The organism is Polaromonas sp. CG_9.11 (assembly GCF_015752225.1).
Classification (GTDB): domain Bacteria; phylum Pseudomonadota; class Gammaproteobacteria; order Burkholderiales; family Burkholderiaceae_C; genus Polaromonas.
Map to the genome: position 1 here is coordinate 55817 of NZ_JADOVE010000010.1, position 57671 is coordinate 113487.

A 57671-nucleotide genomic window follows, 5' to 3' on the forward strand; every position below is an offset into this window, starting at 1 on the left:
GTGGCGGGGAACGGGGGGCAATGGGGAAGTGATGGAAATGTGCATTGAGGAAAGTCCTTGAAAAAGCGCCGAACATGTTTTGGCGCCGAAGCCAGACCTCTAATGTACAAAGAGGGCCGCCCCTATCATGGGCGGATGATTTCCAGCTCGCCACCGTCAAGTCTTCATTCCCTGTTCGAAGCCCAGCACCGCGCCAGCCGTTTACAGGCCGAAGTGCCACTGGCGCTGCGTCGCGAGCGGCTGCTGAAAATCCGCGCGCTGCTGGAGCAGAATGGCGCGGCGCTGGCCCTTGCGGTGCAGGCCGACTTTGGCGTTCGCTCACCGCAGCTGACCGAGATTGCCGACCTGCTCGTGCTGCGCACGCTGCTGGCCGGTGCGTTAAAAAACCTCGCCCGCTGGATGAAGCCGGTCAGGGTGCGCACGCCGCTGTACCTCCAGCCTGCCCGGGCTTTCCTGCAGCGCCAGCCACTGGGCGTGGTCGGCGTGATTTCGCCGTGGAACTATCCCGTGCAACTGGCGCTTGGCCCGGTCATCACCGCGCTGGCGGCGGGCAACCGGGTGATGCTCAAGCCCAGCGAGCTGACGCCCCAGACCTCTGCGCTGCTGGCCGAACTGATTGCCCGGCGCTTTGCGCCCGACGAGCTGTGCGTGGTGCAGGGCAACGGCGACGTGGCGGCCGCCTTCGCCGGCCTGCCGTTCGACCACCTGTTTTTCACCGGTTCGACCGCAGTGGGCCGCAAGGTGGCTGCGGCGGCGGCCGCCAATTTGACGCCGACCACGCTGGAACTGGGCGGCAAGTCGCCGTGCATCATTGACGCGTCGTGTGACCTGGACCAGGCGGCGTTGAAGATCGCCCACGGCAAGCTGCTCAATGCCGGCCAGACCTGCATCGCGCCCGACTATGTGCTGCTGCCCAAGGGACAGGAGACGGATTTTGCGCGGTCCTTCGAGCGGGCCGTGGCCACGCTGTTCCCGCGCATCGAAGGCAACCCCGATTACGCCGCCGTTATCAATCCGCGCCAGCATGAACGCCTGCAGGCGCTGCTCGACGAGGCTCGCAATGACAGCGCGCGGGTGCAGGTGGTCAACCCTGGCCCTGGCAATGCCGCCGCCAGCGAGTCACGCCAGATGCCGCCGGCGCTGGTGTTTCACCCGGCGCCCGACTCGCGGCTGCTGAACGAGGAAATCTTCGGCCCGATCCTGCCAGTGCTGGCCTACGAATCGCTGGACGAGGCGATTGCCCATGTCAATGCCCGGCCCCGGCCGCTGGCGCTGTACTGGTTCGGCACCGACGCCGCGGCGCGCCACAAGGTGCTGGCACGCACGGTGAGCGGCGGCGTCACGGTCAACGACACGCTGATGCACATTGCCCACCCCCACCTGCCTTTCGGCGGCGTGGGCGAAAGCGGCTGGGGCGCGTACCACGGGGAAGCCGGCTTCCTGCGGCTGACACACCAAAAGCCGGTGCTGGTGCAGTCGAAATGGGCGCGCAGCGACCTGTTTTATCCGCCGTATGGCCGGCGCTTCGACCAGGTCATGGGGCTGCTCAAGCGGATCATTTGACGGTCTGGCTTAAAAAATTCAATTAAATCAGACTTTTGCGCACTACCCGCTTGGGTGAACAGCTATCAATTAAAGAGCATTTCAGCACAACAACGATCAGCTTTTTTCGTGGAACTGGCTGGGCGTCTGGCCCATGGCGGCCTTGAACATCGCCGAAAAAGCACTTTCGCTGGCGTAGCCGCTGGCGGCGGCGACATTGCCCACCGGCTCGCCGCGAGCCAGCATCGGCAGCGCATGCGCCAAGATGGCCTGCTGGCGCCACTGCTGGTAGCCCAGCCCGAGCTGCTCGCGAAACAGCCGTGCTACCGTGCGTTCGCTGGCGCCCACGTCGGCTGCCCAGCCGGCCAGCGTGGCGCGCTTGGACGGCGCACGCAGCACGGCCTGGCACAGCGCGCGCAGCCGCTTGTCGCCGGTGTCGGGGTGCGGCATGGGAACGCCCAGCGCCTGGGTGTCGGCCTGGGCAATTTCATCGAGTACCAGCGCACTCAGCCATTGCGCCCGCGCCCCCAGCGGGGGCTGCCTGGCGCCGCCGTCGAGCGCATGCACCAGCTCGCGCAGCAACGGCGACACCACCAGCACGCGGCAACCCTGCCAGCCCGCCGGCGTGACGCTGGCGTCGAGGTAGAGCGTGCGCAGCTCGGCCGCTTCAAGCACCGTGACGTGGTGGTGGGCACCCGGCGCGATCCAGACCGCCCGCGAGGGCGGGACGATGTAGGTGATTTCCTCTGCCCGGTCGTGCTCGGGCCGGTTCTGCGCGGCCGTGACCTGCATCACGCCGCTGGCGCAATAGGCCAGCTGCGCCCATGGATGGGCATGGGGCTCGAAATGCGCGTCGGCCGGCATGGAACGCGAGCGGACCCGCACCGGCAGCCCGGGGCTGGGCGTGAACAGGCCGGTGTCGCCGACGGGAACGGGCAGGAGTCGGCTGTTGCGGTGCATGGGAATGAAGCTGGGGGTGGGGCACGGTTGTCCGGTATTCGATGAAACATGACGATTTGTCGCATTTCAGATTTCCAGGGCCAATATTACGATAAGGCCATGCGCACTTCAAGCACCCTTCATCCGCCCGCTGGCGCTTCTTCCTTGCGCAGCGACGCCGGCGTGATCGGCCTGGTCGGGCTGGGCCATATGACCAGCCACTTCAGCCAGTTGCTGCTGGCGCCGCTGTTTCCCTGGCTCAAGGAGGCGTTCGACGTCAGTTATGCGCAGCTCGGTTTCCTGATGACGATTTTCTTCGTCGTGTCGTGTGCGGTGCAGGCGCTGTCGGGCTTCGTCGTGGACCGCTTCGGTCCGCGTCCGATCCTGTTTGGCGGTCTGGCGCTGCTGGGTTTTGCGGCACTGGGCTATTCCATCAGCACCAGCTACGCGATGCTGGCCGGTTTTGCGGTGGTCGGCGGCATCGGGAACGGCGTGTTTCATCCGGCAGACTACACGTTGCTGAACCGCAAGGTCAGCGCCGCGCGCCTGGGCCATGCCTACAGCGTGCACGGCATCACCGGCAGCCTGGGCTGGGCGCTGGCGCCGGCGCTGGTGGTGTCCCTGACGTTTGCCTTTTCCTGGCGCATTGCACTGGCTGCGGCCGGGGTGCTCGTGTTGGCCGTGCTGATGCTGTTGCTGCTCCAGCGCGACAAACTGGCGCTCCAGCCGGCTGTGCCGGCCGCCGGTCCCAGAGCGACGGGCGGCAACCTGGACTTCCTGAAGATTCCTGCCGTCTGGATGTGCTTTGCCTTTTTCTTCTGGAATGCGATCGTGCTCAGCGTGGTGCAGGCCTTTGCCCCGGAAGCGGCTCGCCAGCTGCACGGCATGCCGCTGACGCTGGTGGCCGTCTGCCTGACGGTGTACATGGTGTGCGCGGCCGGCGGCATGGTGCTGGGCGGTTTTCTGGCGGCCGATCCAACGCGCTGCGAGCGCATCGTTGGCATTGGCTATGGCCTGGCGGCGGCCGTTGCGCTGGTCCTGGCCCTGGGCAGCCTGTCGCCTGGCGTGGTGCCGGTGCTGTTCGGCGTGATGGGTTTTGCCTCGGGCATGGCCGGGCCGTCGCGCGACCTGCTGGTCAAACGCTCGACGCCTGAAAACGCGACCGGGCGTGTCTACGGCGTGGTCTATGCGGGGCTGGACATCGGTCAGGCGGTGGCGCCGCTGGTCTTTGGCGTGATGATGGACCACGGGCAGTACCGCGGCGTGCTGCTGGGGCTGGCGCTCACGCAGGGTGTGCTGATTGCCAGCGCCTTCAACGTGCGCCGGGTGCGCCGCACCGCGCTGGTCGCCGCCTGAAACAGTGCTGGCTGGGACCGTCGGCATCAGCCATCTATGATGGCGGTCCCCTTGAACTCCCGCCTGCCGCGCGCCAGCGTTGCTGCTTTCTGATGCGCCTTGTCCTGCCACGCCCTTCCGATTTTTTTTCCCGCCGGGCCGGTGCCTTTCGCGGATTGCCCGGCCTTGCCGTCTGGCTTCGCCTGCTGGCCGTCAGCCTGCTGCTGGTGCTGGCCGCGCCAAGTGCCCAGGCGCAGCCGGACAACCTCGATGCATCGCTGGATGCTGCGCGCGCCCAGATCGACAGGGCGCGAAAAATCCTCGACAGCCCGCCGAAAGACGCCGCCGATCTGCTGCCGCTGCGCGCCGGGGTGCTTGCCGCCGGCACCCAGGCCGATGCGGCAGCCGCGCTGCTGGAGCCACAGCTGGCGAGCGTCCAGGCGCGGCTGGCCGAACTCGGGCCGGTCACGCCCGGGCAGGCCGAGGCACCCGATGTGGTGGTCTTGCGCACTCAGCTGAACAAGGTGCGCGCCGAACTCGACGCCCAGTTCAAGCGGGCCAAACTGCTGTCGGTGGAAAGCGAGCAGACGGCCGGTGAAATTTCGGCGCTGCGGCGCTCCGAATTCCAGGCCCGGCTGGGTGAGCGCACCTCGTCGATCCTGAGCAGCCTGTTCTGGGCCGAGTTGCGCATGGACATTCCCGGCGACCTGCTGCGCGCCCGCCGCCAGGCCGACGCGCTGGCGGCCGCCGCGCGGGCCAGCGGCACGGCGGTCTGGGTCAGTGTGGGCCTGGTGCTGCTGGTGCTGCTGGGCCTGCACATCTGGGTCGGCCGGGTACTCTTGCGCCTGACGACCACGCGCGTACCGCCAGGCCGGCTGCGCCGGTCGCTGCACGCCTGGACACGGGTGCTGTTGCCCACCGCCACGGCCGGCCTGATGGCCGAGGCGGTCTACCTGGGGCTGGTCTGGGTCGCTCCGCTGCCCGAGTCGCTGGCGCCCATCATGGGGCGGCTGGCTGGCGTGATCTGCTTTGGCGGTTACGTCGTTGGCATGGGCCATGCGCTGCTGCTGCCTGCCCGGCCTTCATGGCGGCTTCTGCCGCTGCCCGATGTGGTGGCGTTGAAACTTCGCTGGCTGCCGGCGGTGTTGGCGCTGCTGATGGTACTGACCTGGGCACTGATGCAACTGACCGCGCAGATCAATGCCAGCCTGGTGACCACGGTGGCGGCCGACTGCATCGTCGCGCTGGCCATGGGCCTGGCCATGGGCCTGGGCCTGCTGCTCAACGACGTGGCGCGTCGCCGCGCCCTGCACGAGCCCGAGTCGGCCGCGAGCTGGCCGGCAAGTCCGCTGTGGCTGACCACGATGCTCGGCCTGGCCTGGCTGGGCGTGGCTGGCAGCTTGATGGCGCTGCTGCTCGGCTACGTGGCGCTGGGCAGCTTCGTGGTGCACCAGATGGCCTGGATGGCCGCAGTGCTGGGATCGGCCTACCTGCTGGCGGTGCTGATCGACGATGGCTTCATGGCGCTGCTGGGACCGAAAACCAGCCCGGCCAGTGCGGCCAGCGACGCCAGCGCGACGGTGGATGCCGCTGCGGCGTCCGACATGCCGGGGTCCCGATTCCTCAAGGTGCGGGCGCAGGCCGCCGTGCTGCTGTCGGGGATGGGCCGGCTGCTGGTGGTGGCGCTGGCGCTGATGCTGCTGCTGGCGCCGTTCGGCGAGGGGCCGTCTGAACTGTTCGAACGCGCCGACAAGCTGCACCAGGGGATTTCGATTGGCGAATTCCAGATCCTGCCGGTGGCGGTGCTGCAGGCCGCGCTGGTCATCATCATGTGCCTGGTCGTGGTGCGCATCGTCAGGCGCTGGTTGAAGGAGGATTTCCTTCCGACGACGTCGCTCGATGCCGGCATGCAGGTCTGGACGTCCACGCTGTTCGCCTATGCCGGTAACCTGCTGGCGCTGTCGCTGGGCCTGGCGGCCATCGGCATCGGGCTGGAGCGGATTGCGTGGGTGGCCAGCGCCTTGTCGGTGGGCATCGGTTTTGGCCTGCAGGCAGTGGTGCAGAACTTTGTGTCGGGCATCATCATGCTGGCCGAAAAGCCGGTCAAGGTTGGCGACTGGGTGTCGCTGGGCGGCATCGAGGGCGACATCCGGCGCATCAACGTGCGGGCGACGGAAATCCAGATGGGCGACCGTTCGACGGTGATCGTTCCGAATTCGGAGTTCATCACCAAGACGGTGCGCAACGTCACCCACGCCAATCCGCTCGGGCTGGTCAAGATCCTGCTGCCGGTGCCGCTGGATGCCGACGCCGACCAGGTCCGCAGCCTGATCCTGGAACTGTTCGACGCGCATGCCGACGTGCTGAAGACGCCCGAGCCGAGCGTGCAGCTCGACGCCATTGACAGCGCCGGCATGGTGTTCAACGCGACCGCCTTCGTCAACTCCCCGCGCATGGCCTACGGCGTTCGCAGCGCCTTGCTGTTCGACGTGCTCCGGCGGCTGCGCGAGGCTGACATTTCGCTGGTCAAGCCGGCCGGGCTGGTGCTGCGCGAGGCGCAGGAGAGGGCGCTGGAGCCGTTGCTGCCGCCAGCGCTGGCCTAGACTGGTGCGCTTCCTGTTGCGCTGGCCGGAATGCCGGCGTACATTGGCCTGTGGTGGCTATTTGCGAGCGCACGGCTGCTACGATGGCTTAACTTCAGGAGACTTCAATGACCGCATCCCAGACCCCTCCCGCCAACGACTTTGTCCGCTGGGTGGAAGAAAAATCAGACGCTGTCATGGCCGACCTCGGTGACAAATTCCCGCCCGCCACCAGCGGACCCGAGGCGCTTCATGCCGAAACCTACACGCAGCGCATCGAGGAAGTCCTGCTTGGTCACGAGCCGCCCGATGACGCGCTGCTTGAAGAACTCGCCGCGCTGGAAGATGCGCCACCGCTGAGCGACGAGGAACTGGCCCGCCAGGCGCTGGAAAGCGGCGGCGCCGACGCCGACCCGACCACGCCGGAATAAGCCGGGCGCCGCCGCGTTTCGAGACGGCAGCCGCCATTCGGGGCGGCACCGGCCAAGGCACAATAAAGCGCATGACCCAACAACTTGCCGGCCACCTTCTTGTCGACTGCCTTCTGGCCCAGGGCGTCACCCATGCATTCGGCGTTCCGGGTGAAAGCTACCTTGCCGTGCTCGACGGCTTGCATGCGCGCCAGGACCGCATCCGTTTCATCACCTGCCGCCAGGAAGGCGGCGCTGCCTTCATGGCCGAGGCGCACGGCAAGCTGACCGGACGCCCGGGCGTGTGCATGGTCACGCGCGGGCCGGGTGCCACCAACGCGTCGATTGGCGTGCACACGGCGTTCCAGGATTCGACGCCGATGGTGCTGCTGGTCGGTGACGTGGCCAGTGATTGCCGCGACCGCGAAGCTTTTCAGGAAGTGGACTACACCAGCTTTTTCGGCCCGAGCACCAAGGGCTTCGCCAAGCGCGTCGAGCGCATCGACGACGCCGACCGCATTCCCGAATACGTCGCGCGCGCCTTTGCCACTGCGATGAATGGCCGGCCTGGCCCGGTGGTACTGGTGCTGCCCGAGGACATGCTGACGCGCATGACCGATGCCCAGCCGCTGCCGCGGGTTGAAGCGGTGCAGGCTTGGAGCGACCCTGGCGCCTTGCGCACGCTGCGCGAGATGCTGCTGGCGTCGAAGCAGCCACTGATCATTGCTGGCGGCGGCGGCTGGACACCGCAAGCGGCGCAGGCCTTGCAGCGTTTTGCCGAAAACTGGAAGCTGCCCGTGGGCAATGCCTTTCGTTTTCAGGACACGTTTGACAACCACCATCCGCTGTATGCCGGCGATGTCGGCATTGGGCTGAGCCCGAAGCTGGCCGCACGCGTCAAGGCCAGTGACCTGATCATTGCCATCGGCCCGCGCCTGGGCGAAATGACGACCGGCAACTACACGCTGATCGAGGCGCCCCGGCCAAAGCAAAAGCTGGTGCACATCCATGCCAGCGCCGAGGAGCTGAATCGCGTGTTCCAGGCGGATCTGGCGATCAACGCGACCATGAACGCCGCCGCACGTTCGCTCGAAGTCTTGAGCGCGCCGGTGTCGGTGCCGTGGGAAGGGTGGACCGCCTCGGCCAACGCCGATTACCTGGCCAACCTGGTGCCGCAGGCTCTGCCCGGCGACATCGACATGCCGGCCATCGTCGGCCTGCTGCAGCAGCATCTGCCGCCCGACGCGGTGCTGACCAATGGCGCGGGCAATTTCGCCAGCTGGATTCACCGTTTCTACCAGCACCACGGGCTGGTCAAGGGGCACAAGACGCAGCTGGCGCCCACCGTCGGCGCGATGGGCTACGGCGTTCCGGCCGGCATTGCCGCCGCCATCACGACCGGGCGTGTGGCGTTCACGATAGCCGGCGATGGCGACTTTTTGATGAACGGCCAGGAACTGGCAACGGCCGTGCAGCATGGCGCCAAGAGCATCATTTTGCTGCTGAACAACGGCATGTACGGCACCATCCGCATGCACCAGGAAAAGACCTATCCGCAGCATGAAAGCGGCTCGCGTCTGAACAATCCCGACTTTGCGGGTCTGGCCCGCGCCTACGGTTATGCCGGCGTGCGCATCACCCGCACCGGCGAATTCGAGGTCGAACTGCTGGCCGCGCTGGCCCGGCCCGAAGGCACGCTGATCGAGGTCATGCTGGACCCGGAAGTCATCACCACGCGCGCCACGCTGTCATCGATCACGCAGGCCGCACTGGAGCAGAAGCTATAAAAATAATAGCTACTTGCGCCCGTGGTTGTTGCGTAAACGGCTGTTTTTGCTTAAAAAGATGACGTGAAATACGACTTTTTAATTTGCCAGCCAGCGATGACAGTCGCATTACAAAGGCCGCCGGCTGTCATAAGACTGTCATCAAGCCAGATAACACTAGGGGCTATTTTTTGACCACAAAGACCTGTCTTGTTACTTCCAGCCACGATCCCCTCACCGGTCCCCGCCGCCGTGCCCGTCAAGTTTCTTGACCGCGACCGCAGCATTCTTGCCTTCAATGAGCGGGTGTTTTACTGGGCGCGCCGGACCGATGTGCCGCTGCTGGAGAGGCTGCGTTTTCTGTGCATCGTATCGTCCAACCTGGATGAATTTTTTGAAGTACGGGCCGCCCCGCACCTGACGGCTGCGCAGGGCAATGAGCAAAAGGGAATTTACACAGTCCAGTCTTTCAAGGCCCTGTCAAGCATTGCCCATGACATGGTGACGCGCCAATATGCCTTGTACAACGAAGAACTGTTGCCGGCTTTTGCCAGGCAGGGCATCCGCATCGTCTCGCATGGCGAGCGCAACTCGGTGCAGCGGCGCTGGGTCAAGGCCTATTTTGAACGCGCCGTGCGGCCGCTGTTGATTCCGGTCGGGCTGGATCCTTCCCACCCGTTTCCGCAGGTTGCCAACAAGTCACTGAACTTCATCGTCCGGCTGGGCGGGCGTGACGCCTTTGGCCGTGAAAATGAAATCGCCATCGTCAAGGTGCCCCGGGTCTTGCCGCGATTCATCCACATGCCCAGCCGCAGCGAAGAAAAAGGCAACAAGCTGTTCCTGTCGCTGTCCAGCATCATCCGGGCGCATCTGGCTGACCTGTTTGTGGGCCGCAAGGTGGGAGAGTTTTCCCAGTTTCGCGTCACCCGCAATTCCGACCTGGAGGTTGATGAAGACGATGTGAAGAACCTGCGCACGGCGTTGCGCCTGGGGCTGGAACAGCGCCACTACGGCCAGGCGGTCCGGCTCGAAGTGTCGGCCGGCTGCTCAGAGTATCTGTCGAGCTTTTTGCTCGGACAGTTCAACCTGCCGGCGCAGGCGCTTTACCGCGTGCACGGCCCGGTCAACCTGGTGCGCCTGACGCAACTGGTCGATCTGGTCAATGACCCCAAGCTGCTGTTTCCGCGCTACAAGGCGTGTTACCCCAGGCAGTTGCAGCCGGGGCAATCCTTTTTTGCACGGCTCAGGCAAGGCGATGTGTCGATTCACCAGCCCTTCGAGAGCTTTGATGGCGTGTTGGCTTTCCTGCGCGAGGCGGTCAACGATCCCTCGGTGCTGGCGATCAAGCAGACCATTTACCGCACCGGGGCTGACTCCGAACTGATGCTGCTGCTGCGCGAAGCCGTGCGGCGCGGCAAGGAGGTCATGGTGGTGGTCGAGCTGAAGGCGCGCTTTGACGAAGAGGCCAACATCAACTGGGCCGAAATGCTTGAATCCATCGGCGCGCAGGTGGTTTATGGCGTGATGGGCCTGAAAACCCACGCCAAGATGCTGCTCGTCACCCGGCGAGAAGGCCGGCGCCTGGCGCGCTATGCCCACCTGTCCACCGGCAACTACAACCCGGCCACGGCGCGGCTGTACACCGATGTCAGCTACCTCACGGCCGACCCGCTGCTGACCGCCGACATCGACCATGTGTTCGTGCATCTGGCGAGCCACAGCCGCCTGCCCAAGCTGCACCATCTGCTGCTGGCGCCGTTCCAGCTGCAGCGCAGGCTGCTGGACAAAATCGCTGCGCTGGCCCAGGCCGCACAGGCCGGCAAGGACACGCGCATCGTTGTCAAGACCAATGCGCTGACCGACGAAGACCTGATGCGCGCGCTGGTCAAGGCCGGGCAGTGCGGCGTGAAGATCGACCTGATCGTTCGCGGCGCCTGCATGCTGCCGGCGCAGGTGAAAGGCGTGACCGACAACATCCGGGTGCGCTCGGTGATTGGCCGCTTCCTTGAGCATTCGCGGGTGTTTTACTTCCGCTGCGACGACGACGAAACGCTCTACCTGTCCAGCGCTGACTGGATGAACCGCAACATGCTGCGCCGGGTCGAACTCGCCTGGCCTGTGAACGACCCGGTGATTCGCCAGCGCATCATTGATGAATGCCTGGTCGCCTACCTGCACGACAGCCGTGATGCCTGGGATCTGCAGCCCGACGGCACATATGTGCTGGTGGATCCGGCAGACCCTGACAAGCGCCACGGCGCGCAATCGGCGCTGATGGTGCGCTACTCGGCCTTAAAACCCCGCGAAAGGTAGTCAACCATGGACCTGGTCTTGTGGCGTCATGCCGAAGCACAAGAGTTGCCTGAAGGGACGGCCGATGCGCGCAGCGACCTGGAACGCAAGCTGACAGCGCGTGGCGAAAAGCAGGCGGCCCGCATGGCCGAATGGCTGGACCGACAACTGCCCGGCAGCGCCCGCATCCTGGCAAGTCCGGCGCGGCGCTGCGATCAGACCGCCCTGGCGCTGGGGCGCAAGTTCAAGATCCGTTCCGAGCTGGCGCCTGGTGCCACGCCCGAGGCCCTGCTGGAAGTGGTGCAGTGGCCGGTGGCCCGGGTGCCGGTGCTGGTGATCGGCCACCAGCCGACGCTGGGGCAGACCGTGGCCCGCCTGCTGGGGCTGGTGGAAAACGACTGTGCCTTCAAGAAAGGCGCGGTGTGGTGGTTGCGCACCCGGGAGCGCAATGGCCAGGTGCAGGCGGTCGTGGTGAGCGTCCAGTCGCCTGATTTTCTTTGATTCCGTCCAGTTGTAGATCAAGCCACGGGGAAAATGTTTCCGGTGACGATCGTCAGGAAACGCAAACTGCCAGCGTCCACGGCGTTTTTTGCCAGGCCAGCACCTCTTCCTGCAACAGCCAGGCGGACTGCGGAAAGGCCTCGGCCCAGCCCGGCCGGCAGGTCAGCCAGAAGCACCTGCCGGGCTCGGTTTCCCATTTGAGCTGCATGCCTTTCAGGTCGGGGTCGCGCCGCGCATGGCAAAGGATCACGGCCAGGCGCAGGCAGAGCAGTTGCTGGACAAACAACCGGTCGTCGAAATCAGCTTCGAGCTTGCGCAGCTTGCCGCGGTGACCAAGCACCAGCAGGCTCAGGTGGTGCATTTCATGCACCGCGAAGCCCGGCGCGTCGGCATTGTCCAGGATGTACGCGCCGTGCTTGTGGTAGTAGTTGTGCGAAACCTGGCAGCCGACTTCATGCAATTGCGCCGCCCAGGCAAGCTTTCTTTGGGCGCGCTGCACCTGGGCCTCAGGCATGCCCGCACTGGCCAGCTTGTAAAGGTGCAACGCCACCTTGCTCAAGCGGGCAGACTGCACGGTGTCGGTGCTGAAGTTGTGCGCCAGCCGCTGCACGCTGGTGGAGCGCACATCGGTCAGGTCTTCGTCCCGGTCCACCAGGTCGTAGAGCACGCCATGGCGCAAGGCGCCTTGCGCTGCCTGCATATGCTCGATATCCAGCAGGCTGAACACTGCGCGGAGCACACTGACGCCGCCGCCAATCACCGCCCGGCGGTCTTCCTTGATGCCTTCGAGCTTGAGCCGGTCGGCGCTTTGCGCCTTGACCAGCCGGTCCAGCAGCCAGTCCAGGCCCTCGCGCGTCACCACGTCGGCTGGCCAGCCTGCCACGGCCAGTATCTCGCTGACCGCGCCGATGGTTCCTGACGCGCCGTACGCCGTATCCCAGGCATCCGCGCGGTAAGTGCCCATGGCTTCGTCAAGCACCGCCTTGGCGGCAATTTCAGCCACTTCAAAGGCGCGAGCGCTGAACTGACCATCGGGGAAATAGCGCATCGACCAGGCGACACTGCCCACGCGGTAAGACTCCAGCGTGCGCGCCTCCAGACCCTGGCCGAGGACCATTTCGGTTGAGCGCCCGCCAATGTCGACCACCAGGCGCCGTTCGTCGGACTGCGGCAGCAAATGGGCCACGCCCTGGTAGATCAGCCGGGCTTCCTCGCGACCGGCAATCACGTCGATCGGGAACCCAAGCAGTTTCTGGCCGCGCTTGATGAAGTCCTCGCGGTTGATGGCTTCGCGCAGGGTCTGTGTGGCGACGGCGCGGACCTGCTCCTTGCCGAATCCGGCCAGGCGTTCACCAAACCGCGCCAGGCAGTCCCAGCCACGCTGCATGGCGTCTTGCGACAGCTTGCGGTCGGCGTCCAGTCCGTTGCCCTGGCGCACGGTTTCCTTGAGGTATTCGATGCGGTGGATGCGGCCGTGGTCAAAACGGCCGATTTCAAGACGAAAGCTGTTGGACCCCAAGTCCACAGCGGCAAGCAGTGTTCCGTTTTGCATGTTTAGGCTTTTTGTTCGGAAGCCAGCATAGCATTCGGGCGACGGTCCATTCAGCCGGCCCACGCGGTCATGGATCAGGTCGTCAGCCAATCAGCCGGCCGTCCACGGCCAGCATGCTTTGCGTCACATAGCTGCCGCTTCGCTGCTGGGCGTTGAAGGCGATGCGAAAACCACCCATGTTCAGGCTGGTGCGCTTTTGAAAGCCGGCCAGCACGCTTTGGCGGGTCAGTGCCTTTTCCATCCCATTGAGCACTTCAAACGTGTAGCGGGCGGCGATGAAGCCGGCCAGGCTCAGCGGCGTGGGTGCCTCGTCGAACAGCCGGGCCAGCGTGTCACGGTACTGCCGCACCACCGGCAAGGATGAATTGACCATGGGCACCGGCTGGGTGGCAATCACTGGGGTGTTGCGCGCCGCGCCCATCTGCAGCAGGGTTTGCAGGTTCACATCTGCCAGCGCGACGATGTAGCGCTGGCGCGCCTGCTTTTCCAGCCCCTGGGTGAAACGGGCCAGTTCCGGCGTGCCGCCCACGAACAGCAGCACGGCCGGTGTGCCCGGTATCAGCTTTTGGCCGAGCAGGCGCACATCGCCGCTGCCCTGGAAAGACTGCAGCTGAAGCTGCATGCCGGCGGCGATGCGTTCGACTTCAAGGTGGTAAGCGGCATGTTCTCGGGCGCTGGCATACACGGCACCCAATACTTTCACGCCCATGACCGACAGGGTGTTGAGGGCATGGGCGATCTGTTCCTGGCGCGCGGCAAAAATCGGAAAGGTCTTGTCGTCCAGGTCAAGGCTGGCGTTTTGCAGCCACGGCGCGGCATGTGCGATGTTCAGGCCGCCGTGGCGCGACAGCATGGCGACCTGGCTGGCAAGCGGGTCACCAACACTGCCGGACAGCACCAGGCAGGCCGGGTTGGCCAGGGCCTCATCGAGGGCCGCTCGCACGCTGGACGCCGTGCCATCGGTCTCCAGCGCCAGGTGCATGACTTGCCGTCCGCGAATGCCGCCGCGTGCGTTGATCTCCTGCCAGGCCGCGCGCGAGCCGACCAGGAAATCCCTGGATACATCCTGCTGGGCGCCGGAAAAATCAACGAGCTGGGCCACCACCAGGCTGTTCGGCGGGGGCGCCGCTTTGCCGGGCTGTGCCCAGCCAGGCGCAGCGGCGCCCGCCGTCAGCCAGCCGGCGCGCTGCAGCCAGTGGCGGCGCTTGATGAGGGAAGAGGGCAGGGACATGGTCATTTTTCGGTCAATCGGCACAGGAAACGATTTGCTATGAATTAAATAGTTGAAGATGTATGTTCATCAAGCACGAAAGCCATGAATTGACACGAATTCACAGGGTTGAAGGCCCGCGTGCGTTCAGCGGCTGGCCGGCGGCAGCAGGACGCTGTCCACGACATGCACCACGCCATTGGTCGCCAGGATATCGGGTGTCAGCACCAGCGCTTCCTCGGCGGTCACGAAGTTGCCGGCTTTGGACAGCGCCAGGCTGGCGCCATTGAGCGTTTTACTGCTGCCATTTTTCACATCGGCCGCCATGAGCTTGACGGGAAGGATGTGGTAGCCCAGCACTGCCTTGAGCTGCACCGGGTCGCTGGCCAGCGCTTCCATGGTTTTGGCCGGTACCTTGGCAAAGGCTTCGTTGGTGGGCGCAAACATGGTGAACGGGCCGCTTGTCTTGAGCGTGTCAGTCAGTCCGGCCTTGGCCACCAGGCTATTCAGCGTGGACAGCCGGGATTGCGCTGCCAGGGTGTCGGGGACGGCAACCGGGCGCGGGCCGGTGGCGCAGCCTGCAACCATGGCAGCAGTGGCAGAGGTGGCAAGGGCAATGACAAAATAGCGCTTGAGCATGGGAATTCTCCGAGGGGGCTGAACAGTGTGGGTGAAGAGGACAGCCGCTAGCGTAGGCAGAATCCATGACCGCTTGGTGACAGAAATTTGACAGTTTCATGACACCGTCTGGCATGTGAGTACTGTCAAGGTGTTCGCAGTCTGTCACAGCTTTGTCACACAAAGCTTCTACAGTGGCGCCATCTTTCTTACCAACTGCAAAAGGTGTTCTGATGAAATCGAATCTCAAAGCTTCCCTGACCATGGGCGCTGCCCTGATGTCGTTTGCCGCGTTCTCGTCTGCCCAGAATGTGACCGGCGCAGGTGCCACCTTCCCCGCACCCCTGTATTCCAAGTGGGCTGCCGACTACAACAAGGCCACCAACATCAAGATCAACTACCAGTCGGTCGGTTCGGGCGCCGGTATTCGACAAATCGAGGCCAAGACCGTGGACTTCGGCGCTTCCGACATGCCGCTGAAGGATGAGGAGCTGGCCAAGAAAGGCTTGATGCAGTTCCCTACCGTGATTGGTGGCGTGGTGCCGGTGGTCAACATCAAGGGTATTGCGCCCGGCCAGCTGAAATTGACAGGGCAGGTGCTGGGCGACATTTACCTGGGCAAGATCACCAACTGGAACGATCCGGCCCTGAAGGCGCTGAACCCCGGCTTGGCTTTGCCTGATGCTGCCATCGCACCGGTGCGCCGTGCTGACGGTTCGGGCACCAGCTTCATCTTCACCAACTACCTGAGCAAGGTCAATGCCGAGTGGAAAGCCAAGGTCGGCGAGGGCACGGCGGTCAACTGGCCTGTCGGCGCCGGCGGCAAGGGCAATGAGGGCGTGGCCGCTTTCGTCGGCCGTCTGCCCAATTCGATTGGCTACCTGGAATATGCCTATATCAAGCAGAACAAACTGACGTTTGCGCAGATGAAAAATGCCGACGGCATTTTTGTATCCCCCGATGACTCCTCGTTCAAGGCCGCCGCTGCAGGCGCACAGTGGGCCAAGAGCTTCTACCAGATCCTGACCGAGCAGCCTGGCAAAGACTCCTGGCCCCTGACCGGCGCCACCTTCATCCTGATGCACAAGGCGCAGGACAAGCCGGCACAGGCTGCTGCGTCGCTGAAGTTCTTTGAATGGGCCTATAAAAACGGCGACCAGACCGCCGCCGCGCTTGACTATGTGCCGATGCCGGACGCCGTAAAAGGCGCCATTGAAAAATCCTGGGTTGAGGTGAAGGACGCGTCGGGCAAGGCCATCGCCTACAAATAAGCCGCCGAAAAACGGGCTTGGCACCTTCACCAACACAAGGGTTTATTTCGTGTCCTCTACACTTCCGGCAAACCGGGCCACTTTGGAGTTTCCGGCAACAGCGACCGGACGTGCCATGACCAATCCTCCCCCCGTCAGACCTTTGAAGCGAAGTCCGCTGCCCGACAAGGTATTTGGCTGGGCGGCGCTGGCCGCCGCATTGATCACGCTGGCTTTGCTGTTTGCCATCCTGGCGTCGCTGGTGGTGGGCGCCTGGCCGGCCATCAGCAAGTACGGCTTGGGTTTCCTGACCAGCAGCGTCTGGGACCCGGTGCAAAACGAGTACGGCGGGCTGGTGATGATCTATGGCACGCTGGCCACATCCTTCATTGCGCTGCTCATTGCCGTGCCGGTGAGCTTTGGCATTGCGCTGTTCCTGACCGAGCTGTCGCCGGCCTGGCTCAAGCGCCCGTTGGGAACGGCCATCGAACTGCTGGCTGCCGTGCCATCGATTGTTTACGGCATGTGGGGGCTGCTGGTGTTCGGCCCGATTCTGGCCACCTATGTGCAGCAGCCACTGCAAGCCATGTTCAGCGATGTGCCTTACTTGGGCGCGCTGTTCTCAGGCCCCCCGGTGGGCATCGGTATTTTGTCGGCTGGGATCATCCTGGCGATCATGATCATCCCGTTCATCGCTTCGGTGATGCGCGATGTGTTCGAGGTCACGCCGGTGCTGCTCAAGGAATCGGCCTACGGCCTGGGCGCCACAACCTGGGAAGTGGTGTCCAAGGTGGTGCTTCCCTACACCAAGGCCGGCGTCATGGGCGGCATCATGCTGGGGCTGGGCCGGGCTTTGGGTGAAACCATGGCGGTGACCTTTGTCATCGGCAATTTCAACCAGCTCGATTCCCTGAGCCTGTTCCAGGCAGCCAACAGCATCACGTCGGCGCTGGCCAACGAGTTTGCCGAGGCCGGGGAAGGGCTGCACCAGGCGTCGCTGATCTACCTGGGGCTGGTATTGTTTTTCATCACTTTCGTGGTGCTCTCGCTGTCCAAGCTGCTGCTGTCGCAGTTGCAGAAGAATGAAGGAGCCAAGACATGAGTGCCGTGATGCAAAACCCTGCGCAGGCCGCGCGCCTGGCCCGCTTTGCCCAGCGCAAGCGGATCAACCAGGTGGCGCTGGTGCTGTCGCTGGGGGCCATGTGCTTTGGCCTGTTCTGGCTGTTCTGGATATTGTGGGAAACCGTCAGGCTGGGCGTGGGCGGCATCACGCTGGCCACCTTTACCCAGATGACGCCGGCGCCCAATGAGGACGGCGGCATTGCCAATGCGATCTATGGCTCGTTCCTGATGGTGTTGCTCTCGACATTTGTCGGCACGCCGATCGGCATCATGGCCGGCATCTACCTGGCCGAGTACAACACCAAGGGTGTGCTGGCGTCGGTGACCCGATTTGTCAACGACATCTTGCTGTCGGCGCCTTCCATCGTCATCGGCCTGTTTGTCTACACGGTTGTGGTGTCGCGCTTTCATTCCTTCTCAGGCTGGGCCGGCGTCATGGCGCTGGCCCTGATCGTGATTCCAGTGGTGATCCGTACCACCGAGAATATGCTGCAGTTGATTCCGCCGGGGCTGCGTGAGGCTGCTTACGCGCTGGGCGCGCCGAAGTGGAAGGTGATCACCCAGATCACCTTGCGCGCGGCCCGGGCCGGCGTGGTCACCGGCATCTTGCTGGCCGTGGCGCGCATTGCCGGTGAAACCGCACCGCTGCTGTTCACCGCGCTGAGCAACCAGTTCTGGACCTCGAACCTGAACGAGCCGATGGCCAGCCTGCCGGTGACCATTTTCAAGTTCGCAATGAGTCCCTATGAAAACTGGCAAAAACTCGCCTGGGCCGGTGTCTTCATCATCACGATGGCGGTGCTGGGCCTGAATATCCTGGCGCGTGTTCTGACACGCAAAAAAGACTGAGCACCCGGTCAACCCCGGCCCGGCGCTGACCTAGCTCTCCAAGACAAGGCAAATGATGGATACCCTGACCGCGATCCGTGAAAAATCGAAAATTTCAGTCAAGAACCTGAATTTTTACTATGGCAAGTTTCATGCCCTGAAGAATATCAACCTGGAAATTCCCGAGCACAAGGTGACCGCCTTCATCGGCCCTTCTGGCTGCGGTAAATCAACGCTCCTGCGGGTTTTGAACCGGATGTACGCGCTCTACCCCGAGCAGCGCGCACAGGGCGAAGTGCTGCTGGACGGGACCAACCTGCTCACCTCCAAGGAAGATGTGGCGCTGCTGCGGGCCAAGGTCGGCATGGTGTTTCAAAAACCTACGCCTTTCCCGATGTCCATCTACGACAACATCGCCTTTGGCGTGAAGCTGTTTGAAAGCCTAAACTCGTCCGACATGGACGAGCGCGTCGAATGGGCGCTGCGCAAAGCCGCGCTGTGGACAGAGGTCAAGGACAAGCTCAACCAGAGCGGCTCCAGCCTGTCGGGCGGACAGCAGCAGCGGCTGTGCATTGCCCGGGGCATCGCCATCAAGCCCGAAGTGCTGCTGCTTGACGAGCCGTGTTCGGCGCTGGACCCGATTTCCACCGCCAAGATCGAGGAACTGATTTCAGAGCTGAAAAACGATTACACCGTGGTCATCGTGACGCACAACATGCAGCAGGCGGCCCGTTGCAGCGACTACACGGCCTATATGTACCTGGGCGACCTGGTGGAGTTCGGCGCCACCGAAGAGATATTCTTCAAGCCAAAGCGCCAGGAAACCGAAGATTACATCACCGGCCGTTTCGGCTGAACCACACACACGGGAGCTGCATCATGGTTGACAAACATTTATCCACCCAGTTCGACAGTGAACTCAATGGCGTCTCGTCCCGCGTGATGGAACTGGGCGGGCTGGTTGAGTCGCAGCTGCGGCTGGCGATTCACGCGCTGTCGCAGTACAGCGCAGAATGCGCCAACCAGGTCATCGAGACCGAGCTTCGCGTCAATGGCATGGAGCTGGACATCGACCGCGAGTTGTCTTCCATCATTGCCCGGCGCCAGCCGACGGCGCGCGACTTGCGCCTGCTGATCGCGATTTCCAAAACCACGGCCAACCTGGAGCGCGCCGGGGACGAAGCCGCCAAGATAGCCCGCATGGTCAAGTCCATTATGCACAACGGCGCCTCGCGCACGCTGCCTTCATCGGATTTGCGCGTCGCGGCCGACCTGGCCTCGGGGCTGCTGCGCAAGGCGCTTGATGCCTTTGCCCGGCTTGACACGGCGGCGGCGGTGTCCATCCTGAAGGAAGACGACCAGATCGATGCCGAATTCGACGGCTTCGTGCGCAAGCTCATCACCTACATGATGGAAGACCCGCGCACCATTTCGGCCAGCCTGGACCTGCTGTTCATTGCCAAGGCCATCGAGCGCGTGGGCGACCATGCCAAGAACATTGCCGAGTTCATCATCTACATTGTCAAAGGTGCCGATGTGCGGCACAGCCCGATGGAGCAGGTCGAGTCGGTTGTCAAGTCCTGAGCCATGAAGCACCTGCCCCGCGTATTGATCGTCGAGGACGAACCGGCCATTGCCGAACTGATTCAGGTCAACCTGAAGCATGGCGGCTTCACGCCGGTGCTGGCCTACGACAGCGTGGCGGCCCAGCGCGAACTCGACGCCGAGTTGCCCGACGTGATCCTGCTCGACTGGATGCTGCCCGGCCAGAGTGGCCTGAGCCTGGCGCGCCACTGGCGCAAGCACGAGCGCACCAAAGGCATTCCCATCCTGATGCTGACAGCGCGCGGAGACGAACCTGACAAGGTGGCCGGGCTCGATGCCGGCGCCGACGACTACATTACCAAGCCCTTTTCGACGCAGGAACTGCTCGCCCGCATCCGGGCCGTGTTGCGTCGCCGTACGCCTGAGGAGTCGCCGGGCGACCGCGTGACCGTGGGCGCGCTGGTGCTGGACGCTGCCACGCACCGCATTGCCTGGAAAAGCCAGGAACTCAAGCTGGGGCCAACCGAGTTCAAGCTGCTGCACCATCTGATGAAGCATCCGGAGCGGGTTCACAGCCGAGCGAGCCTGCTCGACAAAGTCTGGGGCGACCATGTGTTCATCGAGGAACGCACGGTTGATGTGCATGTCAAGCGTCTGCGTGAAGCCCTTGGGCAGGCCGGCGCAATGGTGGAAACCGTCCGTGGAGCGGGCTACCGGCTGACCGGCGGCATGGCAAAAACTCCTGCTGCTGCGGCATCTCCGGAGTCATGATCGGCCGCTGGATCGTTTGGGCTGTCTTCGCAATGGCGGGCGGGGCCCTGGGCTGGTGGCTGGCGTCCCGCGAAGGCCTGGCCTGGGGTTTGATGCTGGGCGGCGCTGCCTGGCAGCTCATGGACGGTTTTTACGCCCGGCGACTTCTGAACTGGCTGCGCTCGGAGCAAAGCAACGAAATGCCCATGTTGATGGCTGGTTCCCGCCCCCGTCTTCCCGGCGTCTGGGGCGAAGCGGCCGACCGCGTGCGCCGACTGCTGAAAAACCGCCATGAACAGTACCGCGACAGCCAGGCCATGCTGGACGAATTCCTGGCGGCACTGCAGGCATCGCCCAATGGTGTGGTACTGCTGGACGACGAGGGGCGCATCGAATGGTGCAACCAGACGGCTGCCCAGCATTTCGGTTTCGATGCCCGGCGCGATATTCAGCAGCACATCGCCAATCTGGTGCGCGACCCGGCTTTCAGCGCCTACCTGGCGGCTGCCAGTTTCTTGCAAGAGGTGCTGATCCCGGGAAATTTCAATACCGCCGGCCGGCCGGTCAAGCTGTCGGTTCATGTGCACCGTTATGGCAAGGACAAGAAACTGCTCCTGTCGCGCGACATCACCGCGCTAGAGCAGGCCGAGGCCATGCGGCGCGATTTCGTTGCCAATGTATCGCATGAAATTCGCACGCCGCTGACAGTGGTGGCCGGCTTCATCGAGACGCTGCAAAATTTGCCTCTCAAAAAGCTTGACCGCGACCGCTACCTGGCGCTGATGGCCCAGCAGTCGCAGCGCATGCAGACCCTGGTGGACGATCTGCTGACGCTGTCGCGGCTGGAGGGCAGCCCGCAGCCCGGGACCCATGAATGGACGGCCATCGCTTCTCTGTTTGCGCAATGCGAGCAGGAAGCCCGCGGGCTGTCCAGCGTGCTGTCGCCACAGGGCCATCAACTGGTGTTCGACCCCGGCCCGGCCTGCGACATCGCCGGTATCGGGCGCGAACTCGGCAGCGCCTTGTCCAATCTGGTGACGAATGCCGTCCGCTACACGCCCGAGGCCGGCTTGATCCGCGTCACCTGGACGTTGCTGACTGATGGACGCGGCAGGTTCTGTGTCAGGGATTCAGGGCCGGGCATTGCCGCCGAGCACCTGCCACGGCTGACCGAACGGTTTTACAGGGTGGATCGCAGCCGCTCGCGCGAGACCGGCGGTACCGGCCTGGGCCTGGCCATCGTCAAGCATGTGACGCAGCGTCACGGGGCTGAACTGCAAATTGATAGCCAGGTGGGGCAGGGTTCATGCTTTTGCATCGTTTTTCCTGCGGCCCGGGTGCGTCGGCAGCTTCAGCCAGCCTGAAGGCTGACGGTAAATCCCCGCTGGCTGCGGCTCACCGCATGCACCAGAATGCCCAGCAATGCACTGGCCACCAGGCCAATCGCCACGGTGCTGGCCAACCAGAAGCTGCCTGCAGCCTGCGTGGCCGGGTGCCCGGCCAGACCCACGTAAGCCAGCTGGTAACCACCATACAGACCCAGTCCCCAGAGCAGCGCGCCATACAACGCCAGCGGCGCGATGGTGATGCGGTAGCAGCGCAGCAAAAAGGCGCACAGCGCCTGCAAGGCATCGGCAACATGGTAGAGCGCCACCCAAGGCAGCAGCCCGGACGCCAGGGCCACGACGGCAGGACTTGCCGAATACCAGCCGGCCAGTGTCGGCGACGCTATGAAAACAGTAGCTGCAAAACAAAGCGCAACAAGCGCAGTCAGCCTAAATCCTGTAAAAACCGCGCGTCTTGCCTGGTCCGGGCGGCCCGCGCCCAGCCAGAAGGACACGCGGGCGCTGCAGGCCACCGCCATTGACAGCGGCATCATGTACAGCACGGCGGCCACGCTGGCAGCGATCTGGTGGCTGGCCGATGCAACGGTGCCCAGCCGGGCGATGAACAGCGCCATCAGGGTGAAGGAGGTGACCTCCACGAAATAGGCCAGACCCCCCGGAAGGCCAAGCCGCAGGAAGGCGCCGAGCTGTCGCCAGTCGGGCCGCTCCATGCGCTGCCAGAGCTGGAAGGGCCGGTAGATGTCCTGGGTGCGCAGCATCATCACGGCGAGCGCCAGCAGCACATAGTTGACGACCAGGGTGGCCCAGGCGCAGCCGACGACGCCCATGGCGTCAACACCTGCGCCGCCTGCGACCCACCAGACCGACAGCGGGATCTTGATCGCCAGCGCGGCAATCTGCAGCCAGGTCACCAAGCGCGGCTTGCCCAGCGATTGGTTGAACGTCGCGTAGAGCTTGAACAGCAGCGAAGGCGCAAAGGCAAAGGCCAGCACACCAAGGTAGCGCTGGACTTCGTCCTGCATGGGCGCAGGAACCTGGGCCCAGCGCAGCAGCGGTCCCGGAAACAGCAGAGCTGCCATGCCCGCGAAGCTGATGACGCCGCACAGGTACAGGCTTTGGCGCAATGACGGACCAACGGCCGCATGCCGGCGCCCCCCCAGCATCTCGGCCCATATGGGAAGCAGCGCCTGCACAATGCCCATCAAGCCGACATACACACTGATATAAAGCGCCGAGCCGACCGACAGCGCGGCCAGTGCGGCTTCACTGTGGCGCCCGGCAATGACCGTGTCGGCAACGCCGAAGGCCATCACCGCCAGCTGGCCAACCAGGATCGTGCCCGCGTGGCGGCTGATGATCCGCAGTTCGCTCATGGGCTGCGGGGCACACCCGCTGGTCCAGGCACCGCACCCAGGCTGATCCGCTTGTACACCAGCATGTTTTCCGTCTTGTCAGTGGGTTTTCGCACCGTGGCCTGGAACGCCCAGTCGGGAAGGTTGACCACGCTGCCCAGGCGCGCCTGCGCACTGACATCCACCACCAGGTAAGGACAGCTTGCCAGCGGCGTTGCCTGGCGCAGTTCAAGTTGGCCGTGGTATTGGAGGGCCGCCGCCTGGGCGCTGCCCACGCCGAAAATTTCAACACAGTTTTTTCTGTCGACCAGGCTGGCCACCTGGCGCGACAGCGGCGCCAGGCTGCGCGCATAGTCCAGCAATGGCATCCAGAGCGTCATCAGCAGCAGCCAGCACAGGGTGGTACCACCGGCAGGCAATACCAGCGATTTCCAGATGGCGGCCTGATGCGCGCCGGTGCGCCAGCGCACCAGCCAGGCCCAGGCCAGTGTGGCAGCGACGGCAGTGACAAAGGCCAGCAGCGAAAAGCTCGGCTCAAATCCGGGTGCCAGCTTGGCGACGTTGGCCGCCGGTTGCCGGGGAACGCCGGTTTGCATGGCAATCCAGATCACCCAGATGGCAATGGCGCAGGTGGTGAAAAACAGCAGCGTGAACCAGTCGATCAGCGATGCCACGCTGCGCTTGAGCGTGGGAAGGGCAAAGGCGGCCAGCGCTGCCAGCGGCGGCAGGCTCAGCAGCAGGCTGCGGTCTGAAGCATCGGTGGTGAACGCAGAGACCACGGCCATGCCGGCAAACCACATTGGCAGCGCCACATGCCGGCTGGACAGTTGCCGGCGCCAGCGCCACAGCGTCCAGAGGGCCAGCGGCCCGGCCGGCCAGGTGAACCACAGCAGCAGGCGTCCCAGGCTCTCCCATTCACTCCAGGCGGACTGGCCGTCGGTGCCGGGCAGTTCGATCCGCCAGCGCCACAAATCCAGCCCGAAACTCAACAGCGAAACGGCCAGCGTGATGCTGGCGATCAGCAGTACCCAGTGCCAGGACTGCCGGTCGCTTGCGGCGTCTCGATGGGATGAAGGGTTCCACCGCGTATGCGACCATTCCACCAGCGTGCCGCCCACGCCGAGCAGCAGTGCCAGCGTCGGCGCACCACTCAAGGCCAGTCCGGCCAGGCCTGTCAGCAGGCCCAGCGCAGGACCGGCAACCCGGGTGGCACGGCGGTACGGGCTGGCCGCCATGGCGTAGAACGCCAGCGAGGTAAACCCCAGTTGCGCCAGGGCCGGCGTGGTTTCGTGCGAGAACTGCGCCAGGCCCAGGCAGGCAATCAGCGCCAGCACGCCGCCGTCGGCAATCGCCCGCGCATAGTCCACCGGATCAGCCTCGCCGCCAAAAGCAAATGCCACGGGCTGGGCCTGCGGGCTTCGGGCCAGGTAATACACCGCATACCAGCTGGTCAGTAATGTCAGCGCCAGCAGCAGCATGTAGGGAATGCGTACCGCCATGGCGGGATCAAGAAAAGGCAGCAGCTTGATGGCCAGCGCGCCAAGCCAGTAGGGCAGCAAGGCATCGAAGCCGGTGAACTGGCCGAGTAGCTGGGGTTGCAGCCAGTTGGCTGCAGGCAAGGTAAGTTCGCGCATCACGCCAAAGGCCGCGATGTCCTCGTTTTTCCACGGGCTGCGCCCGAGGAATCCGGGAAGGATGTAGGCCGCGCAGAACAGCAGCAGCGCCCGCCGCGGCAGGCGCCGCACGGCAGACTGGGCAATGATGGCGGGGGAAGGTTTGTTCAAAACAGCTTGGCGATGGAAGGGCCTGTGCGCAATGTGCCCGAGGCAGGAAATTTAGCCGAAAAAAAAGCAGCCTGAACTTCAGGCTGCTTTTTATGCTGACGGGTAAAGGCTTGTTCAGCTTATTCGGCAGCGACCGGTGCAGCTTCGGGGGCTGTTTCCTTGGCTGTAGTCTTGCCGAAGCGATTGCGAAAGCGCTCAACGCGTCCACCCATGTTGTCCACGGATTTTTGCGTACCGGTGTAGAACGGGTGCGATTCGCTGGACGTGTCGAGCTTGTACAGCGGCAGTTCACGGCCGTCTTCCATTTTCACCATTTCTTTGGTGTTGGCGCACGAACGTGTCACGAACTTGAAGTTGTTGGACATGTCCAGGAAACAAACTTCGCGGTAATTGGGGTGAATGCCTGTTTTCATGATTCTCTTTCCTTTTTCATTGTTTTGGTAGCCACCCGGACCAGTTCCAGGCACTTTCCATGAAGCCCATGATTATCACATCAAATGGCAATAGAGTCAGCCACCACGGCGCATCATGTCGAAGAACTCGTGGTTGTTTTTCGTGGCCTTCATGTTTTTCAGCATCAGCTCCATCGACTCAATCTCGTCCATGTTGTACATGAACTGACGCAGGATGCGTGACTTTTGCAGGATTTCGGGGGCCAGCAGCAACTCTTCTTTGCGGGTGCCGCTGCGGTTGAGGTTGAGCGCCGGGAACACGCGCTTTTCGTACAGACGGCGGTCCAGGTGGATCTCGCAGTTGCCTGTGCCCTTAAATTCTTCAAAAATAACCTCGTCCATGCGGCTGCCAGTGTCGATCAGGGCGGTGCCGATGATGGTCAAGCTGCCGCCTTCCTCGATCTTGCGGGCGGCGCCAAAAAAGCGTTTGGGGCGTTGCAGCGCATTGGCATCCACGCCACCGCTCAGCACCTTGCCCGACGAGGGCAGCACATTGTTGTAAGCACGCGCCAGGCGGGTGATGGAGTCGAGCAAGATCACCACGTCCTTGCCGAGTTCGACCAGACGCTTGGCGCGCTCGATCACCATTTCCGCCACATGCACATGGCGCGCGGCGGGCTCGTCAAAGGTCGATGAAATGACTTCGGCGCGCACGCTGCGCTGCATCTCGGTCACTTCTTCCGGACGCTCGTCAACCAGCAGCACCATCATGACCACTTCGGGGTAGTTGGCCACGATGGCGTGGGCGATGTTCTGCATCATCACCGTCTTGCCGGACTTGGGCGGCGCCACCAGCAGGGCGCGCTGGCCCTTGCCGATGGGCGCAATGATGTCGATGATGCGGCTGGTCAGGTTTTCCTCGGCCTTGATGTCGCGCTCAAGCTTGAACTGCTCGCGCGGGAACAATGGCGTGAGGTTCTCGAACATGACCTTGTGCTTGTTGTCCTCGGGCGGGCCGTCGTTGATCTTGTCAAGCTTGTTTAAAGCAAAGTAACGTTCGCCGTCTTTGGGCGTGCGCACTTCGCCTTCAATCATGTCGCCGGTGTGCAGGTTGAAGCGGCGGATCTGGCTCGGGCTGATATAAATGTCATCGGTAGACGCGGTGTAACTCGAATCGGGCGCGCGCAGGAAACCGAAACCGTCGGGCAGTACTTCCAGCACGCCATCGGCGACGATGGTTTCACCCGTCTTGGCACGTTTCTTGATGATGGCGAACATCAATTCCTGCTTGCGCATACGGCCGACGTTTTCGATCTCAAGGGCTTCCGCCTGCTTGAGGACTTCAGACACGTGCAGTGCCTTGAGTTCGTTTAAGTGCATGGGATGACTCCTGGCGGAGTTGATTTGGAAAAACGGGGGGAGGTTTGAAAAGAAGCTGCTTCTAGACTAGAAGGCTGACAAACCGGAAACTCGAACCTGCTGGCAGCGGCCGGCAGGCGAATAAAATTGATTATGACAGGAAATTTATGCGCTGATGCTGGGGTTTGCCAAGAGCGTCAGCGGGCATGAACAATGGGAAGGTAAAAGGCAGGGCGAAACAAGCTAGCGAGATAAAAAAGGCCGGATGAAGGCTTCAAGGCTTTTCCGGCTTTCCTGGTGATCAGGCCAGTTGCTGGTCGATAAAGGCTATCAGTTGAGACTTGCTCAGCGCACCTACCTTGGTTGCGGCCAGTTCGCCGTCTTTGAAGAGCATCAGCGTCGGGATGCCGCGAATGCCGAACTTGGCAGGAATCTCGCGGTTCTCGTCGACATTCATCTTGGCTATCTTCAGCTTGCCTTCGTAACCGGTGGCCACGTCGTCAAGAATCGGGGCAATCATCTTGCAGGGACCGCACCACTCAGCCCAGTAGTCAACCAGCACGGGGGTGGTGGACTTGAGCACATCGGCGTCAAAGGTGGCATCGGTGGTATGTTTGATCAGTTCATTGGCCATGATGGCTCCTTGGGTCTGGTTACGATAGGAAAGAGTAAGCAACGTTGCGTTTATTGTGGCAGAAACAAGGGCCACGGGCACTGGCCAACTGCTATCGCACCGATAGACCGCCGCTGCGGGGCGCCAGCTGCTCTTTTGTTGATTGAAAAACTTCGCGTTCCCCCTTCATGACCATTTCACCTTCCCTTTCCGGGCGTTGCTGGCACCAGGCCATCCGGCAACTGGCCCAAATCATTGCGTCGCGCGACCTTCATCCTTCCGAGGTGGTCGTGCTGCTGCCTTATGCCCAGTTGATTCAGCAGGCGCGCCAGACCTGGGCTGAAAACGCCGGCGGCACTTTTTTTGTTCCGCGTTTTGAAACCACCATGAACTGGGCCAGCGGCCTGGGCGGCACGCTGGGCATGTTCACGCCATCGGGTGTCGATCTGCGGATGGATGTGTCGGTTGACATGCTGACCGCTGCGTCACTGCTCGGCCAGGCCGGGCTCGCGGCGCAGCAGGATGCGCTGGCCGGCCGTCTGGTCGAGGCCGCCTGGAGCCTGAGCCACGTGGCCGCCAGCGTGCTGCCCGCCGAACGCCAGGCCTGGAGCGACTCGGTGGCCGAGGCGCTGGGCGTCGGCCTGGACTCGCCGGTGCTGGCGCTGGAAGCGGCCGTCGGGCGCATCGCGCTGGCCTGGGTCGCGGCCTCTGGCTACGCATCAGACCGGCTGTTCCAGGCCGCGCCGGCACTGCTGGTGGTCGTCGAGGGTTTCCAGGCCGAGCCGGTGACCGAGGCGCTGAGGTTGCATTTTGGCGAGCGTGCGCTGTCGATCGCGCTGTGCCTGCCCGAGGATGAACCCGAGGCCTCCGGCGCGCCGCTGCCGGCGCTGCATGCGGCGCTCGACGCCGAAGACGAAGCCTGCCGCGCCACGGCCTGTGTGCTGGCGCACCTGGCGCAAGGCCGCTGCCCGGTGGCGCTGATTGCCCAGGATCGCCAGCTGACCCGCCGTGTGGCCGCGATGCTGTCCAGGCGCGGCATTTTTATGCGCGATGAAACCGGCTGGAAGCTGTCCACCTCGCGCGCCGCTGCCCGTCTGATGGGCCTGCTGCGCGCCTTGCCGTGGGACGTGTCTACCGACGCAGTGCTTGACTGGCTGAAGAATGCCCCGGCCTTTGCCGACGCCACCGTCACGCAGGCTGAAGCCGAGGTGCGCAAGTTTGGTGCGCGGGCCTGGCGCGACCTGCCGACGGCGCCGCTGGAGGCGCTGGCCATTGCCCAGCCCTTGGCCCGGCAGGTGAACCGGCTGCGCGATGCCATGACTCGCCCACGCCTGCTGGCCACGTGGCTGCGCGACCTGCGTGCCGCCCTGCAATTGGCCGGACAGTGGGAAGGGCTGGCACGCGACGAGGCTGGCCAGCGGGTACTGGAGACGCTTCGCCTGCACGAAGGTGCGGAAAGCGAGTTTGCCGACGCGCCGGTCATGAAGCTCAGGGAATTCACCAGCTGGGTCAACCAGGCGCTGGAAGCGCAGACGTTTTCTCCCGAGCATCCGACGCACGAGCAGGTCGTGATCCTGCCACTGGCGCAACTGCTGGGCCGGTCGATGCAGGCGGTCGTGATGCCCGGCTGTGACGAGATCCGCCTGCCGGTGTCGCCCGACCCGCCGGGCCAGTGGACGCCCAGCCAGCGCGAGCTGCTCGGCCTGGCGTCCCGCGAGGCGCTGGCCCGGGTGTCGCGCCGTGCCTGGACCTACGCCTTGCAACTGCCGCATGTGGACCTGTTGTGGCGACGCAGCGAAGCCGGCGAGCACCTGATGCCCAGTGGATTCGTACAGGAACTGCTGCTTGGCCGCCGGCTTGCGTCCGATCTGGCGAGCGACCCGCGCAGCCTGCGTACCGTGGCGGCTTGCCCGACGCTGCGGCCGCAGCCCATCGGCGAGGCGCTGCCTGTCACGCGGCTGTCGGCCAGCAGCTATGGCGACCTGCGTGCCTGCCCTTACCGTTTTTTTGCGCTGCGTCAGTTGGGTCTGAACGAATCGGACGAACTGGAAAGCGAACTCGGCAAGCGTGATTTCGGCAACTGGCTACACAGCCTGCTCTGCACCTTTCATGAAGCCTTGAAAGAGGCTCCTGCGCAGGACCAGACTACACGGATAGCTATGATTAATGTAGCGGCCGAGCAAGCTACGAAAAAGCTCGGCCTGAGCAGCAGCGAATTTTTGCCGTTTGCCGCCGCCTGGGGGCCGGTGCGCGACGGTTACCTGGCGTGGCTGGCCGCGCACGAGGCCACGGGTGCCTGCTTTGACAGTGCCGAGCAGTGGCGCGAGATGCCGCTGGGCGAGCTGACGCTGATCGGCCAGATCGACCGCATCGACCGGCAGGCGGGCGGCGGGCTGCTGCTGATCGACTACAAGACCGAGCCGCGCACCACCACCGCCGAGCGCATCAAACATGGCATGGAAGACACGCAGCTGGCTTTCTATGCGGCCCTGAACGCCGACGACACGCTGGCCGCTAGCTATGTCAACCTGGGCGAAAAGGAGCCAACCCGCACCTACGACCAGCCCGATATCGTCGAATTGCGCGATGCCCTGATTGACGGCATCCTGATTGACATGGCCCGCATTGCCGAGGGCGCGTCGCTGCCAGCGCTTGGGGAAGGCAAGGCCTGCGACTATTGTTCGGCACGCGGCCTGTGCCGAAAAGACTTCTGGAGTGAATAAGGCCCCCACGCTCCCCACTGCGTGTGGTTCGCTGCCCCCCGAGGGGGCCGCCCCGCCTGCGGCCTGGCAAAGCCAGTTCCGCGGCGGGAACTTGCATGGACGGGGAGGATGACGCTCCCACGCTTCTTAGTTTGTGTAGTTCGCTGCCCTTTGAGGGGGCCGTCCTACTTGCGGCCCCGGCTGGTTCTAGAGGTTCGTATGGCGTATGACCCGCGCTTTGTAACCCACGCTTTGTTTTTCCGTTTGACGCATGCTTTCCAATGACCAAGAGAGACCTTTCATGACCGCCGCCTACGAATGCAACGGCCAGCCCGTTTCCGCCGACGCCTTTTACGCCATTGCCTGCGATCCGCGCCGCAGCGTGGCGGTCGAGGCCTGCGCCGGTGCGGGCAAGACCTGGATGCTGGTCTCGCGCATCGTGCGGGCGCTGCTTGATGGCGTGAACGCCCCGGACCACGCCGACGGCACGCCGCGCGATGCGGTGCGGCCGCATGAAATCCTGGCCATCACCTTCACCAGGAAGGCCGCCGGCGAGATGCGCGAGCGGCTGGACGAATGGCTGCAAAAGTTCACCCATGCCGACGACGAAACCCTGCGCCAGGAACTGGTCATGCGCGGCGTTTCAAGCCAAAAAGGCCTGCAGTCCAATGCCGACATGCGCCGGCAGCTGTCCAATCTGTACCGCTCCATGCTCGCTAACGGCCGTTCGGTGCAGATACGCACCTTTCACGGCTGGTTTGCCGCCTTGCTGCGCAGCGCCCCCGTGGCGGTACTGCACCGGCTGGGTATGCCGGTGAACTACCAGTTGCTGGAAGACGATGCGCCGGCCCGGGCGCTGGTGTGGCGGCGCTTTTATGCGGCGCTTGCCGGTGAGCCGCCGCTGCAGGCCGACTTCGAGGCTCTGGTCGAGGGGCATGGCCGCTTCCAGGCCGACAAGGCCCTGCAGGCCGCGCTGGACAAGCGGACCGAGTTTGTACTCGCCGATGAAAAAGGCGTGGTCGATGCGTCGGTTCAGCCTTTCGCCGTGCAGTTTCCGGAGTTTGCCGAACTGGCCGCGCCGCAGGACTGCCTGGCGCCTGCCGGCCCTGGCCACGCCTTGCTGGTACAGGCCGCCACGGCGCTGGGCCGCGCCAGCGCACCGTCGTTTTCAGCCAAAGGCGTCGAACTGCAGCAGGCCTTGCGCGACCTGGACCTGCCCGGCATCCTGGGCGCGTTGCTGACTGAAAAGGGAACGCCGCGCAAGTTCGGCGAAAAAATAATTGGCATCGACACCGTGCGCCAGGCGCAGGACCTGGTGCTGCGGGTGCAGGCGGCCTGCCAGCAGCACGAGGCGTGGGTGCACCAGCAGCGCATGGCCCGGCTCAGCCGCTTGCTGATTGCGCAGTACACCCAGCTCAAGCGCGAGCAGGGCTGGGTGGACATGAACGATGTCGAGCGCGCTGCGCTGGTCATGCTGGGTGATCCGGTGCTGGCCGGCTGGGTGCAGGAGCGGCTGGACGCGCGCATCAAGCACCTGATGATCGACGAGTTCCAGGACACCAACCCGCTGCAGTGGCAGGCGCTGTCGTCCTGGCTGAGCGGTTACGGCGGCGCGGGCGCGGCGCCCAGCGTGTTCCTGGTGGGCGACCCGAAGCAGAGCATCTACCGCTTTCGCCGCGCCGAGCCGCAGGTGTTTCGTGCCGCGCAGGCTTTTGTGGTCGAGGGGCTGGGCGGCGATCTGCTCAGCTGCGACCACACCCGGCGCAATGCCCTGGCGGTGATCGGGACGGTCAATTCGGTCATGGGCCATGCGCGTGCGGTGGACGGCTACGACGGTTTTCGCGACCACAGTACTGATTCAGTGAAGGCCGGCGCCACCGGCTGCCTGCCGGCGATTCCCCGGCTGGGGGCGGATGCCGGCGCGGACACGCCGCCCGAGGCTGGCTGGCGCGACAGCTTGGTGACGCCGCGCGAATTGCCCGAGGAAACATTGCGAACACTGGAGGCGCGCCAGGCCGCCGCCTGGATTTCCCAGCAGATTGCCAGCGGCCTGGCACCGTCGGACGTGATGGTGCTGTCGCGCAAGCGGGCCGGCCTGCTGCCGGTGCAGGAAGCCTTGCGGGCGCTGCACATCCCGGCGCAGATCGGCGAGAAAACCGACCTGATCGACTGCTGCGAAGTACTGGACCTGGTGGCGCTGCTCGACGTGCTGGTGTCGCCGCAAAACGACCTGTCGCTGGCCAGAGCCTTGCGATCGCCGCTGTTCGGCCTGCAGGACACCAGCCTGGTGCAGATCGCGCTGCTGCAACGGGAACACCAGCTGCCGTGGCACGACCTGCTACAAAAAACAGAGCTGCTGGCGCCTGAATTGCAAGGGCTGTCGGCCATATTGACCCGGTGGAAGGGCTGGCTGGACAGCCAGCCGCCGCACGACGCGCTGCAAGGCATCTACGACGATGGCGATGTCCTGGCACGCTTTGCGGCCGCAGCGCCCGCAGCCCGGCGCCTGGCGGTGCTCGCCAACCTGCGCGCGCTGCTCGGCGTGGCGCTGGGGCGCGAGGGCGGCCGCTATGCCACGCCTTACGGGCTGGTGCGCGCGCTCAAGGCCGGCGGATTGCTGGCGCCGGTGGCGGCCAACGACGCGGCGGTGCGGCTGCTGACGATCCACGGCGCCAAGGGACTGGAAGCCGAAGCGGTGCTGCTGCTGGACACCGACACGGTGGAGCGCAATGCCGACAGCATGGGCGTGCTGATCGACTGGCCCGGCGAAGCCACCGAGCCGCGCAAGCTGGTGTTCCTGGTCAGCGAAGGCAAGCCGCCGGCCTGCGCGCAGGAAGCGCTGGCCGCCGAGCAGGCGGCCCGCAAACGCGAGGAACTCAATGCCCTGTATGTCGCCATGACGCGCGCCCGGCACACGCTGGTCATCTCGTCTATCGAGCCGCACCGCACGACTACCGACAGCTGGTGGCAGCGCCTGCAGGGCCTGCAGGGCCTGCTGCCGGCGCTGGCGGCGCCAAGCCCCGCCGGCGCGTCCGCCAGCCAGGACGTGCCCGACGTGTTTTATCTGGCCGAGCTTGCGGCGCTGCCCGACACACCGCCGCCCAAGCCATTGCCCGAAACACCGGCGGACGAAGACCCGGCCATTGCCCGCATTGGCAAGGCCATGCACCGCCTGCTCGAATGGGGCGGTCCGTCGTCGGCCGAGCATGTCGGCGCGGTGGCGCGCGAGTTCCGGCTCAGTCCGGCGCAGGCGGCCGAGGCATCCGTACTGGCCCAGCGCATCATCCAGGGCGACGGCGCCTGGGCCTGGCGGGACGATGTTCTGGCCTGGCAGGGCAATGAAGTGGACCTGGTGTTCCAGGGCCAGGCCTTGCGGCTCGACCGCCTGGTCCGGCGCAAGGACACGGGCCATGAAGGCCAGTGGTGGGTGCTCGACTACAAGTCTGCCCCGGCGCCGGAACTGCAGCCCGAGCTGATCGTCAAAATGCGGGTTTACCGTGCCGCCGTGCAGCGAATCTATCCAGGCGCCCCGGTGAAATCGGCCTTCCTGACGGGGCTGGGCACGGTGGTGGAGCTGGGTTGAACGTGGTGACGACCAGCGGCTGCCCGTTGCCAGAAACGGTTGTTCAAGTGCATGGTCGGATGCGGTCAATTCACTTGCTTTGCTTTCTGGCCGTCCTGCTTTATGCCGCCACGGCGCCTGCGGGCCATGCGCAAACTTTTTACCAATGCCTGAATGCGCAGGGGCTTGCGGAATTTTCCGACGCGCCCTGCGCGCCCCGCATGCGGCAGGAACTGGACAAGGCGCTTTCAAGCCAGACAGGCAAACCGTCGACGGGCCGCCCGCCCACTGGTCTGCAGACCGGGCGAATCGACTTTCTTGCTTGCCAGCGCGCGCGCAGGAACTTTGAGATTGCCGCCAATGCCACCCGCCCGAGCATGGCTGCGGTGGGCGTCAGAGGTTCGGCGATGTACGGCGCCTGTGGGATGAAGGCGCCGCCCCAGGTGACGATCATCCATCACCCGTTAGCAACCCATGTGTTCCGGCGCCCCTGAACCCACCCCAAAAACCGGACCATGCAAGAAGGCGCAAAATGCAAGCCTTTCAGGCATCCTGCGCAATACCGGCGTTCGCTTTCAGCTATTGAAAAAATAGCATACGCCGCACGCCGGCCGGCTTGCCCGAAATTGCCATTATTTTTTACCTCAAGCCAGCACCTTCGTGCGGGCGGATTTTTCCTGTGAACAACATCGACTCTCTTGCCTTTCCCATCCTTGACCCGGCCCGGCCGCTGCGCGTAGCCGTCATTGGCGGCGGCGCTGCCGGCCTGATGGCGGCCGAAGCGCTGGCCAGCGCCGGTCCTGCGGTTTGCGTGCAGGTGTATGACGCCATGCCTTCGGTCGGCCGCAAGTTCCTGCTGGCCGGCAAGGGCGGGCTGAACCTGACGCATTCCGAGCCCGCAGAGATTTTCTTCAAGCGCTACGGCGAGCACAACCTGCCGTTGCAGACGCTGATGGCCGCTTTCGGACCGACCCAAGTGCGCGCCTGGGCTGAAGCGCTGGGCATTGAAACCTTTGTCGGCAGTTCGGGGCTGGTGTTTCCCAAGGACATGAAGGCAGCGCCACTGCTGCGCGCCTGGCTGCACCGCCTGCGCGCCTCTGGCGTGGGGTTTTCCATGCGGCATCGCTGGCTGGGCTGGGCCGAGGACGGCGCACTGAAATTTTCAACGCCCTCTGGCGAGGTGCTGGCCGAGGCCGATGCCGTGGTGCTGGCGCTGGGCGGCGGCAGCTGGAAACGCCTGGGCTCCGACGGCGCCTGGGTGCCCTGGCTGGCCGAGCGCGGCGTGGCGGTGGCGTCGTTGCAGCCGTCGAACTGCGGCTTTGACGTGGCAGCCCGGCCTGCACTGGACGCAGCCGGTCACGGTGAAACCCGGCGCGATTTCTTCCGGGAACTGGTCGGCCAGGCGCCGCAGCCACAGCCGGGCTGGAGCGAACACTTTGCCAGCCGCTTTGCCGGTCAGCCCTTCAAGTCGGTGGCGATCCGTTTCACCGATTCGCAAGGCCGCAGTTTCAGCCGCAAGGGCGAATTCGTCGCCACGGCCACCGGCGTCGAAGGCAGCCTGGTCTATGCGGCGTCCAGCCTGTTGAGGGACGAGATTGCAGCCCAGGGCAGCGCGACCTTGCTGCTCGACCTGCTGCCCGACAAGACGGCCGAGCAGGTGCTGGTCGAAGTGCGCCATCCGCGCGGCTCGCGCTCGCTGTCCAGCCACCTCAAGAGCCGCTTGAATCTGGACGGCATCAAGGCCGGCATGCTCTACGAACTGCTGGGCAAGGAAGCGATGGCCGACCCGGTGACGCTGGCTGCTGGCATCAAGGCGCTGCCGCTGCGGCTGGTGGCGGTCCGGCCTATCGACGAAGCCATCAGCAGTGCCGGTGGTGTCCGCTTCGAGGGGCTGGATGCGAACCTGCGGATCACGTTGCCCGCCGACCTCAGCCCGCCGGTGTTTTGCGCCGGAGAAATGCTCGACTGGGAAGCGCCCACCGGTGGCTACCTGTTGACGGCCTGCTTCGCCACCGGCCGCGCGGCAGGGCAGGGCGTTCTGCGGCACTTCGGGCAAGCGCTGCCGGCTGGCGCCTGAACGGCTTGCTGCCTGGCTTGATTCCCGACGGAAAGGTTTCGGGCATTTCGCCAGCGTCCCAGACCGGCCCTTTGTCCAGCCGCTCCAGCGCGCTGGTTTCGTCGATGTGGATCATGGCATCGAACTGGCCGGCCAGGCGGGTGTAGAAATAGTGGCTCTGGCGCTCGGTTTCGGGCCGGTAGTTGACGCCAATGGCGCGCTGCAGCCGCAGCTGCGGCGGCGGCTCAGACAGCTTGGGTGGAACGGTTTCGTGCCGCAGGCCGGGTAAAAAGCGCTTCGTGACGGTTTGGGGGAATAGGTCTTTGGAACTGCCGTGCAGGCCGTCGCGCACCCGCTTGCGCTGCGGCGTCAAAGTGCCGGTCCAGCGCCTGTAGCGTCTTGACCAGGTGGCTGTCGCGCCGGTTTCAGGACAGCACCGGGGCGCGGAACATGGTGCGGTGGTGCTCCCCGGCGTTACGCATCAGGTGGCAAGCCAGCGTGCGGCCCGGATAAGAAATCTTGCCGTGTTGATTTTCATGACTCATGGATGGCCTTCAGCGCTCCTTCATGTGAACGGCGGGCTTGATCGAGCAAGGCGAGGACCTCCTCGTCGCTGGTCTGCCCAAACGCCTTGTACCAGAGACTGACGGCGCGAAACGGACAGGGCATGGCGGCGCAGACCACCTCGTCGGCATCGGCGAGCAGCGCCTGGCAGCTGGCCTGCGCGCCCACCGGAACAGCCACCACCAGCCGGGCCGGGCGCTGCTGCCGGATGGCCAGCACCGCTGCGCGCATGCTGGTGCCGGTGGCCAGCCCGTCATCGACCACGATGACCGTGCGGCTTTCAAGGCTGAGCGGCGGGCGCTGGCCCCGGTAGAGCTGCTCGCGCCGTACCAGTTCATCGTGCTCTCGGGCCACAACCTCGGCGATCTCTGACGAAGCGATGTTCAGACCGGGCAGGGGCGTCATGATGCGCACCCCGCCGCTGGCGATCGCGCCCATGGCGTATTCCTCGTGGCCGGGAAGGCCCAGCTTGCGCACCATAAAGATGTCCAACGGCGCGTGCAGCGCGCGCGCCACTTCGAAAGCCACCGGAACGCCACCGCGCGGCAGGCCGAGCACCAGCAGATTGTCCTGGCCTGCATGGTGGGCCAGCTTGTTCGCCAGCACCCTTCCGGCATGGCGGCGATCATTCAGCGGCAAGGTGATGTCACGCGTGATGGTTGGCGCCTTCATGCTCTGGCGACTGGTGCATCTCCCGTTTCCTGGTGCGCCAGATGGGTGCCGAACCAGGAAGCGGCCAGTTCTGCCACTGCCTCCAGCGTCCCTTTTTCCTCAAACAGATGGGTGGCGCCCTCGACGATCGCCATGCGTTTCTCGCAGCTCAGGTTCGCAAGCGAATCCTCGTTGAGCTCGATGACGCCATGGTCTGTGCCGCCGACGATCAACAGCGTCGGCGCGGTGACAGCCGCCAGCGCCACCGGGCCGGCCAGGTCGGGCCGACCACCGCGCGAGACCACGGCGGCAATTTGCCGGCCCAGCCGGGCAGCGGCAATGATGGCGGCGGCGCTGCCGGTGCTGGCGCCGAAGTAGCCGACGGGCAGCCGTTCCAGGACGGGCTGCGCCCTGGCCCAGGTGGTCGCGTCCTGCAGGCGCCGGGTGAGCAGCGCGATGTCGAAGCGGTGCTCGCGGGTGTGCGTGTCGATTTGCTCCTCGTGCGCGGTGAGCAGGTCGAACAGCAGCGTGGCAATGCCCGCTTGTTGCAGCCTGTTTGCCACCAGACGGTTGCGCGCGCTGTGCCGGCCGCTGCCGCTGCCGTGAACAAACAGCACCACCCCGATGGCATCGGTCGGCACCGTCAGATCGCCGTAAAGCCAGGTGTCGCCGCAGGGAATGCGGACTTCACGCGCAGCGGGAACTTGACCAGAGATGTTCATGGATGGCCTCCAGCAAAAGGGAAGCCTGAGCCTATGAGAAAAATGCGCTTTCGGTTATCAGGATTTTTCGTTTTTTTGTGTAGTCTAGCGCTGGCCCGGAGCCTGAGTGGGAATTTTTAAGCCTTTTAGGCCTCTAGCGCAGGCGCTGCTTGCGCAGGGCGCTATCAAATTTGATAATTCTGGCGGGCGCAAAGGCTTGGAGGCAATCTGCGTGTCAAGGCGCAGGCGGGCAGCCCGAGGACTTGAAAACACGTTCGGTCGAAGCCGGATGCCTGGCCAGCTTGTCCGCCGGCCGGCGCGGGCGCGCCACCAGTTCGCCGCCGCAGTTGGGGCACATGCCGGCCAACCGGGTGCTGGCGCAGTCGCTGCAAAAGGTGCATTCGAAGCTGCACATGCGCGCATCGGGCGATGCGGCGGGCAGGTCGCGGTTGCAGCATTCACAGTTGGGGCGCAGCTGGAGCATGGGTCGGGTTCCGATGGGGTTGAAAAGGCTGGATCAGCTCAGCCCAGCTTCTTGACCAGCACCTGGCTCTTGCGGTCCCAGTTGTATTTGCGCTTGCGGGCGTCGGGCAGCCAGTCCGGATCGACCTGCACGAAGCCGCGCTTGATGAACCAGTGCATGGTGCGCGTGGTCAGCACGAAAATGCTTTGCAGTCCGGCGGCGCGGGCGCGCTGCTCGATGCGCTTCAAGATTTTCTCGCCATCGCCCTGGCCCTGGCTTTGCGGTGACACCGTGAGGGCGGCCATCTCTGCGGTCTTGGCCTCCGGGTAGGGGTAGAGCGCGGCGCAGGCAAAAATCACGCCGTCGTGCTCGACGATGGTGTAGTGGTCGGCGTCGCGTTCAATTTCGGTGCGGCTGCGCTTGACCAGCGTGCCGTCCTGCTCAAACGGCTCGATCAGCTGCAGGATGCCGCCCACGTCGTCGGCCGTGGCTTCGCGCAGTTCTTCGAGCTTTTCGTCGACCACCATGGTGCCGATGCCGTCGTGCACGTAAATCTCCAGCAGCAGCGCGCCATCGACCGCAAACGGGATGATGTGGCTGCGCTCGACCCCGGCCTTGCAGGCCTTCACGCAGTGCTGCAGGTAAAACGCCGTGTCGCTCGGGCGCTGGCCGGCGGGCACCTTGATCAGCAGGGCTTCGGCAGCGGCCAGCGGCAACTCGGTATCGATGGGGTTGTCTTCACTGACCGGCTCGTCAGGCTTGAGCCGGATCCCCGGAATCTCGGTGACGAAAATCAGCTTGTCAGCCTGCAGCGCAATCGACACGCTGGTCGCAACTTCTTCCATGGTCAGGTTGAAGGCCTCGCCGGTCGGCGAAAAGCCGAAGGGCGAGATCAGCACCATCGCGCCGAAGTCGAGCGTGCGCGAAATGCCCGCCACATCGACCTTGCGCACCAGGCCCGAATGCTGAAAATCCACGCCATCGACTATGCCGACCGGCCGGGCGGTGATGAAATTGCCCGAGATCACGCGAATCGTCGAGCCGGCCATCGGCGTGTTCGGCAGGCCCTGGCTGAAGGCCGCCTCGATTTCATAACGGAGCTGACCGGCCGCTTCCTGCGCGCAGTCGAGCGCCACTTCGTCGGTGATGCGCATGCCGTGCGAATATTTCGCCTCGTGGCCCTTGGCCCGAAGCTGCTCGTTGACCTGCGGCCGAAAACCGTGCACCAGCACCACCTTCACGCCCATGCTCTGGATCATGGCCAGGTCCTGCGCCAGGTGCGGCAGCTTGCCGGCGGCAATCGCCTCGCCGCAGACGGCGACCACGAAGGTCTGGTTGCGAAACTTGTGGATGTAGGGCGCCACTGAGCGGAACCAGGGGACAAAGGTGAAGTTGAAGACCGTGGACATGGCGCGCTTTCGGGGTTCGGGCAGGGGCCGGTGAAATGTCAGGCAACACGCAAAGTCGACCGTGGCTGCATTTCACCGCAAACAAAAAATAAGCAGTCAGTGTAAGGGCGTGCCCCAGCGCCGACAGGCGCACCGGCGCTTGAAAGCCCGCCAGGCAAGCCCTGACCGGGCGGAACGCCGATAATCAGCAGCTTTGACTGCTGGGCCTGCCTTGCTTCCTTCTTTGTCTCCTCTGGCCATCACCTTTCCCGAGTCGCTGCCGGTATCCAGCCGGCGCGACGACATCGCCGCAGCGCTTACGGCGCACCAGGTCATCATCGTCTGCGGTGAAACCGGCTCGGGCAAAACCACGCAACTGCCCAAGATCGCCCTGGCGCTGGGGCGCGGCAAGCTCAACTACCCGCCCGGCCAGGGCAAGATGATCGGCCATACCCAGCCGCGCCGCATTGCTGCGTCCAGCGTGGCCAAGCGCATCGCCGAAGAACTGAAGACGCCGCTGGGCGACGTGGTTGGCTACAAGGTTCGGTTCCAGGACCGGCTGAGCCGTGATGCGTCGGTCAAGCTGATGACCGACGGCATCCTGCTGGCCGAAACGCAGACCGACCCGCTGCTGCGCGCCTACGACACCATCATCATCGACGAGGCGCACGAGCGCAGCCTGAACATCGATTTCTTGCTGGGCTATTTGCGCCAGTTGCTGCCGCGCCGGCCGGACCTGAAGGTCATCATCACCTCGGCGACGATTGATGCGCAGCGTTTTGCCGACTACTTTGCCTCGCGCGCGCCGCCGCCAGGCCGCCCCACGGGGGGCAGCGACGACGCGCAGCGCAGCGCGTTGGGGCCTCTGGTGCCAGCGCCGGTCATCATGGTGTCGGGCCGGATGTTTCCGGTCGAGCAGCGCTACCGGCCGTTCGAGGAGTCGCGCGAGCATGACCTGAATGACGCGATTGCCGATGCCGTCGATGAGCTATGGATGAGTCCGCACAGCGCCGGCGACATCCTTATTTTCCTGCCCGGCGAGCGCGAGATTCGCGAAGCCGCCGATCACTTGCGCAAGCACCTGGCGCACCAGCCGCTGACGCGCAATGCCGAGGTGTTGCCGCTGTTTGCGCGCCTTTCCCAGGCCGAGCAGGACAAAATTTTTGACGGCCACAGTGGCCGGCGCATCGTGCTGGCGACCAATGTGGCTGAAACGTCACTGACGGTTCCGGGCATCAGATATGTCATTGACGCAGGCACGGCGCGGGTCAAGCGCTACAGTTTCAGGAACAAGGTCGAGCAGCTGATGGTCGAGCCGATCTCGCAGTCGGCGGCCAACCAGCGTGCCGGGCGCTGCGGCCGCGTGGCTGATGGCATCTGCATCCGCCTGTACGACGAAGCCGATTTTCTGGGCCGGCCGCGCTTTACCGACCCCGAGATCCTGCGCAGCTCGCTGGCGTCGGTGATCCTGCGCATGAAGTCGCTGCACCTGGGCACGATTGAAAGCTTTGCCTTCATCGAGTCGCCGCAAAGCCGTGCAATTGCCGACGGCTACCAGCTGCTGGCCGAACTTGGCGCGGTGAATGACGACAACGAACTGACGCCCGTTGGCTGGACGCTGGCCAAGCTGCCACTGGACCCGCGTGTCGGCCGCATGATCCTGGAAGCCAAGGACCGGCAGGCGCTCGACGAGGTGCTGGTGATTGCCAGTGCCTTGAGCGTGCAGGACGTGCGCGACCGGCCCATGGACAAGCAGGCGCAGGCCGACCAGGCGCATGCCAAGTTCGATGACGAGAAAAGCGAATTCGTCGGTTTTTTGAAACTGTGGAAATGGCTGGGCGACGCGCGCGGCGGCCATGACGCGGTGCACAAGCTGACGAACCGCCAGTACGAAGGCCTGCTGCGCGAGAACTTTGTCAATATTCGCCGCGTGCGCGAATGGCGCGACATCCATTCGCAGCTGCTGGCGGTGGTTAGGGAGCAGGGCTGGCATCTCAACTCGCAGCCGGCCAGCTACGAGCAACTGCATTTGTCCCTGTTGTGCGGCCTGCTGGGCAACATCGGCCTCAAAAGCGAAGAGGACGACTGGTACCTGGGCGCGCGCGGCATCCGCTTTTACCGCCACCCCGGCGCGCGGCTCAGCAAGAAGCCGGGTCGCTGGATCGTCGCGGCCGAACTGGTGGAAACCACGCGCCTGTTTGGCCGGGGCATTGCGAATATTGACCCGCAGTGGATCGAGCAGGTTGGCGGCCATCTGCTGAAAAAGCAGCTGCTTGACCCGCACTGGGAGAAAAAAGCCGCGCAGGTCACGGCGCTGGAGCGGGCGACGCTGTATGGCCTGGTGGCCTACAACGGGCGGCGCGTCAACTTTGGCCGCATCGATCCGGTCACGTCGCGTGAAATCTTCATCCGCGAGGCGCTGGTGGCTGGCAACTGGGACACCCGGCTGCCGTTTTTGGCGGCCAACGACAAGATGATCACGCATGTTCAGGACCTGGAGCACAAGGCGCGCCGGCAGGACGTGCTGGTCGATGACGAGCTGATCTACGCCTTTTACGACCAGCAGTTGCCGGCCGACATCTGCTCCGGCGCCGGCTTTGAGAGCTGGTTCAAGGCCGAGGTCAAAAAGCAGCCCGAATTGCTGCTGTTGACGCAAGACGAGCTGATGCGCCACGAGGCGGCCGGCATCACCACGCAGGCGTTTCCCAAGACGTTGCGGCTGGGCGGCGTCGATTGCCTGGTGACCTACCTGCACGAGCCCGGCGACGCGCGCGATGGCGTGACCGTCGAGGTGCCGATTTTTGCGCTGAACCAGGTCAATGAGGAGCGCTGCGAGTGGCTGGTGCCCGGCATGCTGAAAGACAAGATCCAGGCGCTGATCAAGACGCTGCACCAGCGCCCTCGCTCGCGCCTGGTGCCGCTGCCCGACACCGCCGCGCGCATGGCGCAGGAACTGATGGTGGCGGAGAAATTCGGCGCGGTTGCTCTGACTGACGCGGTGTTGAAATGGGTGCGCGACGCGACCTCGCTCGACATCAAGCGCGCCGACCTGAAGCTCGACATGCTGGCGCCGCACCTGTTCATGAACTTTCGCGTGGTTGACGAACACGGCCGCCAGCTGGGTGCAGGCCGCAACCTGGGCGCGCTCAAGGGCGAGCTGGGTTCGCAGGCACGCGGGGCGTTTCAGGCGCTGGCGGGGCTGAAGAACCTGGGCAGGGCGATGCCCCCTGCGCTTGATGTCGCTCCGGCCAGTGCCTTAGGCCGAAATAAAGCATCAAATAAGCCTATGGCGCAAGCGGGACGGGCGCAAGCAGCTCCTGAAAAGATAGTAGCAAAGGCTGCCGAGCGCTACACCAGCTGGGCCTTTGGCGAACTGCCAGAACTGATGGAAATTGGCAAGGGCGCGCAAACGCTGATTGGTTTTCCGGCCTTGATCGATCTGGGCGATGCGGTGACGATCGAGGTGTTCGACGAGCCCGATACAGCGGCCGTCAAGCACCGCGCCGGCCTGAGGCGGTTGTTCTCGCTGCAGATCAGGGATGCGCTGAAGTACCTGGAAAAAAACCTGCCCGACCTGCAAAAAACCGCGACCTCTTACATGCTGGTGGGCCGCGCCGCCGACAACTCGGGCGGCGGTACGGTCGACGAGTTGCGACAGCAGATCATCGAGGTGGCGCTGGACCGGGCTTTTTTGCTCGATCCGCTGCCGACCTGCGAAGTCGATTTCAAAAAACGAATTGACGAGGGGCGCGGCCGCCTGACGCTGATTGCCAGCGAAGTGGCGCGCCTGGCGTCCAGCATCCTCATGGAATTTGCCGTGGCGCAGCGAAAGATCAAGGACACCAAAAACGCCGCCGATGCTGCGGCCGACACGGCCCAGCAACTGCAGCGTCTGGTGCCCAAGCGTTTCCTGACGACCACGCCTTACGCGCAGCTGCAGCACTTTGCGCGTTACCTGAAAGCCATCACCCTGCGCCTGGAAAAATGGCGCGCTGACCCGGCCAGAGACGCCGCCCGCCTGGCCGATGTGCGGCCGCACGAGCAGCGCTATTGGCGGTTGCTTGCCGAGCGCAAGGGTGCGGCGGACGCGCGCATGCAGGAATACCGCTGGCTGCTGGAAGAGCTGCGCGTGAGCTTTTTCGCACAGGAGCTGCGCACGCCGCAGCCGGTCAGCATCAAGCGGCTGGACAAGCTCTGGGCGCAACTCAACAGTTGACGGCTCCAAGAAAAAAAGGACCTTGCAGTGCAAGGTCCTTTTTGACAGAAGCAGATCAGGGATCTAGATCCGGCCCATCAGCAGCAGCACGATCAGGATGATCACCACCAGGCCGATACCGCCGCTGGGACCGTAACCCCAGCTGCGGCTATGGCCCCACGTGGGAAGTGCACCGACCAGGATCAGGATCAGGACGATCAGCAAGATAAGCGAGATTGACATGGAAGACTCCTTTTTATGTATGCCTGTATTTTTGCCGGCCGCTTGCAGGCGTCAAGCAGGAAGGCGGCTGATACAGGCGTCAGGAGTTGCCTACAGTCGGGCTAGCCGTTCCAGCGCCAGGTGCAGGGTTTCGTCCTTCTTGGCAAAGCAGAAGCGCACGACGCGCTGGTCAAACCCGTCGCCATAAAGCGCCGACAGGGGAATCGCCGCCACGCCGATATCGGTCGTCAGCCAGTGGCAAAAATCGGCCTCGCCCAGGTCGCTGACCTCCGAAATATCGACGCACTGGAAATAGCTGCCTTCGCTGGGCAGCAGCTTGAAGCGCGTGTTTTCCAGCCCGGATCGGAACAGGTCACGCTTGCGCTGGTAGAAGGCCGGCAGGTCCAGGTAAGGCCGGTCGCTGGCCATGTAAGCGGCCAGGCCATGCTGCACCGGCGTGTTGACGGTGAATACGTTGAACTGGTGCACCTTGCGAAACTCCGCCGTCAGGCTGGCCGGCGCGGCGACATAGCCGACCTTCCAGCCCGTGACATGGTAGGTCTTGCCAAAGCTGCTGACGATGAAGGCGCGCGCCGCCAGCCCTGCAAAGCGCGCGGCGCTCTGGTGAAGGTGGCCCTGGGCGGCGTCGAACACCATGTGCTCATAGACCTCGTCGCTGATCAGCAGGACATCGGTGGGGGCGAGGAGGTCTTGAAGCAGCAGCATCTCGGCCTCGGTCCAGACCGTGGCGCTCGGGTTGTGCGGCGAATTGACGACGATGGCGCGCGTGCGGGGGCTGAGGGCCGCCCTGATTTTTTCAAAATCCGGACGAAAAGTTCCGGGCGTCAACGGCACCCGGACGACCGTGCCGCCCGCCAGTTCAATGTTCGGCACATAGCTGTCGTAGCACGGCTCCAGCACGATGACCTCGTCGCCCGGATGCACGACGGCCAGGACGATGGTGAGGATGGCCTGCGTGGCGCCCGCCGTGATGGTGATCTCGCTGCCCGGGTCGTAGTTGCGGCCGTACAGGGCCGCCAGCTTGGCCGCGACGGCTTCACGCAGGATCGGAACGCCGGCCATGGGTGGGTACTGGTTCAGGCCGCGCTGCATGGCGCCAGTGACGGCCTCGACCAGTTGCGGGTCGCAGTCGAAATCCGGAAACCCCTGGCCCAGATTGACGGCGCCCTTTTCAGCGGCCAGCGCCGACATGACGGTGAAAATCGTAGTGCCGACCCGTGGCAGCCGGCTGATGAGCGCTGGCGTGCGCGGCGCGCTGGCCGTAGCAGGGGTGGATGCATGCGTCCTCATGTTCAAACCTCGTCGTCGTTGAGGCGACCTGCCATGGCCCTGGCCACCAGGTCGCGGTTGAGCTTTTCACTGAGCAGTTCCGTGAACTTGTAAACAAAATTTCGCAGGTAGGCGCTGCGCTTGAAGGCCACGCGGGCAACGTTCACGCCGAACAGATGCCCTGCAGGCAAGGCAATCAGGTCTGCATTGGTGCCGTCGTCCCTGACCGCCATTTCGGCCACGATGCCCACGCCCAGCCCCAGACGCACATAGGTCTTGATCACATCGGAGTCGATCGCTTCAAGGGCAATGCGCGGATGCAGGTGCCGGGTGGCAAATGCCAAGTCGATCTTGGTGCGGCCAGTGAATGACGGGTGGTAGGTGATCAGCGCTTCCTGCGCCAGGTCTTCCAGCGTGATGTGTTCCTTGCGAGCCAGCGGATGGTCGCTGGGCATAACCAGCATGTGCTGCCATTCATAGCAGGGCAGCGTCACCAGGTCGTCGTACTGGGTCAAGGATTCGGTGGCAATCCCGATTTCGGCGACTTCTTCAAGCACCATGCGCGCCACCTGGTCGGGCGAGCCCTGGTGCAGGCTGACGTTGACCTTGGGAAAGGCCTCGCGCAGCCGAGCGACCGGCTGAGGCAGCACATAGCGGGCCTGCGTGTGGGTGGTGGCAATCGACAGCGTTCCACTGTCCTGCGCCGAAAACTGCTCACCGATGCGCCGCAGGTTGCCGACTTCCCGCATGATCAGCTCGATGCTTTTAATTACGTGTTCGCCGGGCTCGGTCACGCGCTTGAGACGCTTGCCGTGGCGCGCAAAGATTTCCACGCCCAGCTCTTCCTCCAGTTCAATGATGGCCTTGGAAACGCCGGGTTGCGAGGTATGCAGCGCTCGCGCGGTTTCGGTCAGGTTCAGGTTGCGGCGGACGGCTTCCTGGACAAAGCGGAATTGATGCAGGTTCATATGAAATTAGTGCTTAATATTGATTTTATTATGCTTTAAGTGGACTAAGAAAAATCGCTTGGCCTAACCGTTTTCAGTGCCCGTAAGCGCTGCGCTCACGCCATCATTCAAGGCGATATCAGCCATCAAGGCGGTCATTTGCGCATATTCGCCGGCCGCCTGCAGGAGTTCAATGGCGATATCGGGATGCGCCACCCTGATCTGTTCGACGAGCAGGGGCAGGTCTTCGCGCGCATGCTTACCCACGCCCAAAAACAGCGGAAAAATCCTCAGTTGGCGCGCACCAGCGGCGACCAGCGCAGCGGCCGCTTCCGGCAGCGACGGCGCGCAGATTTCCAGGTAGGCGCAAAGTACCAGGGTGCCTGGGTGCAGTGTCCTGATCTGCGCGGCGACTGCTTCGATAGGCAAGCGCCACAGCGGATCGCGCGAACCGTGGGCAAACAGGACAATGCCGCGTGGCAAGGAAAATGTGGAGGTCATAAGTCGTTGGAAAAGTGAAAAGGGACTAATTGGCCGTCATCGCCTGAGCACCAGCCAGCCGAATGCACCCATGGAAATGCCCATGTAGATCAGTCCGGGCGTAGCCGCTGCCAGCCAGGGCTGCCAGTTGCGCAGGTTGCCGATGTAGCCGAACACATTGTTCAGCAGGAAAAAACTGATGCCGATCATGACGCCGGCAAATACATAGCCGGTGATGCTGCCAGAGCGGAAATGCAGGTAGGCAAATGGCAGCGCCAGCATCACCATGACCAGGCAGCTGAGCGGATAAAACACCTTGCGCCAGAACTCGATTTCGTAGCGCTGGGACGTCTGGCCATTGGCTTCAAGATGGCGGATGTAATTGAACAGGTCTATTGTGGCCATCCGGTCGGGCCTCAGCAGCGCGACAGATACCATTTCAGTGCTGATTTCGGTGGGCCAGCGAAAACTGGCAACGGCGCTGCGGCTGACCCGCGCCTGTTGCGGGGCAGCATTGGCGCTGGCGCCATTTGCGCTGGCGGACACGGCGAACTCTGTCCTCGTGACATTGCTTAGCAGCCAGGCAGTACCTGATGAGAACGCAGCCTTCGGTGCCTCGGTCGTCGAGACGATCAGGCCCGTGCTGTTGAACTCGTAAATACGCACGCCATGCATTTCGCCCTCGGGAGACAACTCGCTGACGTTCACGATGAAGCTCCTGCCAGCCTGCTTTTCCTTCAGCCAGGCGCCGGTCTGGCCAATGGTGATCTTGCTCTGGTACCTGGCCTTCAGCAACTGCGCAGCGCGCTCGCTGACAGGCGAGATGTAGTCGCCGACGACGAAGCTCAGCGCGACGAAAAAGGCGCCCAGCCACAGCAGCAGTTTGAGTGCCCGCCAGGGGCCCAGGCCGCTGGTGCGCAAGATGGTGTATTCCGAGCTTTGGGCCAAGCGCGCCATGACAAAAATACTGCCAATCAGCACTGAAATGGGCAGCAGTTCATAAAGATGGTTTGGAATCAGCAAAGCGACATACAGCAGGGCATGCTTGATCTGGTAGGTGCTCTCTCCCACCAAGCCGTTGTTCTTCCCCAGGTACTGCAGTTCGTCAACCAGGTCAAAGAAAAAGAACAGGGCCAGAAAACCCAGGACCACCAGGGCAATCGAGGTCAGGACTTCGCGGTAGATGAGGCGTCGTATGGTCTTCATGCCCGGCCTCCAGCCTGGTTCGCGGATGCCGGAGCGCGTGTGCGGTGCGTGCGCCTGAAGCGCCAGTTCATGTGCCGCTTGGCCAGCCATGCCAGCGCCAGCAGCAGGACCCCGCCATGCAGGACCAGCAAAAAAGGGCCGAAACCAATCAGTCCGACAAAGATCCAGTTTTGTCCCAGGTTGACCAGGTTGTTGTAGACCACGAAGGCCAGCACGACAAAAATCATGTTGATGCTGCGCCCGCTGCGCGGGTTGACACTTGACAGCGCCAGCGCCACCACCACCAGGTTGATGGCGCAAAGCGCCAGGCCCAGTCGCCATGCCAGTTCACCTAGGTTGCTGCGCGTCGGCTCCTTGATCAGCGCACAGCTGGACATCAGCTGGGCTTCCGGCGGGGTTGCGCCCAGCAGTCCGGAACTGCCGGTCTTGACGCCGTACTCCTTGAAGTCGCTGATCTTGAGCGCTGACTTGCCAATCTCGTTCTCCAGCCGCTGGCCGTTGGAAAGCATCAGGAACTGCGCATCACCACGGGTTTCAATGCGGCCGGACTGCGCGGTGGTGACCGAGCTTTTTCCCTTTTCAGTGGCGGCGATGAAGACGTTGTTGCTGGCCTGCTCGCCGGGCAGGTCGCGGTCGATGAAAAATACCCGGTTGCCGCTGGAGGACTCCTGAAAGACGCCGGGGGTGATGCGGTCCAGGTCACCGCGTTGCTGGTAGCGGCTTTGCATGTCCTTGGTTTGCTGGTTGGTCCATGGCCAGACAAAAATTGCCATCAGGCTGATGACCATCAGCACTGGCCAGGCAAAGTGAAACAGCGGCCGCAAGAAGCCGGCCAGTCCCTGGCCGCTGGTGAACCACACGACCATTTCGCTGTCGCGGTACATACGGGTCAAGGTGCTGACCAGGGCGATGAACAGGGCGAGCGTCAGGATGGTCGGCAGGCGTCCCAGACCGGAATACGCCATGTAGAGCATCACGTCCTGCGGGCTGATGGAGCCGCGCGACGCCTGGCCCAGGGTTCGTATCAGCACGATGGTCATGACGATGGTGACCAGCACCACCAGCGTGGCGCCGAAACTGCGCGCCAGTTCCTTGCGTATTGAAGATTGGAATAACATGGACTGGATGGCGGCCTTGCTGGGATTTATTTTGTGTGACTTCGTTTTTGCTTCGATGCGACATGTTGCCGGTGCTGCTTCGCCTGAGGCGAGCATGAACTGCGGCAGGGCGCCTGACCTTGCATTGAATCAAAAATGGAACAAGCTGGTTTATCTACCCAACCCTGAATTATGGACTTTGAACTTAAAACCCTGAACCGTGCCCTTGTCTGCAGTGAAAAAACCGATGCGCTGATTGTGCTGGTCCCTGAAGGCCTTGCGGCGGGAGACGACGCTTTGTCCGTCCTTGCCACATTGGCCATCAAGTCAGGTGATCTGGAACTCAAGCCGGGCAAGCTGCTGAGCGCCTACCGCACACCGGGCATCGAGGCCACGCGGGTGGTGCTGGTCGGCGCAGGCGATGCCAGCGAAAAAAACGTCCGTACGGCCGTCAATGCCGCCATGGCGGTGCTGAAGACCAGCAACGCGCAGCGCGCCGTTCTTTGCCTCGGCTTGCTGACCAATCTCCAGCCTGAGACGGTACGCGCCGCCGTTGTCGCCTGTGCCGATGCCAGCTATACCTACAGCACGACCAAGTCCAAGCCCGTGGCGGCAAAACTGCAGAAGTTGGCGATTGCCGTGGACAGCCTTGACCCTGTCCAGGCCGGTTTTGACAAGGCCATCGCACTGGTCAAGGGCATCGAGTTGGCCAAAGAATGGGCCAACCGACCGGCCAACCATGCCACGCCCACCTTGCTGGCGGGCGTGGCCAAGGAGCTTGGAAAACTGCGACGCATCAAGAGCGAAGTACTTGGCCACAAGGAGGTCGAAAAGCTCGGCATGGGCGCTTTCCTGGCGGTGGCGCAGGGCACGGCCGAACCATTGCGCTTTATCGTCCTGCGCTATGAAGGCGGCGCCAAGGACGAAGCGCCCGTGGTGCTGATTGGCAAGGGCATCACCTTTGACACGGGTGGTATCTCAATCAAGCCGGCCGCCGAAATGGACGAAATGAAATTTGACATGTGCGGCGCTGCCAGCGTGCTGGGCACGTTCCGGGCGCTGGCCGAACTGCAACCAGCGCTCAACGTGGTGGGGTTGATTCCGGCCTGCGAGAACATGCCGGGCGACAAGGCCATCAAGCCCGGTGACGTGGTGACCAGCATGAGCGGGCAAACCATAGAAATTCTCAATACCGATGCCGAAGGTCGGCTGGTCCTGTGCGATGCCTTGACGTATGCTGCGCGCTTCAAACCCCGTGCCGTGGTGGACATCGCCACACTGACGGGCGCCTGTGTGGTCGCGCTCGGCGGCGTGCGGAGCGGGCTTTTTTCAAGCAATGAAGCATTGGCCGAATCGCTGGCCCGGGCCGGCGACTCGTCGCTTGACCTGTGCTGGCGCATGCCGCTGGACGATGACTATGCGGATGGCTTGAAAACCAATTTTGCCGACGTCGCCAATGTGGCCGGGCGTGCCGGTGGCGCGGTGACGGCGGCCAAGTTTTTGCAGCGCTTTGCGGCTGACTTTGCCTGGGCACACCTGGACATTGCTGGCACCGGCTGGAAAAGCGGCCAGGCCAAAGGCGCCACTGGCCGTCCCGTGCCGCTGTTGCTTGATTTTCTGCTGGCACAGGCGACTTCTGTATCCATGGCGCCAGCGGCGCCAAAGGCAAGAGCGGCCAAAGGACGCGCACCCGCCGCCAAAACCAGGGCATGACCGACATTGCCTTTCATTTCAACGCCGCCGACAAGCTGGCCTATGGCTGCCGGCTGCTGCGAAAAATCTACCTGAGAGGCGCCAAAGTGGCGGTCACAGCCGAGCCGGCCTTGCTGGACCAACTCGATACGCTGCTGTGGACATTTTCTGCGGCTGATTTCGTGCCCCACTGCACGGCGGCGGCTGCCACGCCCGCTACGCTGGCATTCACGCCGGTCGTGCTGGCGGTTTCGCCTGCCGGTTATTCGGAACATGGCATCCTGGTGAATTTGGGGCTCGACCTTCCCGCTGGATTCGAAGGATACGACCGCTTGATTGAAGTGGTTTCGCTGTTACCGGAAGATGCGCAGGCCGGGCGCAGCCGCTGGAAACATTATGCGGCGCGCGGGTATTCCCTGAAAAGGCATGACCTGGCCCAGTGGGCCACAGGCACGACATGAACCGTTTTCCAGGACCTCCGGCGCATGTGCCCACGCTGACCGACATCGTTCATCCGACGTCTTCCCGAGAGACAGTGGACGAAGGCGCGGTGGCCGAAATGGCTGCAGCAACAGACCTGCAGGCGTTGATGGCTCAGCGGGTTCTGCGGCATATTGACAGTGTGCTTGACAAGCGTTTGCACGAAGCCACCGAGCAACTGATCCGCGCGCATCTTCAGTCCCTGCTGCCGCAGTTGCTCGATGAAATTGAACGGGTCGTGCGTGAGTCGGTAAGCCAAGGATTTGAGCGTGAGGTGCCTGCATTTCCGGGGCAGCCAAAAAGACAGAAATAAACTCTCCATGAGCGCTGGCTGTATAAAGTTCTTACAAAAAATTTTCGCCATGTAAGGACAAACCCTCTAATCAAACACAACCTAGGGACGTTGCTATGGTGCAGGCCTAAAAATTGCGTTATGTTCTGCCCCGTTGAGTTTAAAAAATGTTCTCAACCTTCACAGGTAATTTTCTAACCGGAGTTTTTTATGCAAATGAAATTGAAAATGACAGCGCTGGCAGCTGTTGCCATGGTAGCGGGCCTGGCTTCGGCTCAGGATGCTGTCGTGAAAATTGGTCATGTGGCACCGATGTCCGGTTCACAGGCGCATTATGGAAAAGACAATGAAAACGGCGCACGCATGGCTGTTGAAGAGTTGAACACCCAGAACATTGTCATTGGCGGTAAAAAAATCAAGTTCGAGCTGGTGGCTGAAGACGATGCAGCTGATCCAAAACAGGGCACGGCAGCCGCACAAAAACTGTGCGACTCCAAAGTTGCCGGCGTGGTCGGACACCTGAATTCGGGCACGACGATTCCTGCTTCCAAGGTCTACAACGACTGCGGTATCCCGATGGTGACAGGTGCAGCAACCAACCCCAATCTGACCAAGCCGGGTTACAAGACAACCTTTCGCATTATTGCGAACGACAACGCATTGGGTGCGGGTCTGGCCTTTTATGCAGCCGACGCGCTGAAACTGAAAAAAGTCGCGATCATCGATGACCGCACGGCCTACGGCCAAGGCGTTGCCGAAGTGTTCAAGAAGACAGCATCGGCCAAGGGCATGACCGTGGTCGACGAGCAGTTCACCACCGACAAGGCCACCGACTTCATGGCCATCCTGACGGCGGTGAAATCCAAAAATCCGGATGCCATCTTCTTCGGCGGCATGGACCCCCAGGGCGGTCCGATGTTGCGCCAGATGGAGCAATTGGGCATGAGCAACGTCAAGTTTTTTGGCGGTGACGGTATTTGCACCGCCGAACTGGCCAAGCTGGCTGCCGGCGCAAAAACCATTGGAAATGTAGTTTGCGCTGAAGGCGGTGCGTCCCTGGCCAAAATGCCAGGCGGCGAAGCCTGGAAAAAGCGTTATGACGCCAAGTACCCCAACCAGTTCCAGGTCTACAGCCCGTATACCTATGACGCAACCTACCTTCTGGTCGATGCCATGAAGCGTGCCAACTCAACCGATCCCAAGGTGTACACGCCCGAGCTGATCAAGTCGAATTTCAAGGGTGTCACGACCACCATTGGATTTGAGCCAAATGGTGAGTTGAAGAATCCCGCCATCACGCTTTATGTCTACAAAGACGGCAAGAAATCTGCTCTGAACTGATATTTGTCCTGGCCTCTGAAGGCCAGTTGGCCAGGATGTGGCAATAAGCATCCCCGAAACGCCCTGCACAAATTTCTTGTGCAGGGCGTTTTTTAGTTGAAATCATGGCGGCGATACGGTTTGCGTCTCGAACTTTCCAGCAACATTGCCCGTGTTGCAATCACATCAATCAATTTCTGGGGGTCAAAAGGCTTGGTCAGGTGCAGGTCGAAGCCGGCTTGATGCGCTTTAAGGCGGTCCTCATCCTGACCCCAGCCCGTTGCAGCGACCAGCAGGGGAAAGTCTCCTTCGGGCTGCAAACGTATGCGCTGCGCAACTTCGTAACCATTGAGGCCCGGCATTCTGATGTCAAGCACCATGACGGCGGGTTTAAGCTCAATTGCCAGTGCAACAGCCTGAAGTCCATCAGGTACCGTGACCACCGTGTGGCCCTCCAGCCTGAGAAGTTCTGCCAACGTTTCAGCGGAATCACGGTTGTCATCGGCAATCAAGACGGTGATGGTGGTGGTCGTGAGGATCCGCGACTCAGCATTTTTATCTTTTACATGCTGTCCAGAAGTTTCCTGGTGAAAAGGAACACAGATTTCGAACCTGCTACCCAGACCGGCTCCGGCACTGCTGGCTGTAATTTCGCAGTCACGCAATTCGACCAGCCCTTTTGAAAGTGCCAGTTCAATTCCCAATCCTCCTTCCGACCGGTCAAGGGCTGCCTGCTCCTGCGCAAACATCCGAAACACCTTTTGCAGCGTGGCAATGCTCATTCCAATGCCGTTGTCGGCCACACCAAACACCCGCCGTGTGTCTTCAAGCCTGATGTCCAGGCAGATGGTTCCGCCAGCGTCGGTGTACTTGGCGGCATTGTTCAGCAGGTTTGATAAAACGTGTGCCATTCGTACCGGATCGGCTTCAATCCACAAGGTTTTGTCTGGCAGCGTGATGTCGAGGGCATGGTTCTTCCTTTTCACAGGACAAGTGCATGAACATCAAACACATCGGCCTGATGTCGGCCAACACGGTGCGCGAGGCCGGGATCGAGCCGTTGATGGCGACCGCCGTTGCAGCCAAGCACCAGTGGATGGCCGATCAGGCCCGGGGATGGCGTGATTGCCGTCCTTGACATGGGCACATGCTGGCATGGCTATGCCGACCGGCTGCTGGCTGCACGGCAGAAATGAAAACGGCCGCACTCCATTCAGCACCTCGGATTCATGTTGTTATTAAATTTATAGCAACCTGCGCACGCTGTACGTGCGTCAGAGGCCTATTTAATGCTGCAAAGCAACTGGCTGTTCGACACGAAATGTTTTTTCTCTTCACGACATGCCGACCATCAACACGCCGGCAATGATCATCAGCACCCCAAGCCCACGTATCAGCGTGACGGATTCTCCCAGTGCAAAGCCCACCAGAGCGGACAACAGGAATCCCAGGCCGACAAGGGGATAAGCCTTGCTGACATCCCACTTTGAGAGCACGCCCAGCCAGACTATCGCACCCAGTCCGTACAGCATGAAGCCGGTGATCAGGTACTTGTTGGTCACGAAGGGCAGCAGCATCTGTATGCCGTGCGGCCCGCTTGATGGGGCCGCGGCCTTGATTTCAGTCATGCCCGCCTTCAGGGCGAATTGGGCAGCGACCGAAAAAATGATGCTGATGACCGCCAAAAGGAAAACTCTCACGGGAAACCAACAGGAACGAACTGCGCGATCATGGTCAGGCCCACGATGACCGTGATGCAGATCAGGCTGTTGAAGTTGGTGAGTGAATAAATGATCGGGTCGTCATGCATTTCTGCGCGACCTGTCTTTATCCAGAGGCGGGAAATCCAGTAGATCATGACCACGGCAGCGCCCCATAGCAGATGTGGACTTTCATAGCGCACCTGGGTTTCATGGGCATTGATGAAAAGGCCGAACACCACAATGGCCGACAGTGCCGCGCCGATGCCCAACGGCCACAACACGGGAAGGTCGCTGACATGGTAGTCACGGCCTTTGGTCATCCCCCCGCCAGCACGGCTTAAAGAGACCAGTTCCGAGCAGCGCTTGACCAATGCCAGGCTGAAGAAGATAAAAAGCGAAAACGCGGCCAGCCAGGAACTGATGCTCACGTTGGCCGCGACGGCGCCAGCCAGAATGCGCAGGGTGTACAGCACCGACAACATCAGGACATCGATCAGCACATAACGCTTGAGCAGCCAGGTATATGCACTGGTGAGCACCAGATAGCACAGCAGTGTTGACAGGAGCGCTCCCGACACCAGGCCGGCAATGACCAGGCCGCCGGCCAGCATCACCAAGCTGATCACCGCGCCGTCCACAAGTCCGATCTCTGCGCTTGCAAAGGGACGCGATCGCTTGCGTGGATGGGCGCGGTCGCTGTCGAGATCCAGCAGGTCGTTGACGATGTAGGTGGCTGACGCCACCAACGAAAATGCCAGAAAAGCCACCCCCACCGTGACCAGTTTCTGAAGGTCAGGCAACGAGAATGCCGTCAGCACCGGGACAAACAAAAGAATGTTCTTGATCCACTGGTGCATGCGCAAAGCCCGCAACCAGCTCTTCATGCTGGCGCTGGGGCCGGTAAATGTTTGCTCCACCACGCAATGCTCTCGCACGGTCCGCTCTACCTGCGGTGAAACCCCGACCAGGACGGCCGCTGCCGCTGACTTCCAGATCGGCAGGTCTGCCGCATGGTCGCCGGCATACGCAAAGGGCCGTCCCACAGTTCGCTCAATCATCAGCCGCTTGTTGTCCCCCTTGAGGTTGTGGGTGCCGTCGCTGGCCAGTACCGTATCAAACAATCCAAGATGCGCTGCGACACTGTTGGCAATACGGCTGTCCGCCGCAGTAGCCAGGATAAGCAACCGCCCTTGTGCCTTTTCTTCCCGCAGGTAGTCCAGGAATACCTGGTTGTAGGGCAGGGTGGCTGCATCGAAATGGATGCCGGCCTGCTGGGCAATGAACTGCTTGAAGGGCGCCCGGCCCTTGATCAGCCACAGCGGTATCTTCAGCAAGATGGCGGGATCATGCTTGACGGCCTTGATCAGCAATTCGACCAGGGTGTCGGTTGGTGTTAGCGTCCCATCAAGGTCCACGACCAGCGGTACCGACCTTCTGGTTGTGGCCAGGCCGTCGTCCTTGCTGCGACCTTCAGCGTCCGGTTCACAAGACCTGGCGTAAAGTCCGGTCGCGTGAGGTGTCTGCACTACATTCATGAAACTCCTGTTCTGATTTTGGGCACGATTTCCTTGGGGATGGTCTGCACGGATCCGTTACTTCATTGCTGAGACGGCATTGCACTCCCGCCGCTCCAGCAGCGTCCAGGCACCACTGGCCATCACCGGCGCAGGGGCGCAATCAGCACCCATGAAAAGATCAGGAGACAGCGGCTCGCTGTGGCGCACCAGAAAATACCGATAGTTCTCTCCATGATGTTTGTGCCAGTTGAAATCATGGGGCGAGTGTTCAAAGCCGTAAGTCACGGCGGGAAGGCGGTCGGGCTTGAAGCGGGCTATCTGCGGCGGAAGCCATGCGAAATTAAAATCGACCAGACCTTGCTTTTCCGACTGGTACCAGGTTCCGAAATGAAGGTAGGCATAGTCGTTGTTCGCCGCCTCGCTTCGCTGCGCGAAGGGCAGCGACAGCGCCCGTTGTGCGTGCTGCATGGGCGCCAGCACTGCTTCAAAGTCCCTCGCTTCCCCGGCAAAGCGCCAAGCATGCAATGAATGCTGGCCCAGCATCAGCCAGGTCACTGCGATCATGAGCGGCATGGCAATGCGCTCGGCAATGGACGCGGCCTGAGCTAAAGCGGTTCCGTGGCGTGCCTGCCGGGGAGCGGCAGACCTCGACAAAGTGAACATCAGTGCGTAAGCCGGCAGCGTAAACAGGGCAAAGCGTATGTAAAGCAGCCCTGTCGCCATCGCAAACACCGGCAGCGTCAGCGCAATCAAAAAAGTAAATGTGAACATTACCCAAGTGGCGGGACGCCTCTTGTCTATGCGCAGGCCCAGCATCCAGGGGATCAAAGGCAGGACGCAGGCCGTTACCAGCAAGGGGAGGTCAGTTTTCCCACCCAGCGAATCGATGAAGATCTTGACCAAGCGTTTCCAGTTCCAGTTCCAGACCACCGGTCCGGCATGGCCGATGCCTCCATATTGCGCCTGCAAACGGGTGCTCACCAAAAAATAGACGAGACAGGCCAGTCCTGCAATCACGAATGGCCACAGATGGCGCAGCCAGCGCCCCGCCCACGGCCGCACCGCGCAGCAGCGCACGGTGTAGAGAATGCCGGCCACCGCGAAGCCGAAGACGAACATAAGCCCATGCGACGCCAGCAGGACAATTCCCAGGAGCGTCGTGGCCATGCCGCGCTTGAAGGACGGTTCCAGTGCGTAGCGGTCCGCGACAAGAATGAACGCGACGGCAATCGGCGCGGCCGTCAAAAATGTGAAGAAGCCCCAGTAGTAGGAAATACCGAAAAAGGAAAGAAGAAAGAACCAGTCAAGCCGTGGATCGGCCTTGAAATGCTTGCGCAAGGCCACAAGCGCAAATACAAAGGCCACATAAGCCGCTGAAAAAACAATTTTGATGGCCGCCCCGACAGGCATGAAAAAGCTGAAGGGAAGCGCTAAGCCATACCCGACCAGGTAGGGCGTGAACAAATTGATCTGGAACAGGCTTGCCCATGGAGAGGAGCCTGCAACCAAATCGCGTAGCAAGGCCACTTGACCCGCATGTTGGGGAAAATCCACCATGGGAGGGCGTGGCGCGATCCAGAAAACCGAAGCACCCCAGAGGACCGTAAGCAAAAATAATAAACGTGAAGCTGAATGACGCATCCTTCATGCTGCCATGGTCTTCTGAACACATCAATCCCGAAGAAAATGCGACAAAAAGTAATTTTTTAACATTCGAAATGCGCTGACTCTTCGGCTTTGATCTGCTGAAGGCCTCGTTTAATACCATCAATTGATCGGCCTGATTTTCGAATGATGAAAAATTGCTCAGTATGTGCTTTTGAAATGTAATTTTCGAAATCCTGCTGAAATGAACTGTTGCCGATTGCGCTTGCGCACAGTGCCTGTTTTTTTACAAAAGGATGCTGTGCCACTCGTTTGGTCAAGTTTTGTTGTGAATCGTTTGCCGGTTTTTTGCCAAAGGCGACCCGGAAGGTTGGTGCTTGTGCCGGGTGTAAAAAGCATGTCGGGGCAAATGCTACGGGTGGAAGAGGCGGCGGGTAGAGCTTGTAGCGC

The 57671-nt window shown here is 62.8% G+C and carries 50 protein-coding genes and 1 pseudogene (1 of these 51 cut by a window edge); 25 read left to right on the forward strand and 26 right to left on the reverse strand.

Annotated elements, in window-relative coordinates; all coding sequences use genetic code 11:
* Positions 1–45, reverse strand: the start of a protein-coding gene (locus tag IWX85_RS10080; protein ID WP_231379672.1) for a CreA family protein. Its footprint begins 477 nt before the window's first position; the window shows 45 of its 522 coding nt (coding positions 1–45); the start codon lies at positions 43–45; its stop codon lies off the left edge, out of view.
* A 90-nt stretch (positions 46–135) separates the two neighbouring features.
* Here IWX85_RS10080 and IWX85_RS10085 point away from each other — a divergent pair, with 90 nt between their 5' ends.
* Positions 136–1563 carry a coniferyl aldehyde dehydrogenase gene (locus tag IWX85_RS10085; RefSeq protein WP_196869641.1) on the forward strand — a complete coding sequence of 476 codons (1428 nt, stop codon included), beginning with the start codon at positions 136–138 and terminating at the stop codon, positions 1561–1563.
* 96 nt (positions 1564–1659) lie between these two features.
* Here the strand turns inward: IWX85_RS10085 and IWX85_RS10090 are convergent, their stop codons facing one another.
* Positions 1660–2502, reverse strand: coding sequence for a helix-turn-helix domain-containing protein (locus IWX85_RS10090; RefSeq protein ID WP_036804384.1), 843 nt, complete (start codon positions 2500–2502; stop codon positions 1660–1662).
* Between the two features lie 99 nt (positions 2503–2601).
* Here IWX85_RS10090 and IWX85_RS10095 point away from each other — a divergent pair, with 99 nt between their 5' ends.
* The 6 genes from IWX85_RS10095 (at position 2602) to IWX85_RS10120 (ending at position 11367) form a co-directional block, all read left to right on the forward strand.
* Complete coding sequence (locus IWX85_RS10095) at positions 2602–3837, forward strand: MFS transporter (RefSeq protein ID WP_196869642.1); 1236 nt, start codon at positions 2602–2604, stop codon at positions 3835–3837.
* Positions 3838–3929: 92 nt separating this feature from the next.
* Entirely contained in the window at positions 3930–6419 is a 2490-nt protein-coding gene (locus tag IWX85_RS10100; RefSeq protein WP_196869643.1) for a DUF3772 domain-containing protein, read from the forward strand.
* A 107-nt stretch (positions 6420–6526) separates the two neighbouring features.
* Positions 6527–6829: a hypothetical protein gene (locus IWX85_RS10105; protein ID WP_036804377.1), complete on the forward strand. Its 303-nt coding sequence runs from the start codon at positions 6527–6529 to the stop codon at positions 6827–6829.
* 71 nt (positions 6830–6900) lie between these two features.
* On the forward strand, positions 6901–8595 hold the full coding sequence (locus IWX85_RS10110) for a thiamine pyrophosphate-binding protein (protein WP_196869644.1): 1695 nt from the start codon (positions 6901–6903) through the stop codon (positions 8593–8595).
* Between the two features lie 231 nt (positions 8596–8826).
* Positions 8827–10887 (forward strand): polyphosphate kinase 1, encoded by a 2061-nt coding sequence (gene ppk1, locus IWX85_RS10115; RefSeq protein WP_370584256.1) that lies wholly within the window; start codon positions 8827–8829, stop codon positions 10885–10887.
* 6 nt (positions 10888–10893) lie between these two features.
* On the forward strand, positions 10894–11367 hold the full coding sequence (locus IWX85_RS10120) for a histidine phosphatase family protein (RefSeq protein WP_036804370.1): 474 nt from the start codon (positions 10894–10896) through the stop codon (positions 11365–11367).
* Between the two features lie 52 nt (positions 11368–11419).
* On the opposite strand, the gene ppx is transcribed toward IWX85_RS10120, so the two are convergent.
* From ppx to IWX85_RS10135, 3 genes are all read right to left on the reverse strand, one after another.
* Entirely contained in the window at positions 11420–12919 is a 1500-nt protein-coding gene (gene ppx / locus IWX85_RS10125) for an exopolyphosphatase (RefSeq protein WP_196869646.1), read from the reverse strand.
* Positions 12920–13001: 82 nt separating this feature from the next.
* Positions 13002–14150: an ABC transporter substrate-binding protein gene (locus IWX85_RS10130; RefSeq protein ID WP_196869647.1), complete on the reverse strand. Its 1149-nt coding sequence runs from the start codon at positions 14148–14150 to the stop codon at positions 13002–13004.
* A gap of 126 nt (positions 14151–14276) precedes the next feature.
* Complete coding sequence (locus tag IWX85_RS10135; protein WP_196869648.1) at positions 14277–14768, reverse strand: fasciclin domain-containing protein; 492 nt, start codon at positions 14766–14768, stop codon at positions 14277–14279.
* A 212-nt stretch (positions 14769–14980) separates the two neighbouring features.
* Here IWX85_RS10135 and pstS point away from each other — a divergent pair, with 212 nt between their 5' ends.
* From pstS to phoR, 7 genes are all read left to right on the forward strand, one after another.
* The gene (gene pstS, locus IWX85_RS10140) at positions 14981–16018 is read left to right on the forward strand and encodes a phosphate ABC transporter substrate-binding protein PstS (protein ID WP_036804366.1); all 1038 of its coding nucleotides are present in this window, start codon (positions 14981–14983) and stop codon (positions 16016–16018) included.
* A gap of 115 nt (positions 16019–16133) precedes the next feature.
* Positions 16134–17099: a phosphate ABC transporter permease subunit PstC gene (gene pstC, locus IWX85_RS10145; protein WP_051983986.1), complete on the forward strand. Its 966-nt coding sequence runs from the start codon at positions 16134–16136 to the stop codon at positions 17097–17099.
* Positions 17096–17968: a phosphate ABC transporter permease PstA gene (pstA, locus tag IWX85_RS10150; protein ID WP_036804362.1), complete on the forward strand. Its 873-nt coding sequence runs from the start codon at positions 17096–17098 to the stop codon at positions 17966–17968. The genes pstC and pstA overlap by 4 nt, the downstream gene beginning before the upstream one ends.
* A gap of 55 nt (positions 17969–18023) precedes the next feature.
* A complete protein-coding gene (gene pstB, locus IWX85_RS10155) occupies positions 18024–18803 on the forward strand; it encodes a phosphate ABC transporter ATP-binding protein PstB (RefSeq protein ID WP_036804360.1) in 780 nt (259 codons plus the stop codon).
* Between the two features lie 23 nt (positions 18804–18826).
* A complete protein-coding gene (gene phoU, locus IWX85_RS10160) occupies positions 18827–19531 on the forward strand; it encodes a phosphate signaling complex protein PhoU (RefSeq protein ID WP_036804358.1) in 705 nt (234 codons plus the stop codon).
* Between the two features lie 3 nt (positions 19532–19534).
* A complete protein-coding gene (phoB, locus tag IWX85_RS10165) occupies positions 19535–20263 on the forward strand; it encodes a phosphate regulon transcriptional regulator PhoB (RefSeq protein WP_036804356.1) in 729 nt (242 codons plus the stop codon).
* 32 nt (positions 20264–20295) lie between these two features.
* Positions 20296–21606, forward strand: a complete 1311-nt coding sequence (gene phoR, locus IWX85_RS10170) for a phosphate regulon sensor histidine kinase PhoR (RefSeq protein ID WP_370584257.1) — start codon at positions 20296–20298, stop codon at positions 21604–21606.
* Here the strand turns inward: phoR and IWX85_RS10175 are convergent.
* The 5 genes from IWX85_RS10175 to trxA form a co-directional block, all read right to left on the reverse strand.
* Positions 21594–22961, reverse strand: coding sequence for an MATE family efflux transporter (locus IWX85_RS10175; protein ID WP_196869650.1), 1368 nt, complete (start codon positions 22959–22961; stop codon positions 21594–21596). The two genes, phoR and IWX85_RS10175, sit on opposite strands and share 13 nt — an antisense overlap.
* Entirely contained in the window at positions 22958–24724 is a 1767-nt protein-coding gene (locus tag IWX85_RS10180) for a hypothetical protein (protein WP_196869651.1), read from the reverse strand. The genes IWX85_RS10175 and IWX85_RS10180 overlap by 4 nt, the downstream gene beginning before the upstream one ends.
* Positions 24725–24843: 119 nt before the next feature.
* The gene (locus IWX85_RS10185) at positions 24844–25137 is read right to left on the reverse strand and encodes a type B 50S ribosomal protein L31 (protein WP_036804352.1); all 294 of its coding nucleotides are present in this window, start codon (positions 25135–25137) and stop codon (positions 24844–24846) included.
* A gap of 96 nt (positions 25138–25233) precedes the next feature.
* Complete coding sequence (gene rho, locus IWX85_RS10190) at positions 25234–26496, reverse strand: transcription termination factor Rho (RefSeq protein WP_036804350.1); 1263 nt, start codon at positions 26494–26496, stop codon at positions 25234–25236.
* Between the two features lie 280 nt (positions 26497–26776).
* Entirely contained in the window at positions 26777–27109 is a 333-nt protein-coding gene (gene trxA / locus IWX85_RS10195) for a thioredoxin TrxA (RefSeq protein ID WP_196869652.1), read from the reverse strand.
* A gap of 167 nt (positions 27110–27276) precedes the next feature.
* On the opposite strand from trxA, the gene IWX85_RS10200 reads away from it, so the two are divergent.
* From IWX85_RS10200 to IWX85_RS10215, 4 genes are all read left to right on the forward strand, one after another.
* Positions 27277–29811 (forward strand): PD-(D/E)XK nuclease family protein, encoded by a 2535-nt coding sequence (locus IWX85_RS10200; protein WP_196869653.1) that lies wholly within the window; start codon positions 27277–27279, stop codon positions 29809–29811.
* Between the two features lie 280 nt (positions 29812–30091).
* Positions 30092–33373, forward strand: a complete 3282-nt coding sequence (locus IWX85_RS10205; RefSeq protein ID WP_196869654.1) for an exodeoxyribonuclease V subunit beta — start codon at positions 30092–30094, stop codon at positions 33371–33373.
* A gap of 200 nt (positions 33374–33573) precedes the next feature.
* Positions 33574–33846 carry a hypothetical protein gene (locus tag IWX85_RS10210; RefSeq protein ID WP_231379673.1) on the forward strand — a complete coding sequence of 91 codons (273 nt, stop codon included), beginning with the start codon at positions 33574–33576 and terminating at the stop codon, positions 33844–33846.
* 194 nt (positions 33847–34040) lie between these two features.
* Complete coding sequence (locus tag IWX85_RS10215; protein ID WP_370584260.1) at positions 34041–35429, forward strand: TIGR03862 family flavoprotein; 1389 nt, start codon at positions 34041–34043, stop codon at positions 35427–35429.
* Positions 35430–35583: 154 nt separating this feature from the next.
* Here the strand turns inward: IWX85_RS10215 and IWX85_RS20440 are convergent.
* The 5 genes and pseudogenes from IWX85_RS20440 to argA form a co-directional block, all read right to left on the reverse strand.
* Positions 35584–35760, reverse strand: a pseudogene (locus IWX85_RS20440) (erythromycin esterase family protein); the annotation flags it as partial.
* Between the two features lie 182 nt (positions 35761–35942).
* Positions 35943–36644, reverse strand: a complete 702-nt coding sequence (locus IWX85_RS10225; protein WP_196869656.1) for a phosphoribosyltransferase — start codon at positions 36642–36644, stop codon at positions 35943–35945.
* Positions 36641–37345 (reverse strand): dienelactone hydrolase family protein, encoded by a 705-nt coding sequence (locus IWX85_RS10230; protein ID WP_036804340.1) that lies wholly within the window; start codon positions 37343–37345, stop codon positions 36641–36643. The genes IWX85_RS10225 and IWX85_RS10230 overlap by 4 nt, the downstream gene beginning before the upstream one ends.
* Before the next feature lie 214 nt (positions 37346–37559).
* The gene (locus IWX85_RS10235) at positions 37560–37808 is read right to left on the reverse strand and encodes a DUF1272 domain-containing protein (RefSeq protein ID WP_196869657.1); all 249 of its coding nucleotides are present in this window, start codon (positions 37806–37808) and stop codon (positions 37560–37562) included.
* Between the two features lie 38 nt (positions 37809–37846).
* The gene (gene argA / locus IWX85_RS10240; protein ID WP_036804334.1) at positions 37847–39196 is read right to left on the reverse strand and encodes an amino-acid N-acetyltransferase; all 1350 of its coding nucleotides are present in this window, start codon (positions 39194–39196) and stop codon (positions 37847–37849) included.
* Positions 39197–39407: 211 nt separating this feature from the next.
* On the opposite strand from argA, the gene hrpA reads away from it, so the two are divergent.
* Entirely contained in the window at positions 39408–43391 is a 3984-nt protein-coding gene (gene hrpA / locus IWX85_RS10245; protein ID WP_196869658.1) for an ATP-dependent RNA helicase HrpA, read from the forward strand.
* Positions 43392–43454: 63 nt separating this feature from the next.
* Here the strand turns inward: hrpA and IWX85_RS10250 are convergent, their stop codons facing one another.
* The 6 genes from IWX85_RS10250 to lptF form a co-directional block, all read right to left on the reverse strand.
* The gene (locus tag IWX85_RS10250; protein WP_081932315.1) at positions 43455–43613 is read right to left on the reverse strand and encodes a DUF3309 family protein; all 159 of its coding nucleotides are present in this window, start codon (positions 43611–43613) and stop codon (positions 43455–43457) included.
* 90 nt (positions 43614–43703) lie between these two features.
* Positions 43704–44903, reverse strand: a complete 1200-nt coding sequence (locus tag IWX85_RS10255) for a pyridoxal phosphate-dependent aminotransferase (protein WP_196869659.1) — start codon at positions 44901–44903, stop codon at positions 43704–43706.
* Between the two features lie 2 nt (positions 44904–44905).
* The gene (locus IWX85_RS10260; protein ID WP_196869660.1) at positions 44906–45850 is read right to left on the reverse strand and encodes a CysB family HTH-type transcriptional regulator; all 945 of its coding nucleotides are present in this window, start codon (positions 45848–45850) and stop codon (positions 44906–44908) included.
* 63 nt (positions 45851–45913) lie between these two features.
* Positions 45914–46330, reverse strand: coding sequence for a sirohydrochlorin chelatase (locus IWX85_RS10265; protein WP_196869661.1), 417 nt, complete (start codon positions 46328–46330; stop codon positions 45914–45916).
* A gap of 36 nt (positions 46331–46366) precedes the next feature.
* Positions 46367–47515, reverse strand: coding sequence for an LPS export ABC transporter permease LptG (lptG, locus tag IWX85_RS10270; protein ID WP_036804322.1), 1149 nt, complete (start codon positions 47513–47515; stop codon positions 46367–46369).
* Positions 47512–48633 (reverse strand): LPS export ABC transporter permease LptF, encoded by a 1122-nt coding sequence (lptF, locus tag IWX85_RS10275; protein WP_196869662.1) that lies wholly within the window; start codon positions 48631–48633, stop codon positions 47512–47514. Before lptF ends, lptG begins: the two co-directional genes overlap by 4 nt.
* On the opposite strand from lptF, the gene IWX85_RS10280 reads away from it, so the two are divergent.
* From IWX85_RS10280 to IWX85_RS10300, 5 genes are all read left to right on the forward strand, one after another.
* The gene (locus IWX85_RS10280) at positions 48632–48829 is read left to right on the forward strand and encodes a hypothetical protein (protein ID WP_196869663.1); all 198 of its coding nucleotides are present in this window, start codon (positions 48632–48634) and stop codon (positions 48827–48829) included. The genes lptF and IWX85_RS10280 overlap by 2 nt on opposite strands.
* Entirely contained in the window at positions 48805–50325 is a 1521-nt protein-coding gene (locus tag IWX85_RS10285) for a leucyl aminopeptidase (protein ID WP_196869664.1), read from the forward strand. The genes IWX85_RS10280 and IWX85_RS10285 overlap by 25 nt, the downstream gene beginning before the upstream one ends.
* The gene (locus IWX85_RS10290; protein WP_196869665.1) at positions 50322–50765 is read left to right on the forward strand and encodes a DNA polymerase III subunit chi; all 444 of its coding nucleotides are present in this window, start codon (positions 50322–50324) and stop codon (positions 50763–50765) included. Before IWX85_RS10285 ends, IWX85_RS10290 begins: the two co-directional genes overlap by 4 nt.
* A 26-nt stretch (positions 50766–50791) precedes the next feature.
* Positions 50792–51097 carry a hypothetical protein gene (locus IWX85_RS10295; RefSeq protein ID WP_370584258.1) on the forward strand — a complete coding sequence of 102 codons (306 nt, stop codon included), beginning with the start codon at positions 50792–50794 and terminating at the stop codon, positions 51095–51097.
* 189 nt (positions 51098–51286) lie between these two features.
* Positions 51287–52417 carry a branched-chain amino acid ABC transporter substrate-binding protein gene (locus tag IWX85_RS10300; protein ID WP_036804310.1) on the forward strand — a complete coding sequence of 377 codons (1131 nt, stop codon included), beginning with the start codon at positions 51287–51289 and terminating at the stop codon, positions 52415–52417.
* Between the two features lie 92 nt (positions 52418–52509).
* On the opposite strand, the gene IWX85_RS10305 is transcribed toward IWX85_RS10300, so the two are convergent.
* Positions 52510–53382 carry a response regulator gene (locus IWX85_RS10305; RefSeq protein WP_196869666.1) on the reverse strand — a complete coding sequence of 291 codons (873 nt, stop codon included), beginning with the start codon at positions 53380–53382 and terminating at the stop codon, positions 52510–52512.
* An 11-nt stretch (positions 53383–53393) separates the two neighbouring features.
* Between IWX85_RS10305 and IWX85_RS10310 the strand changes: the two genes are divergently transcribed.
* Positions 53394–53534 (forward strand): hypothetical protein, encoded by a 141-nt coding sequence (locus tag IWX85_RS10310; RefSeq protein ID WP_196869667.1) that lies wholly within the window; start codon positions 53394–53396, stop codon positions 53532–53534.
* A 196-nt stretch (positions 53535–53730) separates the two neighbouring features.
* On the opposite strand, the gene IWX85_RS10315 is transcribed toward IWX85_RS10310, so the two are convergent.
* From IWX85_RS10315 to IWX85_RS10330, 4 genes are all read right to left on the reverse strand, one after another.
* Entirely contained in the window at positions 53731–54024 is a 294-nt protein-coding gene (locus IWX85_RS10315; RefSeq protein ID WP_231379674.1) for a hypothetical protein, read from the reverse strand.
* A 68-nt stretch (positions 54025–54092) separates the two neighbouring features.
* On the reverse strand, positions 54093–55634 hold the full coding sequence (locus tag IWX85_RS10320; RefSeq protein WP_196869668.1) for a UbiA family prenyltransferase: 1542 nt from the start codon (positions 55632–55634) through the stop codon (positions 54093–54095).
* Between the two features lie 57 nt (positions 55635–55691).
* Positions 55692–57173 carry a hypothetical protein gene (locus IWX85_RS10325; protein WP_196869669.1) on the reverse strand — a complete coding sequence of 494 codons (1482 nt, stop codon included), beginning with the start codon at positions 57171–57173 and terminating at the stop codon, positions 55692–55694.
* A 149-nt stretch (positions 57174–57322) separates the two neighbouring features.
* Complete coding sequence (locus tag IWX85_RS10330; protein ID WP_196869670.1) at positions 57323–57541, reverse strand: hypothetical protein; 219 nt, start codon at positions 57539–57541, stop codon at positions 57323–57325.
* Between the last annotated feature and the right edge of the window lie 130 nt (positions 57542–57671).

Bases quoted from the DNA above. Each gene is read 5' to 3' on its own strand.
- IWX85_RS10085 (WP_196869641.1), top strand. From the start codon at position 136: ATGATTTCCAGCTCGCCACCGTCAAGTCTTCATTCCCTGTTCGAAGCC.
- IWX85_RS10090 (WP_036804384.1), bottom strand. From the start codon at position 2,502: ATGCACCGCAACAGCCGACTCCTGCCCGTTCCCGTCGGCGACACCGGC.
- IWX85_RS10095 (WP_196869642.1), top strand. From the start codon at position 2,602: ATGCGCACTTCAAGCACCCTTCATCCGCCCGCTGGCGCTTCTTCCTTG.
- IWX85_RS10100 (WP_196869643.1), top strand. From the start codon at position 3,930: ATGCGCCTTGTCCTGCCACGCCCTTCCGATTTTTTTTCCCGCCGGGCC.
- IWX85_RS10105 (WP_036804377.1), top strand. From the start codon at position 6,527: ATGACCGCATCCCAGACCCCTCCCGCCAACGACTTTGTCCGCTGGGTG.
- IWX85_RS10110 (WP_196869644.1), top strand. From the start codon at position 6,901: ATGACCCAACAACTTGCCGGCCACCTTCTTGTCGACTGCCTTCTGGCC.
- IWX85_RS10120 (WP_036804370.1), top strand. From the start codon at position 10,894: ATGGACCTGGTCTTGTGGCGTCATGCCGAAGCACAAGAGTTGCCTGAA.
- ppx (WP_196869646.1), bottom strand. From the start codon at position 12,919: ATGCAAAACGGAACACTGCTTGCCGCTGTGGACTTGGGGTCCAACAGC.
- IWX85_RS10130 (WP_196869647.1), bottom strand. From the start codon at position 14,150: ATGTCCCTGCCCTCTTCCCTCATCAAGCGCCGCCACTGGCTGCAGCGC.
- IWX85_RS10135 (WP_196869648.1), bottom strand. From the start codon at position 14,768: ATGCTCAAGCGCTATTTTGTCATTGCCCTTGCCACCTCTGCCACTGCT.
- pstS (WP_036804366.1), top strand. From the start codon at position 14,981: ATGAAATCGAATCTCAAAGCTTCCCTGACCATGGGCGCTGCCCTGATG.
- pstC (WP_051983986.1), top strand. From the start codon at position 16,134: ATGACCAATCCTCCCCCCGTCAGACCTTTGAAGCGAAGTCCGCTGCCC.
- pstA (WP_036804362.1), top strand. From the start codon at position 17,096: ATGAGTGCCGTGATGCAAAACCCTGCGCAGGCCGCGCGCCTGGCCCGC.
- pstB (WP_036804360.1), top strand. From the start codon at position 18,024: ATGGATACCCTGACCGCGATCCGTGAAAAATCGAAAATTTCAGTCAAG.
- phoU (WP_036804358.1), top strand. From the start codon at position 18,827: ATGGTTGACAAACATTTATCCACCCAGTTCGACAGTGAACTCAATGGC.
- phoB (WP_036804356.1), top strand. From the start codon at position 19,535: ATGAAGCACCTGCCCCGCGTATTGATCGTCGAGGACGAACCGGCCATT.
- phoR (WP_370584257.1), top strand. From the start codon at position 20,296: ATGGCGGGCGGGGCCCTGGGCTGGTGGCTGGCGTCCCGCGAAGGCCTG.
- IWX85_RS10175 (WP_196869650.1), bottom strand. From the start codon at position 22,961: ATGAGCGAACTGCGGATCATCAGCCGCCACGCGGGCACGATCCTGGTT.
- IWX85_RS10185 (WP_036804352.1), bottom strand. From the start codon at position 25,137: ATGAAAACAGGCATTCACCCCAATTACCGCGAAGTTTGTTTCCTGGAC.
- rho (WP_036804350.1), bottom strand. From the start codon at position 26,496: ATGCACTTAAACGAACTCAAGGCACTGCACGTGTCTGAAGTCCTCAAG.
- trxA (WP_196869652.1), bottom strand. From the start codon at position 27,109: ATGGCCAATGAACTGATCAAACATACCACCGATGCCACCTTTGACGCC.
- IWX85_RS10200 (WP_196869653.1), top strand. From the start codon at position 27,277: ATGACCATTTCACCTTCCCTTTCCGGGCGTTGCTGGCACCAGGCCATC.
- IWX85_RS10205 (WP_196869654.1), top strand. From the start codon at position 30,092: ATGACCGCCGCCTACGAATGCAACGGCCAGCCCGTTTCCGCCGACGCC.
- IWX85_RS10210 (WP_231379673.1), top strand. From the start codon at position 33,574: ATGCGGCAGGAACTGGACAAGGCGCTTTCAAGCCAGACAGGCAAACCG.
- IWX85_RS10225 (WP_196869656.1), bottom strand. From the start codon at position 36,644: ATGAAGGCGCCAACCATCACGCGTGACATCACCTTGCCGCTGAATGAT.
- IWX85_RS10230 (WP_036804340.1), bottom strand. From the start codon at position 37,345: ATGAACATCTCTGGTCAAGTTCCCGCTGCGCGTGAAGTCCGCATTCCC.
- IWX85_RS10235 (WP_196869657.1), bottom strand. From the start codon at position 37,808: ATGCTCCAGCTGCGCCCCAACTGTGAATGCTGCAACCGCGACCTGCCC.
- argA (WP_036804334.1), bottom strand. From the start codon at position 39,196: ATGTCCACGGTCTTCAACTTCACCTTTGTCCCCTGGTTCCGCTCAGTG.
- IWX85_RS10250 (WP_081932315.1), bottom strand. From the start codon at position 43,613: ATGTCAATCTCGCTTATCTTGCTGATCGTCCTGATCCTGATCCTGGTC.
- IWX85_RS10255 (WP_196869659.1), bottom strand. From the start codon at position 44,903: ATGAGGACGCATGCATCCACCCCTGCTACGGCCAGCGCGCCGCGCACG.
- IWX85_RS10260 (WP_196869660.1), bottom strand. From the start codon at position 45,850: ATGAACCTGCATCAATTCCGCTTTGTCCAGGAAGCCGTCCGCCGCAAC.
- IWX85_RS10265 (WP_196869661.1), bottom strand. From the start codon at position 46,330: ATGACCTCCACATTTTCCTTGCCACGCGGCATTGTCCTGTTTGCCCAC.
- lptG (WP_036804322.1), bottom strand. From the start codon at position 47,515: ATGAAGACCATACGACGCCTCATCTACCGCGAAGTCCTGACCTCGATT.
- IWX85_RS10280 (WP_196869663.1), top strand. From the start codon at position 48,632: ATGGACTGGATGGCGGCCTTGCTGGGATTTATTTTGTGTGACTTCGTT.
- lptF (WP_196869662.1), bottom strand. From the start codon at position 48,633: ATGTTATTCCAATCTTCAATACGCAAGGAACTGGCGCGCAGTTTCGGC.
- IWX85_RS10285 (WP_196869664.1), top strand. From the start codon at position 48,805: ATGGACTTTGAACTTAAAACCCTGAACCGTGCCCTTGTCTGCAGTGAA.
- IWX85_RS10290 (WP_196869665.1), top strand. From the start codon at position 50,322: ATGACCGACATTGCCTTTCATTTCAACGCCGCCGACAAGCTGGCCTAT.
- IWX85_RS10300 (WP_036804310.1), top strand. From the start codon at position 51,287: ATGCAAATGAAATTGAAAATGACAGCGCTGGCAGCTGTTGCCATGGTA.
- IWX85_RS10310 (WP_196869667.1), top strand. From the start codon at position 53,394: ATGAACATCAAACACATCGGCCTGATGTCGGCCAACACGGTGCGCGAG.
- IWX85_RS10315 (WP_231379674.1), bottom strand. From the start codon at position 54,024: ATGACTGAAATCAAGGCCGCGGCCCCATCAAGCGGGCCGCACGGCATA.
- IWX85_RS10320 (WP_196869668.1), bottom strand. From the start codon at position 55,634: ATGAATGTAGTGCAGACACCTCACGCGACCGGACTTTACGCCAGGTCT.
- IWX85_RS10325 (WP_196869669.1), bottom strand. From the start codon at position 57,173: ATGGTGGATTTTCCCCAACATGCGGGTCAAGTGGCCTTGCTACGCGAT.